Raw genomic sequence first — 57,671 nt, 5'->3', positions numbered from 1 at the left:
ATGGTAATGGAGTGAAATACAAAGTGAGAATGACAGAACACTTAAACAATATCTTACTGAAAGACTCTACAAACTTAAAACTAGGTCTTATGGTAACAACCAATATTAATGAGTTATTTAATTATAGTATTTTAGATAGCGAAGAAAAAATAACATCCGGTAGCGTAATGTCTCCTAAAGGAACGGTTTTACACGGTGGAAACATAAATGTTGCTGAAAATAAAAGAATTCAATTAGAAGTTTTTTATTCTTGTATCAAAGAAGATGGAGATTGTACAGAATAAAAAACATTAAAAACAATATAAAATTATGTGCGGCATAGTAGGTTACATAGGTCACAGAGAGGCCTACCCAATTGTTCTTGAGGGTCTAAAAAGATTAGAATACAGAGGTTATGATAGTGCTGGAATAGCCCTATATGACGGTAAAAATATTAATGTATCTAAAACCAAAGGAAAGGTTGCAGATTTACAAAAACGTTTAGAAAGCGAAATGTCTACCGCTGGTAATGTGGGTATCGGACATACACGCTGGGCTACTCATGGTGTACCAAATGATGTAAACTCACATCCACATTACTCTAATTCTGGAGACCTAGTAATCATACATAATGGAATTATAGAGAACTATGCCTCTATCAAAACAGAATTAACCAATAGAGGTTATACTTTCAAATCAGACACAGATACAGAAGTTCTAATCAACCTGATTGAAGACATAAAAATTAAAGAAAAGGTAAAACTTGGCAAAGCAGTACAAATTGCTCTAAATCAAGTCGTAGGAGCTTACGCAATAGCTGTTATGGACAAAAACAAACCAGACGAGATCGTAATTGCTCGTTTAGGGAGTCCTTTAGCAGTTGGTGTTGGAGAAAATGAATATTTTATTGCCAGTGACGCATCACCTTTTATTGAATATACCAAACAAGCTATCTATTTAGAAGATGAAGAGATGGCTGTTATCCGAATCAAAAAAGGAATCAAAATAAGAAAAATTAAAGATGACTCTTTAGTGGCTCCATATGTACAAGAATTGCAATTAAGTCTAGAGCAAATTGAAAAAGGAGGCTATGAACACTTTATGCTAAAGGAGATTCATGAGCAACCAGAAGCAATTCGTGACACTTATAGAGGAAGACTTTTAGCTAACGAAGGTATTATCAGAATGGCTGGTATTGATGATAATATTGAAAAATTCACCCAAGCAGACAAAATTACCATTGTAGCCTGTGGTACTTCATGGCACGCTGGTTTAGTAGCGGAATATATATTTGAAGATTTAGCTCGAATTCCTGTGGAAGTAGAATATGCTTCAGAATTTAGATACAGAAATCCTGTTATCACCAATAAAGATGTTGTAATTGCTATTTCACAATCTGGAGAAACAGCAGATACTTTAGCTGCAATTAAACTTGCTAAGCAAAACGGTGCCTTTGTATTTGGTGTTTGTAACGTAGTAGGTTCTTCTATTGCTAGAGAAACACATGCAGGTGCTTATACACATGCCGGACCTGAAATTGGTGTTGCTTCCACAAAAGCATTTACTACACAGATTACGGTATTAACGCTTATAGCGCTAAAATTGGCAAAAGTGAAAGGAAATATGTCTAACTCCGATTTCCACCACCACTTACAAGAATTAGAATTAATCCCTGAAAAGATAGAAAAAGCATTAAAAGCTGACGCACACATACAAATAGTTGCCAAACAATATAAAGATGCTAAAAACTCTTTATATTTAGGTAGAGGATATAACTTCCCTGTAGCTTTAGAAGGCGCTTTAAAATTAAAAGAAATTTCCTATATACACGCTGAAGGATATCCTGCTGCTGAAATGAAACACGGACCAATTGCTTTAATTGATGAGCAAATGCCTGTTTATGTGATAGCTGTAAATAATCCGCACTACGGAAAAGTGGTAAGCAATATCGAAGAAATTAAATCTAGATCTGGAAAAATTATTGGTATTGTTACAGAAGGAGATGAAGAAGTAAAAGAATTAGCAGATCACGTAATCGAAGTTCCTAATACTTTAGAATCTCTAACACCATTGTTAACTACCATTCCTTTACAACTACTTTCTTATCATATAGCAGTAATGCTAGATAGAAACGTAGACCAACCTAGAAACTTGGCAAAATCTGTAACGGTAGAGTAACAGATAAAAATACGATTTACACTTTTAGTGTAAACAAATATAAAATACGCGCATATTAGTGAAATCTTATGATGAAACTTAATAGGCGCGTTTTATTTTTACCACAAATTTTCTTAAAGTTTTCATAAATTTATTTATATTGGCTTAAATAACTAAACCAAAACTAAAAAATGAGAACAATTCTTTCGATTTTATTGATGTTTTGCTGCGGAATAACTTTTGCACAAACAACAATAACAGGAACAGTAGTGGATAACAACAACATTCCTATTCCTAGTGCAAACGTAATTGTTATAGGTACATCATCTGGTACCGTAACAGATTTTGATGGTAATTTCAACTTAACAGTAAATCAAAACCCACCTTTTACAATTCAAGCAAGTAGTATTGGTTTTGAATCTACAACACAAGAGGTTACCGCTAATAACCAAAATATAAACTTTGTTTTAAATGAAGGAACAGCTTTAGACGAGGTTGTAGTTTCGGCTTCTAGAACGCCTGAACGAATTAGAGAATCCCCTGTAACTGTAGAGCGTTTAGATGCTAAGGGTATTAAAACTTCTAGCTCGGCTACGTTTTTTGATTCTCTAGAAAACTTAAAAGGTGTAGATATGAATACCAACAGCTTAACCTTTAAGTCAGTGAATACCAGAGGTTTTGCTGGTTTTGCAAACACAAGATTTATGCAATTAGTGGATGGAATGGACAACTCCTCTCCTGCACTTAACTTCGCTTTAGGAAACTTATTAGGGATGTCAGAATTAGACGTGAATACGGTTGAGCTGCTTCCAGGAGCTTCTTCTGCATTATATGGTGCTAACGCATTTAACGGTATCATGTTCATGACAAGTAAAAACCCTTTCGACCATACAGGAGTAAGTACTTATGTAAAAACAGGTTTAACTTCTAGTGATAACGCTGGAGATAATCAGTTTTATGATATCGGTGTGAGAGTTGCTAACAAATTTAGTGATGCTTTTGCTGCAAAAGCTTCTGTGTCTTACTTAAAAGGTACGGAGTGGTATGCTACAGATTATACAGATTATAACAATAGAGGATGGACTCGTGAAAACCCAGGTTACGACGGTTTAAATGTATATGGTGATGAGGTAGCTACAACTTTAGACATGGATAATATTGCTTCTACAAACGCATTTCCTATTCCACTTGCCTCTAACTATGGTAAGCACTATATCTCAAGAACAGGTTATAACGAAAGTGATTTAATAGATTACGAAGCAGAAAGCTTAAAAGCAGATTTTGCTTTACACTTCAAGCCATGGAAAAATGATTTTGAAATCGTATTAAACTCTAAGGTAGGTCGCGGAAACACTATCTACCAAGGAGCAAATAGATATAGCATTAAAGATTTCTTTATGCAACAACACAAACTAGAACTTAGAAATGACAACTTCTTTGTAAGAGGATATGTTACAGCAGAAAAAGCAGGTAACTCCTTCGATTCTAGATTTGCTGGTATTAACATTAATAGATTTTGGAAACCAGACCAAAAATGGTTTGAAGATTATGCAGCAGGTTTCCTAGGTGCAACTGCTGGTCAAGGAATATTTGATCCTAACGAAGCGCAATTAGCACAAGCTCATGCAACAGCTAGAGCTAATGCCGATTCTGGTAGACTTATTCCTGGAACACCACAATTCGAAAGAGCTTTTGATATCGTAACAGCTGATCCGGATTTAGCAACAGGAGCAAAGTTTCAAGATGCTTCTAAAATATACCATGCAGATGCTAACTATAATTTCGCACATCTAGTAGATTTCGTAGATATTATGGCGGGTGGTTCTTTTAGACAATATTCTTTAAATTCATTTGGAACAATTTATACAGATAACGACGGACCTATTAACTACAATGAATACGGTGCCTATGTACAACTTCAGAAAAAATTATTAGAAGAAAGATTAAAATTCACAGGTTCTTTACGTTATGACAAATCAGAATTCTTTGACGGTTTCGTATCACCAAGAATTTCATTCGTATATGCAGCAGATGAATTAAAAAATCACAACATACGTGGTTCATTCCAATCTGGATTTAGAAACCCAACTACGCAAGATTTATTTATTGGTTTACAAGCCGGACGTGCTATCTTAGTTGGTTCAGCTCCTGCAAACTTAGATCGTTATACAGGAACAAGCTCACAACTTAGTACTACTGGGCAAGCAATCACGGGTAGCGCAACCGTACCATTAAATGGTGGAGATGCGTATAGCAACGCTTTTGATTTAACTTCGGTAAACAACGGAGCGCCTGTAGCTGCTAATGTAGCCTTAGTAAAACCAGAGCATGTAAGTGCTTTTGAATTAGGTTACCGTGGGAGAGTGAGTAAATTTAATATCGACTTAAGTGCTTACTATAATAAATATAAAGATTTCATATCAACAAGAACTGTTTTAACGCCTCTATATGGAGAAGTTGGAGACAACTCCTACTCCCTACTTGCTTTACAAAACGGAGATTTCCAACCTTACCAAACATACACAAACTCTAAAGCAGATATCAACTCTTACGGTGCTTCCATTGGTGTAGATACAAAAGTACTTAACGGTTTTGATTTTGGTCTAAACTATACCTATGCACAGTTTGATTTTGACGAAGCTACAGATCCAGATTTTGAGCCTGGTTTCAATACACCAGAACATAAAGTTAAAGCTTCTTTTGGTAAAACGGAATTATTCCAAAACTTCGGATTTAATGTTAACTGGAGATGGAATGACAAGTACTTATGGCAATCTACTTTCCATAACGGATATATTCCTGCTAGAAACCTTATAGATGCGCAAATCAACTATACAATTCCAAAATGGAAATCAACTTTCAAAGTTGGTGGATCAAATATTTTAGGTCATGATTATGTAAGTGCGCCAGGTTCTGGAGCTGTAGGTGCTCAGTATTTTATTTCATGGACAATTAATCAATAAAAAAAAGAAGTTATGAGAACAAATTATATATGGTTACTAGCATTTTCGGTAATCTCATTTACTGCCTGTGAAAGTGATGACACTAGACTAGCAGATCCAATATTTGAGGAAACTACAGCAGTAGAATACACTAGTGGAAACGCAGATTTTTCAAGCTTTGTTGCTGTTGGAAACTCGCTTACTGCGGGATATTCAGACGGAGCATTATTTGCTAAAGGGCAAAATGTATCTTTCCCAAACATACTTGCAAATCAATTTGCAGTTGTAGGTGGTGGTAATTTTACACAACCATTAATGAATGATGATATAGGAGGTTTTGTTTTAGGAGGAAACCCAATTTTACACCCAATTACGGGAGCTAATTTATTTCCACCGAGGTTAATTTTTGATACTGCGGCGCAAGTGCCAGTTACATACCCTGCTCCATCAACAACCGAATTAATGACAACAATACCTGGTCCGTATAACAATATGGGAGTTCCAGGTGCAAAAGTAGGACATTTACTGGCACCTGGTTTTGGGAATATGACGAACTTCCCAAATGCAAACCCTTACTTTATACGTATGGCTTCACAACCTAATGCAACCGTTTTAGAAGATGCTTTAGCAATGAACCCTACTTTCTTCTCTTTATGGATTGGAAATAACGACGTATTAGGTTATGCTGCTTCTGGGGGAGACGGCTCTAACCCAATAACAGACACAGCTACCTTTACAGGAGCATACAATATGGTTGTATCTGCTTTAGTTTCAGCTTCTCCTAACGGAATTGTAGCAAATATTCCTAATGTAACAGATACACCACACTTTACCGTGGTACCTCATAATCCAATTCCTTTAGACGCTCCAACTGCTGGTGCTGTTAATGCTGCTTATGCTGCATATAACGCTGGTGTACAAAGTTTAGTAGGTGTTCCACCTGTAAACTTAACGCAAGAAGAAGCAGATAGCAGAATGATTAATTTTGCTGAAGGAAGCAATAATGCTGTAGTAATTATGGATGAAGACTTGTCTGACTTAACTATTTACAACCCTGCTTTAATAGGTATGAGACAAGCTACAAGCGAAGATTTAATAGTATTAACTGCATCTAGTTTTATAGGAACTCTAGCAGACCCAGGAAATCCTATGTCTGTTAATGGTGTTGCGATACCTCTAGGTGATAAGTGGGTATTAACCCCATCAGAGCAAGAAGAAATTGCTACAGCTACTCAAGCATTTAACCAAGTTATTGCAGATGCAGCAGCAGCAAACAATCTTCCTTTATTTGATGCAAATGCTTTCTTAAGCCAAGCAGCAACTACAGGAATTACTTCTGGATCTGTTACAGTAACAAGCGACTTTGTAACAGGAGGGGCTTTCTCTTTAGATGGAGTACACTTATCCCCAAGAGGATATGCTATTGTTGCAAACAAAATGATAGAGTTAATAAACACTACATATAACGCAAATGTTCCTAAAGTAAACCCTGCAAATTACACAGGAGTATATATTAACTAAACCGGAATAAAACATACTAAAAAACACCTTCAAATAGAAGGTGTTTTTTTATGGATTAAAAAGCTGTAATTTTTCATTAATTTTTTAAATTAAAACCACTATATTTGCAGCGCGAAAAAACCTTGTTCTAAACAAAATAGAATAATGTAATGTTTTCGCAATTAATTTATACCAAACATTAAATATAAAAGTAATGTCAAAAGTTACAGGTAAAGTTGCACAAATAGTAGGTCCAGTTATCGACGTTGAATTCGACGCTGGCGCTGAACTTCCAAGGATTTATGATTCGTTAGAAATTAAAAAACCAGACGGTTCTATTCTAGTATTAGAGGTACAATCTCACATTGGTGAGAACACAGTACGTACTATTGCTATGGATTCTTCAGATGGTTTAAGTAGAGGAACAGAAGTGAATGCTACTGGAGCTCCTATACAAATGCCAATTGGTGATGACGTATATGGTCGTTTATTTAATGTAATTGGAGATGCTATTGATGGTCTTGGAGATTTACCTAAAGCAGGGAATGCTGGGTTACCAATTCACAGAGAAGCACCAAAATTTGAAGATTTATCAACTTCTACAGAAGTTTTATTCACAGGTATTAAAGTAATTGACCTTATCGAGCCGTATGCAAAAGGTGGTAAGATTGGTTTATTTGGTGGTGCCGGTGTAGGTAAAACGGTATTAATCCAAGAGTTGATTAACAATATTGCTAAAGGACACGGTGGACTTTCTGTATTCGCAGGAGTAGGAGAAAGAACTCGTGAAGGAAACGATTTACTTCGTGAGATGTTAGAGTCAGGAATTATCAAGTATGGTGATGACTTTATGCATTCTATGGAAGAAGGTGGATGGGATCTACAAAAAGTAGATAAATCTGCTATGAAAGATTCTAAAGCTACATTCGTATTCGGACAAATGAACGAACCACCTGGAGCACGTGCGCGTGTTGCATTATCTGGTTTAACAATTGCTGAGTACTTTAGAGATGGTGCTGGTGAAGGACAAGGGAAAGACGTATTATTCTTCGTTGATAATATCTTCCGTTTTACACAAGCAGGATCTGAGGTATCTGCATTATTAGGTCGTATGCCTTCTGCGGTAGGTTACCAACCTACATTAGCAACAGAGATGGGTGCGATGCAAGAGCGTATTACTTCAACCAAAAGAGGTTCTATTACATCTGTACAAGCGGTATACGTACCAGCGGATGATTTAACAGATCCAGCTCCAGCTACAACATTCGCTCACTTAGATGCTACAACAGTATTATCTCGTAAAATTGCTGAGTTAGGTATTTACCCAGCGGTAGATCCTTTAGATTCTACTTCTAGAATTCTTACAGCAGATATTTTAGGGGAAGAGCACTATGCTTGTGCACAAAGAGTAAAAGAGTTATTACAACGATACAAAGAATTACAAGATATTATCGCTATTTTAGGTATGGAAGAATTATCTGAAGAAGATAAAATGGCTGTAGGTAGAGCAAGACGTGTACAACGTTTCTTATCACAACCTTTCCACGTAGCTGAACAATTTACAGGAATCCCAGGGGTATTAGTAGATATCAAAGAAACTATCAAAGGATTTAACATGATTATGGACGGTGAATTAGATCACTTACCAGAAGCAGCGTTTAACCTTAAAGGTTCTATCGAAGAAGCTATCGAAGCCGGAGAGAAAATGTTAGCGGAAGCCTAAACCAGTAAGCAGTAAATAGTATCCAAGTAGCGCAACACTACTAAATACTAATTACTAAATACTAAATACTAAAAAACTATGTACTTAGAAATTGTATCACCAGAAGCAACCTTATTTAGCAGTGAAGTGGATTCTGTTGTAGTTCCTGGAGTTAACGGTGATTTTGAAATGTTAAATAATCACGCTCCTATCGTTTCATTATTGAAAGAAGGAACAATAAAAATTCACACGCATACGCAAAGTCATTTAGTCTTTGATGAACTACATGGTGAGGTACAACCACATAACGATGACGATAAAATCTTACTTTTAAAAATAAAGTCGGGTACTATCGAAATGAAAGACAACAAAGTGATTGTATTAGCTGACTAATTACAAACATAAATGATATAAAAAAACGCTTCAGAAATTCTGAAGCGTTTTTTTTTGTAATAGTTTTTAGCTTTTAATCACACCTTTTTAATCACATTGGTTACTATTCCCCAAATAACAAAATCATTAGCATCTGTGATTTTGATAACAGGATAATCTGGGTTTTCCGGTTGTAACCAAACTCCTGTTGCATCTACTTTCAATCGCTTTACAGTAAACTCGCCATCTAAAAAACAAACAGCTATTTTATTATTTGCAGGCTCTAAACTTCTATCTATAACCAATAAATCACTATCCTCTAGTCCTGCTCCTATCATAGATTGTCCACTAACTTTCGCAAAGAAAGTAGCTTCTTTATTTTTTATTAACTCCCTGTCTAAACTGATGCGGTTTTCTTTAAAATCTTCTGCAGGAGAAGGAAATCCGCAAGAAATTCCGGTATCAAAAAAAGTAGCACCAGAATCTTCTAAAATCTCTGGTGTAAAAAACGTAAGGGCATTAGATTGGTGTAATAACATTGGAAACTTATTTTAACATGTATATTTTTCCGAAGCTTCGAAAAAACATCTTTATTTCAATTATAAAATTAATTCTAATTTATGAGATTATCGCTGCTACTTAAATTTATTTTACATGAATAATATCCTTTATATTAGTAGTATATCTTGGCGACAAACGTTCTTGCTTCATTTTCCAGGTCCGTTTTAAATCTTGACTTCCTAGTTTGATTTTATAATCGCCATATTTCATATTCACTGCATCTATAGCCTCCATTAAATAACGATGTTTAGGGTTTTCCTGTTCAAACAAATGTAGCTGATAATTATCTGTAGGTACTAATCCAGAAACAATAACTCCTGCTTTCTTATATTTAATTCCCTTTTTAAAAATAGAAGACACTGCCTGTACTGCGGCTTTACTTATAATTAAAGAGGAATTACTAGGACAAGATAAACTCACCATAATACTGCTTCTATGCTGCTCTAAATCGCTTTTATGCCTATCACTACTTAGCTGCACAATAACCACATGACAGCTAGAGCCTTGTTTACGTAGTTTTTCTGCACATATAGCTGCAAACGTCGAAATACGTTCTTTGATGTTTTCTATATCAGAAAAAGTATGTTCAAAGCTTCTCGTAGTAGCAATTACTTTTTTAGTTACTTGTTCTTCTAACTTCAAGGTAGGAACTCCCTCTAAATCACGTTTTAAACGGGCTTCGGTAACCGAGAAATTCTTTTTAACCCATGCGTCTGACAACTGTGTAAAGTCGTAAGCCGTCTTACATCCTTTTGCTTCTAAGCGTTTGCTTAATGCACGGCCAATTCCCCAAATATCTTTTATCTTCGTCCACTTTAAGGCTTTAATTCGCTTTTCTTCAGTATCTATTACATAGGCGCCATTGGTTTCCGCAGGATATTTTCTAGCTATCTTATTAGCTACCTTGCTTAAAGCTTTGGTCGGTGCTATACCTACAGAAGTAGGAATTCCTGTCCATTTCAAAACACGTTTCCTAATTTGTATGCCGTAACTATGTAAATCATAGTTTTCAAAACCTTTAAATGCTAAAAAGGATTCATCTATACTATACACCTCAACATCTGGAGTAAATTGTTTTAGGATTTCCATAACCCGCGAACTCATATCCCCATACAAAGGATAATTGGAAGAATGCACCTGTATATCATGGTTTTTACAAAAAGCTTCCCATTGAAAAATAGGGGCTCCCATGGGTAAACCCAAAGCCTTGGCCTCGTCGCTACGTGCGATAACACAACCATCGTTATTAGAAAGTATAGCGATTGGTTTTCCTTGTAAATTAGGGTTAAAAACACGTTCGCAAGAAGCATAGAAATTATTACAATCTACTAGTGCAAACATAGACTGCAAAGATAAAGGAAAAGAGATTTCTATTTCTGCACAAACAAAAATCTTATCAACTAAAAAGAATCGGGTACATACTCTAATAAATTACCAGGCTGACAATCTATTCTTAACAAACACAAAAATCTAGAAGGTAATAGCTAGCCTAAAAAGGAGTATTACTGAAATAATTTTTAGTACATTTAGTATTCTAAAGCAACAGTAGACAAAACTCCCCTTTATAGGGTAAATCATGAGCGACCTTTTTAAAGTCATAGCTAAATATCAGTACTCGGCAGAAGCGCAAATAATAAAAGGACGCTTAGAATCGGAAGGCATCCCGGTGTTTTTAAGTGATAACCTTACTATAGACACAGATCCTTTAGTGAGTAATGCTATTGGTGGAGTAAAATTGAAAGTATATGCGGAAGACGCCATGAAAGCACAGCATATTCTAGAAAATATACAGAAATATTCTATAAGTGATGAAGGCAAAGCAATAGCTTGTATAAACTGTAATAGCAAACGCGTTATAATGGTTTCTACCATCACAGACTTTAAATCTTTTTTCTCCTTTTTAATAGGATTCCTTTCTGGAACGCTTCCCTTTTACGCAAAAGACAAGTATAAATGTGAAACGTGCAATACCTTATTCAATATTCAAAAAACAAACTAAATAGTTCATGATGCAATCTTTTATTAAAACCCTTTTCGCATTCCTTCTATGCTTACAACTTCCGGCCTTAGCACAACAGGACCCGGAAATATTCGAAAAATTTGAATCTAAATTTTATACTATTGATGGCTACAAAATAAATGTTGAAATGAAAGGAAGCGGCGACCCTATATTCTTTCTTCCAGGCGGACCAGGAAACTCCCACGATTATATGCAAGGAAACTTTGGTCACTACTACAAAACCAATACCGTTGTGTTTTTTGACTGGATTGGTAGAGGAAAAAGTGACGATGCGAAAGATGCTTCGGAATATGCTGTAGAAAAGGATGTTTTACTTATCGAAAAACTAAGAAAGCTCCTAAACTTTGACAAAATATCTTTGGTAGGCCATTCTTACGGTACGGTTCCTGCCCAAGCCTATGCCATAAAATACGCAGATAATGTAGATAAAATGGTGCTAATAAATGGGTTTCACTCAGGTGCCATGTGGCAAGCAAACTGCGACAGCTACAACCACTATGCAAAAACACATTTTCCAGAAAAATGGAAAAAAGTAGATTCACTTCGCGCCCTAGGATATCTTTCTAGCGAAGAGCCTTTAAAATCCCTTTACGGAAGCTTTCCTACCAAGTACATTTATTACCACAACACAAAACTGAAGCAAAATGTACCAAAAGAAAAATTTAGAGGCTGGGCTAATGATGTATATACAACCATTATTGGTGTAGATGGCGATTTTCACGTTGCCGGAAGCATGATTAACCAAGACTACAGACGAAAATTAAAAGATGTAGAAGCAAAAACACTCATTATCGCTGGTCGTTATGATGGGGTTTCTACTCCAGAATTTGCCGTGCAATACAAAACATTCATGCCACAAGCACAATTTGTAATGTTTGAACAAAGTAGTCACAATCCGTATTTAGAAGAACCTGAAAAATTCTATACCTTATTTGACGAGTTTATGGAGATAAAATAATTTTCAAAAGAATCATCCAGCAGCTATTTCACTTCTAAAACGGTAAAATAGCTGCTTTTTTTATGCTGAAGCCTAGCTTGAAACTTCACGGTAAGATTCCTTTAAAATAGTAATTACCGCTTCTATTTCATCTTCGTTTAAATGCCCGAAACCTAAACGTATCGCACACACCTCTCTATTTTGATACAATATGGTTTTTGGCAAAAACAAATCTTTTTCCTTTGCTTTTTCAGCTAGTTTAATCAGGGAAATAGTTGGAGAAAATTGTAACCAAACCGCTAAGCCCCCCACAGGAACTTGCCACGTTGCAACCTCTTTAAAATGCATGTCTAACGCCGCACATAAACAATCTCGTCTTTGCTTATAAACAGTAATATTCTTTTTTATTAACCGATGTATTTCTCCTTCCGAAATAAGCTCTTGAAGCATTTGTTTCTGTATCAAATCTCCTTGCCTATCTAACAGCTGTAAATAGTTTTTGGCTTCCTTAATAATGTTTTCAGGAGCAACAACAAATCCAATTTGAAAACTAGGAAAAAATGACTGCCCTAACCTTCCTAAGTAAATTACAACTCCTTCCCCGTCAGAACTAGCCATAGGCAACATAGCAGATCCATCAAACTGAAAATCATAATCAAAATCATCTTCTATAATTGCAAAACCGTAAGCTTTGGCAAGCTGTAATAATTTCAATCTTCTTTCTGCTGAAAGGCTTACCGTGGTTGGGTATTGCCTATGTGCACAAACATACACACAGCGAATGCGGTTTTTAGTGAAGTTTTTTTCAATAAAATCTACATCTATACCCTGTGCATCTACTGGAATAGGAATAATATTAGCTCCTGCTTGCTGAAAAATCATATTCGATTTATAAGAACTCAAATCTCCAACAAGAACCACAGCATCTTTTTCTATCAAAAGTTGCGAAACGATATACAGACTCATCTCAGTGCTTCGCGTACTTACAATATTATTCGGTTGTATATGAAACCCCCTTGTAGCATTTAAATAATTACGCAACTCCTTACTAAAAACAGCATAAGACTGTTCTTGCGGCTGGTTCCATTTAGAAACTAATCTTGATCGTTTCATAGATGCGCTATACCACCTAGAAAACGAATGCGTAGGATGCAAACGCAAATCTGCTTGCCCATCGTTAATTACATATGTACAGGTAGAAGATTCGTCGGTTGATGCTAAATTAAAAGAGGATTGAAAAGGAAAACCGGCCGTCAAAGGATAAGCGGTTAAATGCTCTAATCCCTGTGAAACACCTCTTAAAGCAGCAGTTTTTCGTTCTGGCTTTAAAACAAAAGTTCCTTTATTGGCCACAATATCTACCCAACCTTGGGAGGCAAGCTCCTCATAAACAGCTACTGCCGTGTTTCTGTTTATAGAAAATAGTTCTCCAAACTTTCTAGTTCCCGGCAAAGCAGCTCCTTCAGGTAAATATCCACGCTGAATAGCATTAATCATTTGCTGCGCTATTTGTATATAAATAGGTGTATTGGGAGATTTTTCGAAAAAAATCAAAGATTGTAACATTTCCTCAACCGGACTATTTATCATTTTAAAACTGGACCACTTTAGTAATCCGGAAAGGTAGTAATTTCGCCGCTCAAAAAACAAGAAATTATCTTATTATGAAATGTATACCAGTATTTCTTTTACTTGCCATGTTTTCCATAGCAACACAGGCGCAAAATTTAGAGCAAGAACAACTTCTAGATTCTGTAGTTATAACCTCAACTAGAATCGATTTACCTTTTTCTGAAAATTCTAGAACCATAACCGTAATTACAAAAGCAGATATCGAAAAAAGTGCCGCAAACAATGTAGCTGACTTACTACAACAGATGGCGGGAATAGACATTAGACGTAGAGGAGCAGACGGCATGCAAGCCGATTTATACATTCGTGGCGGTGGATTTGATCAAACCTTATTATTAATTGACGGAATAAAAGTGGAAGACGCGCAAACCGGACACCACACCATGAACATGGCACTTCCTTTAGAACTTATCGAGCGCGTAGAAGTCATTAAAGGTCCTGCTGCAAGAGTTTTTGGACAAAACGCTTTTACAGGAGCTGTTAACATCGTAACAAAAAAGAATACCCAAGACCAAGTTTCCATAAACGCACAAGCGGGATCCTTCGGACAACTGCATGGTTCGGTTTTAGTGGCTAGCCAGTTTGAAAATTCTTCACATATCGTGCAAGTTTCAAGAAACACCTCAGAAGGATATAGATATAATACAGATTATGACAATCAGAATTATTTCATCAAGAGCGCCTTCAATACAAACCACAGCCCCATCAACCTAATTGCTTCTTTTCAAGAAAGAAAATTTGGAGCTAATGGCTTTTACTCAAATCCTTCAGCAATCAACCAATACGAAGAAACACAGGCTAGTTTAGTTGGAGTTTCCACAGAAATAAGAAACGAAAACCTGACGCTTAGACCAAAAATATATTGGAAAAGAAACCAAGATATCTATGTTTTTATAAGAGAAAACCCTGCTGTTTACAGAAACTTACACCAAACCAATAAGGTTGGAGCTTCTCTAGATGCTTCCTATACTTCTAAAATGGGGCTTACTGGTTTTGGGGTAGATATCGCAAAAGTATATTTGTCTAGTAATAATCTAGGGTCTAGAAATCGTTTTATGACAACCCTGTTTTTAGAACACCGATTCAAACTAGCTCAGGATAAATTAGACATCACACCGGGAGTTGCTGTAAACTATTTCTCAGATTTTAAATTTCATGCCTTCCCTGGTTTAGACATCGGATATAAATTAAATGAAGATTTAAAAATCTACGGAAACATAGGATATACCTACAGAATCCCTACTTATACCGACTTATATTACAGCGATCCTACTACCCTAGGAAATGAGAATTTAGATCCAGAAGAAGCTATTGCAGAAGAACTAGGAGTAAAATACAATACCGGAAGATTTAATGCTTCACTGGCTGTTTTCAACAGAGATTCTAAAAAATTAATCGACTACGTAAAAGAAAACGAAGCAGATTTATGGGAAGCAAGAAACCTTAGAGATTTAAATACAAAAGGAATAGAATTAAACACCTCTTACAAATTCAATATAGCTGGGTTTAAGCAACAAATAAAAGCAGGTTACACCTTTTTAGAGGATGATTTAGAAGAAGTAAACAACTTTTCTAAATATGCTATCAACTCATTAAAGCACCATGCAACTGCCGCATTACAAACACAGTTTATCAAAAACCTTTCTCATAATATTATTTATAAATATGCCGAAAGAGCTTCAGGAGAAAGCTATGCTGTGGTAGATGCTAGTGTAAATTACACTATGAAATCTCTAGAACTTTCAGTTACAGCAAACAATATTTTCAATACAGAATATACCGAAACCAACCTGGTGCCAATGCCAAAAGGAAACGTATTATTTGGAGTGAAATACCTTTTCAAATAAACCGCTAACACCACCAATTCCATATTCTCCATGAGCAAGATAAGACACAACTGGACCACAGAAGAAATTCTAGATATATACCATAAACCAATGATGGAGCTGCTTTACGAAGCAGCTTCTGTGCACCGCTTACACCATGACCCAAATACGGTGCAAGTCAGTACGTTACTTTCTATTAAAACCGGCGGATGCTCCGAAGACTGTGGGTATTGCCCACAAGCAGCCCGTTACCACACCAATATAGAAGGAAACGATTTAATGACCATACAGCAGGTAAAAGCACAAGCCCTACGTGCAAAAGCTGGAGGTAGTTCTCGTGTTTGCATGGGTGCCGCTTGGAGAAATGTAAAGGACGGAGAAGAATTTGACCAGGTTTTAGAAATGGTTCGTACCATTAATAAACTGGATATGGAAGTTTGCTGCACCTTGGGGATGGTTACAGAAAACCAAGCAAAAAGACTAGCAGAAGCAGGATTATACGCCTATAATCACAATTTAGATTCTTCAGAAGAATACTATAAAGAAGTCATTTCAACACGTGGTTTTGAAGATCGTTTACAAACCATAAACAACGTGCGTAAAACCAATGTTACCGTTTGTTCGGGTGGAATTATCGGTATGGGAGAATCTATCAAAGACCGCGCAGGAATGCTAGTAGCTCTTTCTACTTTAAATCCGCAACCAGAATCTACTCCAATAAACGCCTTAGTAGCTGTGGAAGGTACTCCTTTAGAGGACCAACAACCTGTAGAGATTTGGGACATGATTAGAATGGTTGCGACAACCAGAATCGTATTACCAGAAACACAAGTGCGATTAAGCGCAGGAAGAACACAAATGTCTAGAGAAGGACAAGCCATCTGCTTTTTTGCAGGGGCAAATTCCATATTTGCAGGCGACAAACTTTTAACAACGCCTAATCCTGATGTAGACCAGGACATGAAAATGTTTGAAACACTAGGCTTAACACCACAAAAACCCTTTACCAAAAAAGTACAACCACAAACAGTAGAAGCTGCCGATTCTAAACTAGAAGCTTTAGGCGAAAAACCAAAATGGACAAGACCAGGGCATAAAATAGAGCGCAACGAGTTAGCAAAACAAAACCGAAAAACACATAACTAGTTAAAGTATACTTAGGAAGATTTTAAAGTCCTTAGGTTTTAGTAACTTTGTACCCTTTAAAATCTACCATATTGAAACTGAATCTTAAAGAAATTCCTCGCGTTAAAGACATTAGTAAAGAGGACTTTATAAAAAACTACTTTAAGCCACAAAAACCCGTGGTGATAGAGCAGTTTATAGAAGATTGGCCTGCGTATAGCAAATGGAGTTTAGACTATATGAAGGAAGTGGCTGGTGATAAAACAGTTCCTTTATATGACGATAGACCGGTAGACTATAAAGATGGTTTTAACCAAGCCCATGCCACCATGAAAATGAGTGACTATGTAGATTTGCTAAAACGGAAACCTACAAAATACCGCATCTTTCTTTGGAACATTTTAAAGGAAGTACCGCAGCTTCAAAAGGATTATTCTTATCCCGATTTTGGATTAAAACTAATGAAGGGCTTACCTATGTTGTTCTTTGGAGGGAAAAATTCGCATACCTTTATGCATTATGATATCGATTTGGCGAATATTTTTCACTTTCATTTTGAAGGAAAAAAACAATGTATCTTATTCGACCAAGACCAGAATGAGTATTTATATAAAATTCCGCATTCCTTAATCGTTAGAGAAGATATTGATTTTTCGAATCCAGATTTTGAAAAATGGCCAGCATTGCAACATGCAAAAGGATATATCACCGAATTAAATCACGGGGAAGTTTTATATATGCCAGAAGGATATTGGCACTATATGAAATACCTCACCCCAGGCTTCTCCATGAGCTTACGAGCTATAGCAAGAAACCCCAAAAACCTAGGAAAAGCAATTTACAATATTGTTATTATGAGGCATTTTGACAATTTGATGCGAAGAATAAAAGGGCAAAAATGGATAGACTGGAAAAACAAACAAGCAATAATTAGAACGCATCAAAATTTTAGCTAATTTTGCACTTTACCAAACTTTAAATCTATAAAAATGAAAAATATTTTAGCAGCAATTGCATTGTTTAGTGTGAGTTTCATGCACGCACAATCTTTCTCTGGAAGCGGAGATCAAAAAGTACAAATCGGAGCAAATTTCCAAAATAATGCTACCGGAATTAATGTAAGTTATGATTATGGTTTAGGAGAGAATATGTCTATTGGTTTTACTTCTTCTTACGCTTTAGGTATTCCAAGTGAGTTAAAAGAAGATAGGTATGTTGCTGGTGTAAAAGTACAAGACAAAGCAAGCTTTACAGATCGTTTTGATTTAAAAGCGCGTTTTAATGCTAATATTGGAAACGTTCTTAATATTGATGAAAACTTTGACCTATACCCAGGATTAAACCTAGGACTAAAGAACTTTGGTTCCCACCTTGGAGCACGTTATTTCTTTTCAAACGGTTTTGGAATATACTCTGAGTTAAACCTACCAATAGCTAAGTATAATACAGATAAACTAACGGCAGCAGAGAAAATTCATAACCAATTTACGGTAAATGCAGGAGTAGTATTTAATCTATAAGAGGAAATACTAAATAATATTCAAGCTGATTTTCTATCCTACTAAGGAATAGAAAATCAGCTTTTTTTATGCCATAAATGAAAGGAAAAATACGCTCTGTATTTTTAAATAGAAAAGAGAAATACCTATACTTTGCTTTTAAGTAATTTAAAACAAGGCATTCACTTTATCGTAAACCAAATGACTTTCCCAACCTCGATAAAGCAGGAAGTCGGCAAGTTTTTTCTTTTTCTTAAACGGATTGCTTTCTTTTATAGTAGCTGCTTTTTTTTCTGCTAGAGCATGAAAACTTTCTAAATATTCGGCCGGTTCTATTTCTTTTAGCGCGATACTAATAATCGTCTTACTAATGTCTTTTCTCCTTAACTCCAAGGTAATTCTTTGTTTCCCCCAGTGCTTCATTCGAAACTTGCCACGAACAAAAGCCTTTGCAAAACGCTCTTCATTTAAAAAATTGTGTTGCAGCAAATGCACAACAACAATATCAATAGCCTCGGGTATCATGCGCATTTTCTGCAGTTTATCAACAACCTCCTTATGGCAGCGTTCTTGATAAGCACAGTAATTTTCTAGCATTCGCTTAGCTTCCTCTAAAGTATAGGTTTTAACAGAATTCATACCCGCAAGATAATAACAATTTGTTAATGTTTAATCAACTCTCAAACAACCACATATATATATTTTCGCTATATTTATAGACTTGTTTTTGAATTAATCCAAAAACCCTCCCTTATGATGAAGAAGTACGCACTAATATTTTTAGCTTTCCTAGGCTTTAGCTTGTCTAGCTTTGGGCAATACTCTGGTACTGGAACCTTTACTAAAATCAATTCTTTAGCTGAGTTAACAGATGGATATTATGTAATTGCTGAAAGCGAAGAAAAGTATGCTATGAATAACTTCCATACTGGAACGTTTCTAGAGCGTACACCGATTAACCCTATAAGCTCTACAATTACTGACCCTACAGGTACTATTGTGTGGAAAATTGAAACTAACGGCTCAGGAAGAACCATTTACAATGAAGATACTTCTAAATATATTTCTTACACCGGAAGTTCTAATAATGTACAAATTGTTGACAATGTTGCAACAAATAATCAAAGGTGGAACATTACATATTCCGGAGGATCCTTTATTTTTTCAAATGTTTCAATAACGAGTAGAGATTTGCAATATAACTCTAGTGCCCCAAGGTTTGCTTGCTATACTGGTAGTCAAAGAGATTTGTCTTTATTTAAACTAACGGTTCAAACTCCAACCATAACAGCTACACCAACCACATTAACAAATTTAGATTACACTGTTGGTTCAGGGCCTTCAGCAGCACAAAGTTTTAATGTAACAGGAACCTTATTGGTGGCAGGAACCACTATAACTTCTAACTCTACCAATTTTGAGGTATCACTAACGGAAGTTGGTGGCTACGCTAACTCTGTTGCCGTACCCGCAGGATCGCTTAATGGCACAACAACCATTTACACACGCTTAGTTGCCGGCTTAGCTATAAATACTTACAGTGGTACCTTAACTATTAGTAATGCCACTCCTGGAATAGGCACAACACCCACTATCAATGTTAGTGGAGAGGTACTGCCTACCACAGAAACAATAACCGTTATACAAGCCACAGGAGGAACTATAACACCTGGAACAACCACTATAAATACTGGAGCTAACCAATCCTTTACCGCAACACCAGATGCTTGTCATACTTTTAGTCATTGGGTCGTTGATGGCACGGCTGCTGGTAGCGCCAACCCATACACTTTTACTAATGTTACAGCAGATCATACCGTTACTGCCGTTTACACGCAACACACATACGATATTACAGCAACTGCTGGACCTAACGGTACCATAACACCTACAGGAACTACAACTCTTAATTGTAGAGACAACCAAAGCTACAGCATCACAGCAGATACTGGCTACGCAGTAGCAGATGTTTTGGTAGATGGCGTATCTGTGGGGGCAGTTACCTCTTATGACTTTAATAATATAACACAGGCACACACCATTAGTGTAACCTTCGCAGTGTATACGGCACCTTGTTTAGAAGAAAAATTTGAAAGCGGATTGCCTACATCATATCAAAATGGCTCATGGCCTTTATCCTCAGGTACCTGGTCTGGTACCCAAGTTATAAGAGGTAATAATAGCCATACTGGATCTTATAGTTGTCAAATAAGATCACAAACTGGCTCTAACATTACATCTCCTGAAGTAGCAAATGTTCAGTCTATTACCTTTTGGGCAGCTGGAAGTACTTCTTCAAGTAGAGTTCAAGTTAATTACTCCACAGATAATGGCGCAAATTGGAATGCAGCTCCCGAATCTCCATTTACATTATCTACTTCATTTAATCAATATACAGCAACAATAAATACAACTTCAAATACAATAATACAGTTTTACAGAACAAATGGAACTGTATATATTGATGACATAGAATTTCATTGTGACACCCCATGTACTCCTCCTGCAGACCCTACGGGAACTATTACTGGAGCTACTCCTGTTTGTGCCGCTAGTACTTCTCTAAACTTTTCTGGTACTGCCCCATCTAATGTTACCTATTATTGGCAAAATAGCTCCCTAGGAGAGTCGCAAACCAACGACGCGGCAAGCAACTTAACCGTTACAACTTCAGGAGACTATTACGTTAGAGCCTATGAAAACGTAGAAGGATGCTGGTCGAATGATGAAGTGGGACCTTATTCGGTTTTTGTAAGCTCCTCCGCACCTATTATTGATACCAATCCAAATGATATTTCCGCTGGCGTTGGAGGTTCTGCTACCTTTTCTGTAACAAGCGCTAACGGAGCCAATTATCAATGGCAAGTATCTACCGATGGAGGTGGAACCTGGTCTAATATTGGAACAGATAACAACTCCCTCACAATAACCAACGCACAACTTGCAGACAACGGTAATCTATATCAGGTTATCGTAACAAACGCCTGTGGAAGTACAACTTCTAGCACAGCAACATTAACAGTAACAACATCCACTATATTTAGTCCTGGAGAATTAATTTTTGTTGGATATGACGGACAAATTAATGGTAGTGGTGCTAACGATGAGTTTTTATTAGCTACTTTAGTGGATATCACACCAGGAACAGAATTTTCATTAGTTAACTCGCGCTACGAAGCTGGTGCTCCAGCAAATGTAAGAACCCAAAAATGGGGAGGGGGTAGTAATGATCCAAGCGAGGAACCTTTTGAAACAAAAATACAATATAACGGGACTTCTACGATTCCTGCAGGATCAGTGCTTAGGTTTAATGTAACAACCACTAATGCATTTTTGGTCTATGCTTACGTTACTATTGGTACAACCTCTACAGATAGAACAGCTGAGTTTAGCGCAAACGTTACTTTTCCTGGCTCACATGCTAATATATCTACATCAGGCGATGATCAACTGTACTTAATGCAAGGAGATTTCACTTTTGATGGCACTACCGATGCTAATGAGGCAAATTACTACTTTAGCGGGACACTTTTACACGGTATTACTATAGGAACCCCTTGGGTGCCTTTATCTAGTGCTTGTTCTGGAGTAAATGGCAGTACAGGAAGACAATCTCGTTTACCAGCAGAACTTAGATGTTTTAATGTGGTTAGCGAAAACTCTATTAGAGGGTATTACGAGAATGATAAAGAGCATGGCTTAGCTACTTTAAGGGAAATAGTAAACAGTGTGTCTGATGTAGCAGGAAACTGGAACTTAACTGGCTATAATTTTGACCCAACAGATAATACCGCTGCAAGTGGAGGAAAAACCTTTAACATCAACCCAAGTAACCCGGTAGGACAATGGGTAGGTGATGTTGACAATAACTGGTTTAACTGTGCCAATTGGGAAGGACTAGCGGTACCAAAATCCAATACAAATGTACAAATTGATGCTACTTCTTTAAATAATGCTGTTATAGACCATACAGCAAACTATTCCAATGAGTTTAATGATATTGCATACACAAATAATATAACCATTTCCGGGAATAGTGTAGTGCTTGAGGGAGATGCTAATAATGTTTTAGAAGTACATGGAAATCTAATATTAGATAGTGCTGGCACCTTAGACATGGACGATAACAACAATACTACTCCAGATGGACAATTATTTCTGTATGGAAATTGGACAAATAATATAGGGGAAGCTGCTTTTAATGAAGGCAATGGTACGGTTATATTCACAGGAAACAACCCGCAAATCATCAATAACGTTACACCAATCGGAACAGAAGAGTTCTATAATGTAATTCTTAATAACGATTTTAATACCAATGTTTCTAACAATCTATTCATGCATGGAAATCTTACAGTGAACTCAGGATTCACAGCAACAGTGGACTCTAACGACTATATACACGTGCATCATAGTTTAAATAATAATGGCACCTTCAATATTTTAGATAGCGGCTCCTTAATACAAGTAGATGATGCCGGGGTAAACACAGGTAATATAAGCATGTTACGAAACACACAAATTAGACGTTTGGATTATGTGTACTGGTCATCACCTGTTAGCGGTTTCAATGTAAATAACATATCTCCTGGATCTCCAACAAACCTTATTTTTAAATGGGGGCCAACAGACACCAATGCGAATGGTACCCAAGGAAATTGGATTAATGCAGCAGGGGAAATCATGGAACCTGGGCTTGGATATATTGTTAGAGGACCTAACTCTTATAACAATACTGCTGCTCTATATACTGCAGAATTTAATAATGGCGTGCCATTTAACGGATTAATTTCACGGAATGTTTCAAGAGGTACTAACCCTACAAATGAAGACGATGACTGGAATTTATTAGGGAATCCCTACCCTTCTGCTATTAACGCTTTAGAATTCCTAAACAACACGGCAAATACTGCCGCTTTAGATGGCTTTGTAAATATTTGGACACATGGTACCTTACCATCTAGCGCCATCCCAGATCCTTTTTACGAAGATTTTGTATATAACTATACTTCCAATGATTATATTACCTATAACGGTACAGGTACAACCAGTGGCCCTTCAGGGTTTAACGGATATATAGCTGCCGGACAAAGTTTTATGGTAAACATGAATAACGGTCCTGCCACAACACTTCCTATTGAATTTAGAAACAATATGAGGGACAAGTCCTACGATAATACACAGTTTTATAGAAATGGTAGTATTGAAAAGCATCGTATTTGGCTAGACTTAGCTCCTGAGAATCAGCCAGCATCTCGTATTTTAGTAGGCTATGTCGAAAATGCAACACAAGAACGCGATCGTTTATACGACGCAATCACCGATACACAGAACTTCTATTCCTTAATTAATAACGAAAGATTTGTGATTCAAGGTAGAGCACTCCCTTTTCAAGACACAGATGTGGTACCAATAGGAGTTAAAATAGCTTCCCCTGGTAATTACACCTTTGCAATCGCCTATGTGGATGGCTTATTTGAAACGGAGAATCAAAATATTTATATAAAAGACAAGCATTTAGGTTACATACATAATATATCCAATGCACCCTATAGTTTTTCTATAGAAGCAGGGGAATTTAATGATCGTTTTGAAATTGTATATAGAGAAAATGCACTTTCTACAGAGGAAAACGAACTAAACACCGGACTAACTATTATAGAATTGCAAGATGGCGATGTACAGTTTCAAGTTTCTAATAATGTAGAAATTAAAAATGTAAAAATTTACGATGTACTAGGCCGATTATTATACAACCTACAAGGAAATAGCAGCACCGAAGTGTATAATTTAAACAAGCTAAGCCAGTCAACCTATATCGCAAAAATAACCTTATCCAACGGAATTGTTATTAGTAAAAAAGCAGTAAAAAGATAGTTTTTTAAAAAGCTACAAGATCAAAGCCTACTCAATAGAGTAGGCTTTTTTATTTACGCTAAAATGGAAAATAAAAACCAAATTCAGCAAGCACAAATCAAAAAAACAGATGCACCATAATCCATAGATATTAGCTAGATTCCCTATAGGTATAGCGTATATATAGCGTATGTATAGCGTAGATACTTTATAGTAGACTCATAGTAACCCCATAGAAAACCTATAGAAAACCTCAAAAAACTAGTATCCAAGGTCCAAACGGAAAGAAAGAAATCCAGGAACTACAATAGAATTTTCAAACAGTAAAATAAAACAGACTTAATAACAAGGGAAACGAACTAGAAACAGTAGTTAAATACTATAATTTAAAGAGAGAATAAAGTTTCTGCCTGGAGAGGCAATTCCTGAAGAATACGTTTTATAACGTTGGTCAGTTATATTCTCTAAGCTAGCGCTTAGTGTGGTACTCTTTAATAGTTGTATTTGTGCACGAAAGTTTAGCGTGTACCAAGAAGGAGAATATGGGTTTCCGTTACTATCTAGAGCATACATATAATCCTTGTCTTTTTCAGATGGCGCTAAATCCGCAAAAGAAAGTTCCTTATTATATTCTGCAAAAGCATCAAGCTTCACTTTTTTATTTTGCCAAATAAAATGGGTGTTTCCAAAGTTTGGAGCTATATGTCTAACAGGAACTTCAATATTGTTTTCTTCTTCCGTACCGCCAATAATATTGTATTGACTAGTAAGCTGAAGTTTTTCAGTCAAATTTGCTTTCATACCAATTTCAAAACCATAAATCCAGGCTTTAGATGCATTTTGAATTGCTTGCACTTGGCTTAATTCGTTATTATACATTATTTCACTTTCGCCATTCAAGGTAAAATCACGTCTTACCAAGGCATTATCTAAATAGGTATAATAACTTGCTAAATCTAGTATAATTTTATTACTAAAGTCTAATTTTAAACCAAGCTCCCCATTATAAGCATACTCCGGTTTCAAGTTCTCATTTGGCACTACAACGGCTCCTGGTTCACTATCAAAAACCTTACCTACATCATCTATGTTTGGTGCTCTAAATGCTGTAGAAGCGTTTAATTTCCATTGCATGGTTTTATTAGGTAACCAACTAATTCCTGCAGTACCCGTAACTGCTCCTGTACTACTTTTTGTAGTATCAAATGGAAGGTTTAAATAGACGTTATTTTCGGTAAAATCTGCCTTATAGCTAACGTAGTTATAACGCAAACCAGATTGCAAAACAAACTTAGAATTTGGCTTATATTTTAAACTTGTATACACTGCTGCAGATTGCCAATAAGAATCGTCTGGGTACCTGGTTAAAATAGAACTTGTTTCATTAGCATGAATGTCTTTTGTGTATGCTTCTGAATTTACCTTATTTAAAACATACTCTACTCCATAAAACATTTCGGTTTTAGCACTTATTTGTTTTTCAAAATCTAAATTAGCGGAATAGGCATTTACACTTTCCTCTTTATTTCTTTGTGAGCTAGATTGGAAATTCCTGTCAATTCTACTTTCTTTAAAATTCTGAAAAGCAGATACAAATTTAATTTTATCATATAGAATAGCTCTACTACTTAACTTAGTAAAACCCGCATTGGCCATAAACCATTTTTGCGGACCATAATTCCATTCGGCAGAACGTAATTGATCTCCTTTATAACGAATCAATCTATCATATCTAGGAAAATCGGAAGTTGCAGAATAATACAAACCAAAATCAAAACTCAGGTTTTCTTTTGGTTCAAAACGTGCTTTCTGCATAAAGTTCATTTGATCGTAACCTGAAAATCTCTGTACTCTTGGATTGCTATTCTGTACAATAACATCTTCCCCATTATTCGTTACAACATATTCTGGCCTTAAATAATCATCAGGACCATGTTTACCCATTCTTAAATCATCAAAAGAAGTAAAACTAGCATTGGTTAAAAATGCCCAATTTTTTAGTCCGATATTAAAATCTAAGTGTCCCGTTTTTTCATTAGAAGCAGACGCATACCTAACAGTGGCATTGGCATGAAACTTTAAAGAATCTGAATAAGATAGTCTTGGCGTTTTTGTATAAAAACTCATAACACCTCCAATAGCATCACTACCATAAATAATAGATCCTGCACCTAGAGTTACTTCCGTATTTTCAATACTAAAAGGGTCTATCGAAATCACGTTTTGCAGGTTTCCTCCTCTAAAAATAGCGTTATTCATTCTTACGCCGTCAACTGCTAATAATAATCTGTTGGTTGAAAACCCTCTAATCATAGGGCTTCCGCCACCTAATTGACTTTTCTGAATATACACCTGACCGGATTGTTCTAGTAAATCGGCACTTGTTTGCGGATTAGCAAATTGAATACTATTGGCACTTATGTTTACAATTTTCTGCGGAATATCTCTTTTACTCTGTTTAAATTTAGAAGCAGAAATTACCACTTCTTCTAAACCATATGAAAGTGGTTCTAAGGTTATTATTGAAGAATTGATTTCTGTTTTAATCACAGAGAACTCATGATAAGAAAGATGCTGAAAATATATACGCTCTCCACTCCTAAATGCATATAAATTAGCTACTCCGTCAAAATCTGTAATCGTGCTAGAAGATTTGGATTTATTATAGATAGCAACACTTGGAATAGGCTCTCCTGTTTCTTTATTTAATACCGTAATTTGTTGGGCTTGAGAAAAAATGCTTGTAAAAATACAGAGAACAAGAAAACTAAAATATTTCATGCTAAGTGCTAAATAATTGGTTAAAAACTTCTAAGGATTTAGGTTTTTTAAAACTTCCTAAATGCAAATCGAAATAAAGCAACAACATAGCTAAAAACTCCTGTCGCTGTTTTGCGTTTATTTTGATAGACGATACATCATCAAAAATTGTGCCCAGTAGCTGTTTTAGTAGTACTATCTTTTCTCCTGAAATACTATAAATATCGGTTGGCTTATCTTCAAACCTACCTGCATGTAAATTAAAATAGGGTGCTTGTATATTATTTGTTTCCGGATAAAAACCAAGGTGCTTTGTTAGTTTCAATAAAAATAACAAATGGAAATTAGAGCAATTATCTTCAATATCTAATACTTGCAAGGAGGTTTCTAGATATTCGTAAAGTGCTTCATTTTGTTCCTCTTCTTGTAAAGAAGCGGAAAGCACTTCGGCTAAAAACATAACTATAGTGCTTTTTACAATATGATTATGTAAGGTAGCATACACCAAATAAGGTTTCACTTCTTTTATATACTGAAGTGTTCTATTATTCTGATAATTAATCTCTAACTGTAATTGCGTAAGAAGTTGAAAATATGCGTTTTTTAACTTCCCTGATTTGGATTTAAGAATGCCTTTTAATAAGAAACTAACAACGCCAAATTGTTTTGTGTAACACTTTACAATTAAGTCGTTATCCCCATACTTTATCTTAGATAAAACTATAGCATTGGTTCTAACAATCATTATCGCACAACCATTATTTTTAAGACCTTCGTTTCAAAGGTATCTAAGTCTGAAAGCATAACTAAATATACTCCAGAAGCCACGGTATTATTAGATAGGTTCTTACCATTCCAAAGGGCCGTTCCACCATCAATTTCTAGGTTATACCCCTTGTACCTGGAATTGGTTCTACTCTCTGCTTCTGCAACTAGATTACCTTCAATATCTGTGATTTTAATATTTACATTATCTGAAATTCCTTTAATCTTTATTTTATCCTGTGCCATATTAAAGCTTGGCCTAACCGGATTAGGATACACATAAGCATCTGCTAAATTATCACTTGTAGAAGAACCTCCGGCCTTAAAGGAAACCAATCCTTTTTCTGTGGCAATATAAACCGTACCGCTGGAAGAATCTATAGATAAGTCTACTATATTATTACTAGGCAAAGGAGAGTTTACCTTAGTAAAATGATAAATCGTTTCTTGTCCATCAGAAGAAAAATAAAACAGCCCAGAACCTATAGTTGCAACCCATTTATTGTTGGAGCCATCTACTTTTATATCTGAAACAAACTGCTGATACAACAACTCTTCTGCCACGCCATTTTCTAAAATAATTATCTGATTAACGGTAGGATTTGGATCGGTAAAAAATGAAGATGAATTATACAATACTCTTAAACCTAAATTAGTTCCAACCCATACTTGATTTCTATTATCAACAGCTACAGCAGTTACCAAAGGCGATGGCATATTTTGTTCTTCAGTATAAATGGCTCTTATTTTGTCTCCCGAATTATTTTCGTTAAACCCCATTAGCCCTAGTTTGTACCCTCCAAACCACTTGGTACCATTACCATCTATTTCTATATCACTAAAACCCCATTCATCATTTAGCCCATCTAAAATTAACGGGGAAAAATCAAAGCTCTGCCATTGATTTGTTGCAGGATCATATGTTTTTAAAGGCTTTTGCACCCTTCCTGTCATCGTCCATAACAAACCGTTTCTATCAAAAGTAGCAGCACTTTGTCTAATACTCGTATAATCAGGACTACCTGGAACTACCAAAGACTCTAATCCACTATTAGTTTGGTCATGTAAAACTACAGACACATCGCTTTCAACTTCTAAAATCCCATCTTGAAAAGAACTTATAAACACGTGATTTTCCACAAAAGGGTTCACAGAAATTTTATTTAAATTCCTTGCACCTAAAACACTATCAAAAGGAATATTTATCCAAGCTTCATCTTTTAAATGACTAAACCCTCTTTTTCTCATAGGAGAGGGTGTATAGAAAAGGTCATAGTCCCCGAAAGTAACCCAAAGGTTATTATTTACAGCTTCCAATGAAAATGCTTGGTTTAAAAGAGGGCCATCTGGGACTATTTGATCAAATGTTATAGGACTTAATAATGATGTTTTGATTAGTCCCGAATCTATAGTACCAATGTATAAATAATCACCACCAATTGTTGCTGAGGTAAATTCTGAATTAATTTCAGGATTACTATTTGATACATTGGCTAATAAGTTGAAAGCAACATCATAAACAAATACATCTTTTTTAGTAGTAACAATTAAATAATCATCTACACTTCTTACATCAGTAGTTTGATCATCATATCGGACTAATTCTGTTAATCCATTATCTCCTAGCTCATAAAAAAACCTATTAGATCTACCTACATATAAATTATCACCATTTGTCTCAACAGAATTATACCATCCACCAGGCGCTGCTCTTACCCATTCATTAAAGTCAATTAAGTTGAAACTATTTACATTTGCTTTGACTACACCTCGAGAACTAATACTTGCCGCATAAATAAACCCTTCAAAAACCTCTGTTTGCTCTATTATGACTTGACTTCCCTGATCACCTATAAAATAAGTATCCCCAAACTCCAATCGGACTAAATCATATACGGATATTCCAAAACCTGTTGAAATATAAACCACCCCCTCATACTCATTAAAATGATTAATATTTTTATCATTAGGGGAGATGGTAGGCTTATCTAAAATATCAACAACAGAGAGTACTCCTGTTTCCGCATCATCAAAAACAATCTCTATTAGGCCATTTTCGTAACCAACAAGTAACAACTCGTAAATTTCACTATAATGAATTGCAGAAATAGTTTCTCCAGACAATCCATTAATAGTGGTAATCGTTTTAATCTCATTGGTTAATATATCATAGCTAAATACCGCGTTTTCTGCTGCAGCAAATATTTTATTATCTCCCTGCGAAACATCTTTAATATTATAATATGAAAAATGAGCTTGCCATTGAGCAGTGTAGTCTTGCGCAAAATGTACTATAGGAAATAGCACAATTAATAGAAATGTAATTTTTTTATACATAAATTAAATTTTCAGCACCAAATATATTTATCTCTAACGAGTTTTATGGTAAAATAATATATTTAAACCGAAAAAGCTTCAAAAAGAATAAACCTTCTTGAAGTCTCAAAACTCTTATGAATCATACTAATTAAAAATAGAAATACAATTCCAATTAATTTCTTTAACAACAAAAAAGGAACCTCACACCCCGAATTATAAAGAATATTTAAAAATAATGTTATTTTTTTTTGTTTTTATCAATTGATATTGCATAATCTTTTATTAGATTTGACTTATAAAAATAATTTCTTTGCATTATAAAAACAATCAAAAATGTATTTCTTTTTGATTGTGAATATGTTGATAAATTATATATTTGTTATGCTATTATGCTCTAATTTTGAAATCACACCATGCTTAACCTAAAACAATTAACTTTAATTCTGTTCTTAATTGCAGGGACTTATTCAGCATTTCCACAGTTAGGATTTTCGCATGAAATTGGCGTAATTGCTGGCCCTGTAGCTTTTCAATCTGACTTTGGTGTTAGAAAGGATTTGAAAACAGACGCAGGAAACACCGGAGTTGGAATTGGAATAATTCACTATATCAATTTCGCCTATAGAGCAGATTGTAACTGCTACTCTACAGACACCTATTTTAACGACCACTTTAAATTAAGAAGTGAGATTTCTTGGAATAAAACAAAGTTAGATCATTTTGGTCAATGGGTTGACAACCCTAAAAGAAGTTACGACAAACTACGCAGTCATCATGGAGAAGCTAATAATTTTGATATTGGAATGCAGTTAGAATACTTCCCTAGAAGTATTCGTTCCTTTCAAGCTTTTGGTTATCAATTTGCTCCTTTTGTTAGTTTAGGTGTTCATTATACATCTTACAACCCTAAGGTTTACACAGATGAACCTGACGGAAATATTTCAAACCCAAACAACTTTTTTGGACCATGGGTTAACGGGCAAAGCTCCGTTTCAAATGTGATTAGCGATAAACCTGGAACTACCTGGTCTACTGTAGGAAGTGTTGGAGTAAGGTACAAGCTTACCGTACTTTCCGATTTAATGCTAGACTTAAGGTGGCAATATTACTACAGCAACTGGATAGACGGTTTAAATCACACCTTAGACTCAAACAAAGCTAACGACTGGCTTGTTTGGTTGAATTTTGGATATATTTATTATTTAGATTAAAACACAAAAACATACATAAGTAAAAAGCTCTAGTTTAAAACTAGAGCTTTTTTATTCTAATAAATCGAATTACCCTAGTGCTTGTTCTAAATCTGCAAGTAAATCTGCTTCATCTTCAATACCTACACTTAGCCTAATGAGCGAGTCTACAATTCCTGTTTTCTCACGCTCCTCTTTAGGAACACTTGCATGCGTCATACTTGCAGGATGTCCAGCAAGAGACTCAACGCCACCTAAAGATTCTGCAAGAGTAAACACCTTTAACTTTTCAATCACTTTAATAGCTTCGTCATAGTTGTTTCCTTTAGTACTAAAGGATAGCATTCCGCCAAAATCTTTCATTTGCTCTTTTGCTATTAGATGATTTGGATGGTTTTCAAAGCCTGGCCAATACACATTTTCCACTTTAGGGTGCTTTAAAAGATATGTTGCAATAGTCTTTGCATTTTCACAATGACGCTGCATTCTAACATGCAAGGTTTTAATACCTCTTAAAACCAAAAAACTATCTTGAGGACCACAAATGGCTCCACTAGCATTCTGTATAAAATATAGTTTATCTGCTAATACTTTATCCTTTACCACCAAAGCCCCTAATACAACATCACTATGACCTCCAAGGTATTTTGTTGCAGAATGCATTACAATATCAGCCCCTAACGATAATGGCTGTTGTAAGTAAGGTGTTGCAAAAGTGTTATCTACTGCCAATAAAACATCATGATTCTTTGCTATTTTAGCAGTAGCTTTAATATCAATAATATGCATCATTGGGTTTGTCGGCGTCTCTACCCATATTAACTTAGTGTTTTCATTAATATAGCTTCCTATATCCCTTGCATCCTCCATTCCAACAAAGTGAAACTTAATCCCGAACTTTTCAAATATTTGAGTAAACAACCTATAAGTACCTCCATACAAATCATTTGTAGAAACTACTTCATCACCTGGTTTTAAAAGCTTTAAAACAGCATCTATAGCCGCTAGACCAGAACCAAATGCTAGACCATAATTTCCGTTTTCTAAACTTGCCAAAGCATTTTCTAAGGCGTTTCTTGTAGGGTTGTGCGATCTAGAATATGCATACCCCTTGTGCCCTCCTGGAGTGGTTTGCGCATAAGTTGTAGTTTGATAAATTGGCTGCATTACAGACCCATATGCTGGATCTAATTCTTGTCCGCCATGAATAACCTTCGTATTAAATTTCATATCTATATTTCTTATAAAACAAAAATAACTTTTAAGTCGCTGTATTCAAACGGAAAGAATATCTTTATACTTACATTAATCATTAATACTTTTTACTTTGAAGTTTTCCCGTTTACTAATGCTGTTTATAATACTAACTGCTTGTCAGAAAGACAATAAAACCATTGTTTTTTCTGAAGTTAACATACTAAATGAAGACACCGCTGTTATTGAAATTAATATGCCAAAAGCGGAAGCAGAAGAAGAAATTGCATCTAAAATTAATAGAAAACTAAACGACTTTGTTTCTGATGCTTTACACATAGAAACCGAAAAACAAAAAAAAGAAACTATAGAGGAAAGCATACAAGCATTTAAGGATGCTTATAGAAACTTCAATACACTAATTTCAGAGGAACTAGAAAATGAACTACCAGTATGGGAAGCATTAATTGACGGAGAAGTAATTTATAATAAGGAAAATATTATCTGTATAGCAATGAATGCTAGTATAAATACTGGAGCTGCAAATACAAGCATGGTTTTCCGTTTCTTAAATTTTAATCCAAAAACAGGAGACCTACTTACCAATAAAGATTTACTTACAAACGAAGTAGAATTTACTGCATTGGTTGAAAAATATTATACCGAAAAAACAAACACTTCTTATATTAATAAGGATACATTTAGCTTACCTAATGCCTTAGGATTTACCGAAGATGGTGTTATTATTCTTTACGACAATTTTAATCTCGGCGCTTTTGAAAAAGAAATAATTGAATTCACAATTCCTTATTCAGAAGTAAATGATTATTTAAAAATCTAATTACAAAGACTTTCTTAAAGCTAAAATATACCCCAAGTGAATGCCTTCATGAAAGTTATTAAAGTGAATGGCTTCTTCTGCATTTGTTAAGGTGCTACCAGTACTAACGGTATATTCGGTATATTTTTGAAACAGATTATTGTTATAATCTTCACGCATTTTTTTAATAGTACTAAATAAGAATCCTGCAATTTCATCAATCTCTTCTTGACTTACATCTCCTTCGGTTTTTGTTCCTTTTCTATAGGTTTCAATCATTTCATCAGACAGAACCGAAGGCAAACCAGATAACTTATAAACTAACAATTGTTGGGTGACGATAGTATGGGCTATATTCCAAATAATATTATTACTAAAGCCTTCTGGTACTTTGTTAAGTTCTTCTAAAGAATGATTATCTATAAAGTTCTTAAGTAATTTTCTATTTTTTAATGCAATTTCAAAAGCCCAATCCATTTCTATAATTTTTCTGTAAAAGTAATTATTTTTTTAGTTAAAATGAACGTACTTTGTAGCTCAAATATTTCAACAACAGCATTCTTTTTCATCTGAAAAGAATCTAAAGCCTTCTGCTTTTGCAGGAAATACCATGAAAAAAGTATATCATTTAAAAACCTGTAGTACTTGTGTAAGAATTTTAAAGGAACTAAACCTTCCTTCCGAATTTATTTTACAAGACATTAAATCTGAAGAAATTACCGTAGAGCAACTAGAACAAATGCAAGAGTTAGCAGGTAGCTACGAAGCGCTTTTCAGCAAACGAGCTAAACTGTACAAGGAAATGGACCTAAAAAACCAAAACTTAACAGAGAAGGATTACAAACACTACCTTTTAGAGCATTACACCTTTTTAAGTCGACCAGTTTTTATTATAGATAACGCAATTTTTATAGGAAACTCTAAAAAAAATATTGAAGCAGTAAAACAAGCACTTAATGAGCAATAGAACCTTTGCTTTATTTGCGGTTTTTACAGTTCAAGTCATCTATGGTTTAAACTTTACATTTGCAAAATTTGTAATGAATGAAGGCTATATAAAACCTTTTGGTTTTGTATTACTTCGTGTTTTAGGCGCTGCCATTTTATTTTGGATTTTAGACTCCTTCATGCCTAAAGAAAAAATAGACAAAAAAGATTACAAAACTTTTGCACTTGCAGCAGTATTTGGCGTTTGTACCAATATGCTCCTATACTTAAAAGGATTAGAGCTTACCACACCTATTCATGCATCGGTAATCATGATAACAACACCTATCATTATTTTGGTATTTTCAGCATTGTTTCTAAAAGAACGAGTTACCGGTTTGAAAATTCTTGGTGTTCTACTTGGCTTTGCTGGAGCAATAATACTTTCTGTATACGGAAAATCCACTCGCATTGGAGACAATGTGTTTTTAGGAAACATCATGATTTTTCTAAATGCCGTTTCCTATAGTGTTTACATCATTATCATAAAAAAACTAACCAAAAAGTACCACCCTTTCACCTTTATAAAATGGTTGTTTTTATTTGGCTTTATTATGGTTTTACCTTTTGGGTATCATGACATTTTAGAAATCAAGCTAGAAACATTTTCGCCATACGTATACTTTGCTGCAGGATTTGTAATTATAGGCGCAACCTTCTTTACCTATATGCTAAATCCATTAGGTCTAAGAAGTCTAAAGGCTTCAACTGTTGGTACGTTTATTTACCTACAACCTGTAATAGCAGGTGTATTTGCACTAGCAATGGGTGTTGACACAATAAGTGTAGTCAAAATAATTGCTATGCTTTTAATATTTTCAGGGGTGTATTTAGTGAGTAAAACGCCTAAATTACAGAACTAAGTTTTTAGGAACTTTCCCATTTGCTCTAGTGTCTTCTTTTGTAAGAACTTTAAAACCTTCCGCTTTAGGAAATTCATTTGCTATATCTATAAGCTCTTGAGGAAGTTTGGTCATCTTACGAGCAGTAAGGTCAATCCATGCTCCAAACATTTCACAATGCGCGATGTTTTCGCCTTTATGATTATAAAAATTATGCTCAAACTTAAATAGCATACCGTCCTCACTTAATCCAGAAACTTCTAAACTAACGGTTATTGGCTGCCCTAAAAATGCTTCTTTGAAATAATACATATGCTCATAAAAAACAACAGGCCCAAGATTATATTTTGCAAGCTCCTTTAATGTAAAACCTTTCTCCATAAGAAAAGCCATTCTGGTATGACTCATAAAATTAGTATAGGCAGAGTTTGCTAAATGTCTATTAGCATCAATATCACTCCAACGAATCTCAAATTGTTTCTTGTACATAGTATAAATTTTAGACAGCAAAATTACAAAATTTTATTATGCGTGCATATTATAAAACACTATTTGCTAAAGCTTAAAATTAGTTACCTTTGTACATCTTAAAACAAAATGTATGATTCATTCTATGACAGGTTATGGTAAATCTGTTTTACAATTACCAACAAAAAAAATCACCTTAGAAATTAAATCGCTTAACAGCAAAAACCTAGATTTAAACGCTAGAATGCCTTCTATCTATAGAGAAAAGGAGTTAAGCCTACGTAAACTAATTGGAAAAGAATTAGAACGCGGAAAGATTGATTTCTCTATTTACGTTGAAATGACTGGTGAAGAAACCACAACACAACTAAATAAACCTGTTGTAAAGCAATATATCAACCAGTTAAAAGAAGTAGTTGACGGAGACGAAACAGAATTACTAAAAATGGCTGTTCGTTTTCCAGACGCTTTAAATACAGCGAAGGACGAGATTGATGAAGATGAGTGGAATACTATTTTAGATGAAATTAAAGTAGCTTTAGAGAGAATTCAAACCTACAGATTAGACGAGGGGAAGGTTCTTGAAGAAGATTTTAGAAATAGAATTGCATCCATTTCAAATTTACTAGAGCAAGTAATAGCTATAGATCCAGAGCGTATTGAAGGAGTTCGCGAACGTTTACGTAAAGGAGTAGAAGAATTGAAAGAGAAAGTAGACCAAAACCGTTTTGAACAAGAACTAGTTTACTATATCGAAAAATTTGATATTACAGAAGAAAAAGTTCGTTTACAAAACCACTTAGAATATTTTGTTTCTGCCTTAAATTCTGAAGATTCTAACGGAAAAAAACTTGGGTTTATTAGTCAAGAAATTGGAAGAGAAATAAACACCATCGGGTCTAAAAGTAATTATGCACCAATGCAAAAGTTGGTAGTACAAATGAAAGATGAGCTAGAAAAAATTAAAGAACAACTTTTAAACGTTCTTTAGACTACAATAAAAAAACAACACAAATAAAAACTAAATTTTATACCATTAAAGGTATAAAATAGGTTGCGAACCTTCATAAAACAAGGCAAGACCTATCCGTAAAACTAAAAATACGTGACTAAAAAAAACAACACAAACAAAGGTAAATTAATAGTGTTTTCTGCTCCTTCTGGATCTGGTAAAACTACCATTGTAAGACATTTACTGAAGCAAGAAGAACTTAATTTAGAATTTTCTATTTCTGCAACTTCAAGAGAAAAGCGAGGGCAGGAAGAACACGCAAAAGATTACTATTTTTTATCTACTGAAGAATTTAAAGACAAGATTAAAAAAGACGAATTTTTAGAATGGGAAGAAGTGTACCGGGATAATTTTTATGGCACCCTTAAAACCGAAGTAGAAAGAATTTGGTCTCTTGGTAAGCACGTTATTTTTGACATTGATGTTTCAGGAGGTCTTCGTATTAAAAGAAAATTTCCAGAAGAAACATTATCTATTTTTGTAAAACCACCAAGTATAGACGAGCTTAAAATTCGTTTAAAAAAGCGTAAAACCGAGAGTGATAGCAAAATAAATATGCGTATTGCAAAAGCTTCTGCAGAACTAGCAACGGCTCCTTTATTTGATGTAATTATTGAAAATGATGATCTAGATAAAGCACTACAAGAAGCAGAAACTTTAGTAGGTGACTTTATAAACCATAAAGAAGATTAAAATGAAGGTAGGTCTGTATTTTGGTTCCTTTAACCCAGTGCACATTGGGCATTTAATTATAGCTAATCATTTAGCAGAAAACAGTGATTTAGATCAAATTTGGTTTGTAGTAACACCACATAACCCTTTTAAAAAGAAAAGTTCCTTACTAGACAATTACGATCGTTTAGAGTTGGTGCATCTTGCAACAAAGGATTATTTCAAGCTAACACCAAGTGATATTGAGTTTCATTTACCACAACCAAATTACACCATAAACACGCTAGTACACCTTCAAGAAAAATTCCCCAAGTATGATTTTAGCTTGATTATGGGTGAGGATAATTTAAAGAGTTTCCATAAATGGAAAAACTACGAAGTTATTCTAGAAAACCATGATATTTATGTCTACCCTAGATTATCTGAAGGTAAAGTGGAAACACAATTTGACAAGCACAAGCGTATTAATCATATTGATGCTCCTATTATGGAACTTTCTTCTACTTTTATAAGAAAGTCTATTAAAGAAGGAAAAGATATAAGACCAATGCTTCCAAAACATGTTTGGGAGTATGTAGATGAAATGAACTTTTACAGATAAGAAGTTATTTTAAATAAAAAAGCCAACGCAATGCGTTGGCTTTTTTATTATTTGTATAAATACTCTAAGCTTAGTCTAAAGCAGGAATACGTAAAACTTGTCCTGGATAAATTTTATCAGGGTGTTCTAACATTGGTTTATTTGCCTCAAAAATAACAGGGTATTTCATAGCATTTCCATAATATTTCTTAGCAATTTTACCTAAAGTATCACCACTAACTACTGTATGAAATTGTGCTTCTGGTTCTTTGTGCTCTACGGTCATTTGATCATCAACTGTAGCAATTCCGTTAGAGTTACCAACTACTAAAATCACTTTTTCTTTAGTTGCTTGATCATGAGCCATACCAGAAATAGTTGCTGCATCATCATCAATATGTATGCTTAAATTTTCTACTTGTAAATTCAAGTCTTTAACGGTAGTTTCTAGTCTTTTAGCAACTAATGCTTCTTCTTTAAGTTCTTCTGCGTGAGCTTCTGCTGCTTTTTCTGCATCTGTTTTTCCTATTCCAAAAACTTTTGCTCCTGCGTTCTTAATAAATGAAAATAATCCCATAATTGTTTTTTAATTGTTTAATTATTAATAATTCTAAAATTTAAAAATAACTTTTTAAATCCATTCTAAAGTTAACAATTAATATGCCAATTGCCTAAAAAAAATGAAAACCAATTAAAGATATTTCTCTAATTGGCTTTCGTATAAACTAATCAACTAAATTTCAAATAAAATATTTTATTTAATACGAGTGTTTTCTCTCTCGTTTTCCTTTTTTTCTGTGCGTTGTACACGTAGCTTCTCTCCACTAGTTTTAGATTTGTCTAAGGTAGTTCCGGTTTTTAAATATTGTATATATCCTCGACCTTTAAACTCATATAAGGTTCCAGAATCGTTGTGGTATAATTCAATAGTACCATCGTTAATAATACTTAACTCAAAGAACTCGTTATCAAAATAGTCGTAATCTAATGTTAGCGTTTTTGCGTACATGTTTCCACTTACATCCCCTATTCCATAAATCCCTGAATAATCCCAATATAGGTCATTAGGATGCGTTCCTGGAAGGTCTTGTGAGCTTCTAAATGTTGACCCGTTTCCACCTGCTAAAAATTGCAGGAAGTTTTCGTTATCAAACTCATTTAACGCACCGTAGTTACTTGTATATGTTTTTTCCCAAGCTTCATATTCTTGCATGAAATAGTGAATATTGTCATAAAACACATAGTCATAATCAAAACTTGCACGTTGGTAACCATGTAAGAAATACGAGGTGTCGTTATAAGGGTTGTAAAGCTCAATTGTGTTATAATCTATTTTATATACATCAAAAGTTTCAAAACCATCTATATCATGATCTATATCTAAAACTGTTCCGTAAGCATCGTAATATCCAACCGAAATACCATATCCGTTACCCTGGCTTCCTATTCCTACTAGATTATTGTTTGCATATAATACGCCATTTCTAAAAGATATAGTAAATGCAGTTTGTAAGAAACGAGTTTCGCCATAACCAATGGTTTGATTAATATCCACATACCACAACTCATAAGACCTCAGCATTTCATTTAAAGAAATTGGTGCTGGTGGAGGCGTATTATGAAAATCGTCTACGTAAATATCTTCATGATAACATGAAGTAAATAATAATGCTATTAAAGCAAATACGGTAAGTAATTTTGTCGTTTTCATAATTTATAATTTTACATAAAACGATTGTTAAATGTGATTCTTAAAGCAATGGAAACCTACCTGTTTCTTCTTGTTTATAAGCATTTCGCAACCTGATGTTTTATAGGTTCATATTTTTAAGTATTCAAAACGTATGCCAAAAAACAAATACTATTGATTTACAATAACTTACCATCCGTTAAATTTTGCTTATTTTTGATATTACAATGAAGATGCTTCAAACATACATTTTGAAGCTTTATGAGGATATAAACGAGTAAAAACAAATCTATTTTTAATGAGTAAACCTTTAAAATACGCTGTTTTTGGTAGTGGAAGCTGGGCAACTGCAATAGTAAAAATGTTATCTGAAAACCAACAAGAAATTGGCTGGTATATGCGCAGTGTTTACATTAAAGAATATATTTTAAAAGAACAGCACAATCCAAGCTACTTAAGCTCTGTAGAGTTTCATACAGAACAATTAAATATTTCTAATGATATCAATGAAATAGCAGCATACGCAGATGTACTAATTTTTGCAGTTCCTTCTGCATTTATGTACAGTGAATTAGAAAAACTAACCTATGATATTAAAGACAAAATTATAGTATCTGCTGTAAAAGGAATTATTCCAGAAACCGGAAAACTAGTAGGAGAACACTTTGTAGATATTTATAAAGTTCCTTTTGAAAACATAGCGGTTATTGCCGGACCTTGTCACGCTGAAGAGGTTGCGCTAGAACGTCTATCATACCTAACTATTTCTTGCGCAGATGCAGGAAAAGCACAAACTATTGCCGATGCATTGTCTAGCGATTATATAAAGACAAAAATCAGTGATGATATTATTGGAACTGAGTACGCTGTAATGCTGAAAAACATCTATGCTATCGCAGCAGGAATAGCACATGGTTTAGGCTATGGAGATAACTTTCAAAGTGTTTTGATGAGTAATGCTATTCGTGAAATGAAGCGCTTTATTAAGAAAATGCACAAAATGAAACGTAACATTAATAACTCTGCTTATTTAGGAGATTTATTAGTAACTGGTTACTCTACTTTTTCAAGAAACAGAATGTTTGGAAACATGATTGGGAAAGGATACACAGTAAAATCTGCACAAATGGAAATGAGCATGATTGCAGAAGGTTATTACGCCACCAAATCTGCTCATTTATTAAACAAAAAGAATAAAAAGAAAACACGCTTACCAATTATAAATGCCGTGTATCAAGTTTTATACGAAGAAAAAGACGCAAAGAAAACCTTTAAAAAGCTAACTGAGAAATTAGATTAATTTATTGGTATAAAAGAAAAAATCCTGCTTTTGCAGGATTTTTTTTATTTTACTAAGACACCACGTGCCTCCATTAACGGTACAGCTTGTAGTGCTTTTAAGTTTATCGTATTTTTTCTAAATAAGTATGTTTTATCAAACATTTGGTTTCCTTCAAAAAAAGACACTTGAAAGGTATTGTTTATAGCAAAAAGTTCTTCTTGCATCAATTCAATTTTAGCGTAACTCTTTTTAGGTAGTTTGTCTAGCTTTTTTCTAAAAACAGAAGTAGCCTTGTCTTTAGAATACCCACTAGTAACAATAAGCACCATTTCTAGATCTACATCTTTATCGTTGATGATATAAGCGTTCCAATCTTGTGTTTTATATATATCGTTATACTCATTTACAACGGCTATATAAACACCTTTTACTTTTGGGATTTCTATATCTTTTTTCATGTCTGTTTTCTACAAAGGGATTATAATGCAGACTTAAATTGCTCTAAGAAACGAACATCGTTTTCACTTAATAATCTAATATCACTAATTTGGTTAAGCAACATAGCAATTCTATCTATTCCCATACCAAAAGCAAAACCAGAATATTCTTTAGAGTCTATTCCACAGTTTTCTAAAACGTTAGGATCTACCATACCACAACCCATAATCTCTAACCAACCTGTTCCTTTGGTAATTTTATAATCGGTTTCTGTTTCTAGTCCCCAATACACATCTACCTCGGCACTTGGCTCTGTAAACGGGAAATAAGAAGGACGTAAACGAATTTTACTCTTACCAAACATTTCTGTAGTAAAGTATTGAAGCGTTTGCTTTAAGTCTGCAAAACTTACATCTTTATCTATATACAAACCTTCTACTTGGTGGAAAAAACAGTGAGAACGCGCTGAAATAGCTTCGTTTCTAAATACTCTTCCTGGAGAAATAGTTCTAATTGGTGGTTTGTTATTTTCCATATAACGCACTTGCACAGAACTGGTGTGTGTACGTAATAAGATATCTGGATCTGTTTGAATAAAGAAAGTATCTTGCATATCTCTTGCAGGGTGATACTCTGGTAAGTTTAATGCGGTAAAGTTATGCCAATCATCTTCTATTTCTGGACCTTCACTTACATTAAAACCAATACGAGAAAAGATATCTATAATCTCATTTTTTACAATAGATATTGGGTGACGCGCTCCTAATTCTATTGGTTCTCCTGGTCTAGATAAATCGCCATAAACACCTGCTTCTTCCTCTTGATTTTCAAAAGATTCTTTTAAGGTTTGCACCTTTTCTTCAGCAGTATTTTTTAGTGTATTTATTATTTGACCAAATTCTTTTTTCTGGTCGTTTGCTACATTTTTTAATTCTGCATAAAATTCTTTAAGCAAACCTTTAGAGCCTAAATACTTTATTCTAAAAGCTTCTACCTCTTCTTTAGTTTCTGCTTGAAAATTTTCTGCTTCTGAAATTAGTTCTTTAATCTTGTCTATCATGATATCTGTTGGAAAATGAATGCAAATTTACTATTTTTTACGATAACTGCGTTAGCGATTGCAGTGGCATCCTTTTTTTTGCTTCGATATAAGGCAAAAAAAGATATAGCGGAAAGCGCGACCCTTGTGGTAACGCCCCAATTATAATACTATTCTATAAATTCTGCTTCTAGAAAATAGTTTACAATGGCTTCTTTCATTAAAACGCTTTGCTCACCTGCTTTTAAGGTTGGCAACTGCTCTTTTATTTTATAATGAGGCCATTTATCTTCATCAAAATAATCGAATTCGTAGTAACCATAAGGTTCTAAAAGTCGACAAATTGCAATGTGCATTAGGTCTAACTTGTGGTCTTTTTTAAATTTTCTGTCGAATTGCCCAAGCTCTTGCACACCTATTAAGTAGATAATAGCATCTAGATCTAGGGTATCACCATCTGCAAACTGCTTAGATAGTTTTTCTACCACTAGCTCCCATCGTTCTTTTAATTCTTGATCTCTTGACATTGAAACATTTAATATTTGAAAGGTCAAAGTTACTAAACCTCTGTGTTACTTTATGACATCTATGCTGAAAAAAAGCTTAGAAATTTTGTTAATTGTTATATTTGACGAAATTATGTGCATATGAGTGTTTTAGATATTATTCTTGGAGCCTTAATTCTTTTTGGTTTGGTACGAGGTTTTTGGAAAGGTCTTTTTGTAGAAGTTGCTTCTTTGGTTGCTTTGGTAGCCGGAGTATATGGAGCAATTCACTTTAGTGGTTATGCTGCTACATTTTTACAAAACAAATTTAGTTGGGAAGAGAAATATGTAAATATTGTTGCCTTTGCAATTACTTTTATTGTAATTATTCTTGTCATTTCCTTAGCCGGAAAAGCATTAACAAAGCTAGCTAACTTTGCTGCATTAGGAATTTTAAATAAATTATTAGGGGGTGTTTTTGGCGCCTTAAAAATAGGTTTGATTTTAAGTGTTATTCTAGGTGTTTTTAGTAAAATGAATGAAACAATTCCTTTTCTTGGCGAAGAAGATTTAAAAGAATCTGTTTTATACGAACCAGTAAAATCATTGGCTCCCATGGTATTTCCAAATATCATAAAGGCCGAAGATCAAGAGGAAGAAACAATTCCTGAAGAGGAAACAGAAGCTACTATATAAAAAAAGCCACTCTGTCGAGTGGCCTTTTTATTTTATTCTAAATGATAGATCTCTCTAATATTATCTAATATTTTTTCGAAATCTATTTTAAGATCTATTAATTCCCCTGTTTTAATATCGAAAACCCAACCGTGTACTTTTAGCCCACTATCACGAATTGCTTTTTGAATTGCTGCTGTTTTAATAAGGTTTACACATTGTTCTTGCGTGTTTAATTCTATTAATCGTTTATATCTTTCATCTTCATTTTCAATCTTATTTAGCTCTTCATTATGCAAACGATATACGTCACGAATATTACGTAACCAAGGGTTTAAAATTCCTAAGTCTGCAGATTGCATTGCCGATTTTACTCCACCACAGCCATAATGACCACAAACAACCACATGTTTTACCTGTAAATGTTTTACTGCATATTCTACAACAGACATGGCATTTAAATCTGTGCCAATAACCATATTGGCAATGTTTCTGTGTACAAAAACATCTCCTGGCCCTAAGCCCATTAATTCTTCTGCTGTAACTCTACTATCAGAACAACCAATAAATAAAAACTCTGGTTTTTGGCCTCTGTCTAATTTTTCAAAATAGTTAGCGTCTGCATCTAGTTTAGACTTTATCCATTCCTTATTGTTTTCGAATACTTTATTTAGTTTCATAATCCTATTTTTAGCTTTATACTACTTTAATCCGACATTTACAGGGTTTAAAGGTAATAAAAAAGTGTGCTTTTAAAATAAATTTTAAAAGAATATGAAATTATAAAAGTAGTAATTAAAAGATTTTAATCTATAAAGCTTTAATTGCATCACTAGAAATCCAACCTACTTTACCATCTGAAAGTTTGATTTTTTTCCAGTTTTCTAGCGTGTCTAAAATTTGAACTTTGGTTCCTTCGTGCAGTCTAAAAGCTTCTTCACTTCTTAAGTTAGGCTCGCTTTTAACCAATGCTTCTTGTTGAAAAACAATAGCTGGCCTGTCTTTTTTATCTATATCATATTTATTGAAAGCAAAAAATAACGATACAAAACATAGAAGTAAAAAACTGGAGCCGCCAATAAATGCTAATCGTTTTCTTGTGGTAGAATAGCTGAAATAATACAACAAGGACAACAACACAAATAACAACATCGTTATTACAGAAATATATGCCCAAGCATCAAACGAAAAAGTATTACTGATGTTTTTAAATAGTTTTGAAAAACCTACTTCTGGAACAACATCAATTGCATCAATGGTCATGTTTCTAGCAAAAACTATGTTGTTTTGTATTTCTTTGTCATTAGGAGCAAGCTGCAATGCTTTCTCATAATAGTAAATGCTTGGCGCAATATTATTAAGCTTATAATGTGCATTTCCTAGATTAAAATATAATGCTGCCGAATGTTTTTCGGCATCTAAAATAGACTCGTATTTAGATATGGCATCTGTAAATTTCCCTTCGTTATACAGTGCATTTCCTTCTTCAAAAAGTGTATTGTTCTGTGCTACAGAAACTGTAGTTATTAAAAAACTGAATATGTAAATTAATAGTTTCATTTATCTTTTCTCTATAAGTAAATCCCGTGTTTAAGGAATATCAAATCTTATCTTATTTGTTTATCTATTTCTGAAATAGTCTTAGATGCTTTATCATAATCCTGTTGCATCTCTACTTGGGTAATTGGTGTATAACGAGCCAATTCACAGTTTTTTAAGATGCTAATAAATTCGGTAACGGTATGGTCTTCTACTTGCCTTTCTAATAAAGTTTCGGTGATTTTTTCTTTAGTAAAATCACTAGTTTCTATTTGTAGTTTTGCTTTTAAGTAATTATGAAGTGCTTTTTCAAGCGCTACGTAAAAAGCTTCTTTTTGCCCTAAAGCACGTTTTGCTTCACTTAAATATTTTTTAGCTAATCTATCTGCTTTTCTAATTCTATTTCCTGTAACATCTGCAAGACGTTCATCGCGTTTATTTCTAAATACAATTGCTAAAGGAATTGCTAATAAAGGAGCCAATAAAGCTGTCCAAAATCCGGTAGTTTTAAAGAAATTACTCTTTTTAGCTGAAACTAGATTTGGTTTTGTTTTAATGAAAGCAAATTGATCGTTATTTGCTATAACCGTTTGTTTATTTGGACTTATAGCTCCATTCTCATTAGAAGCTACATTTGTTGGTCCCTGTAAAACATCTATAACTATCTCATCTGAAGCAAGTGTTTTATAACTTTCTGTTTTTAAATCGAAATAAGAAAAAGAAATACTTGGCAAAGGGTACTTTCCTTTAAACTGCGGAACAATAGTATAACTCTGACTGCGTTTTCCTTGCATTCCGCTTCCTGTTGTTCTTACATTATCTTTATTTTCTGGCTCGTAAACCTCTAAAGAACTAGGAACGTTTAAGTTTGGCAATTCAAATAATTTTAAATTTCCATTACCCGAAACCTCCACCGTTGCACTTAAAGATTCTGTAGCGTTTAATTCGGTTTTTGAAGAGGTAACTCTAAAATCAAAATCACCAACAGCTCCTGTAAAGTTTGCTGGCTTATTCTTTTCTGGCAAGGCTTTTACATGTATTTGCCTGCTACCTGCAGTAATCGTTTTATGTGCTTGGGTCATTAAGCGCTCTCCAAAAATATTACGTCTATTTGTTGGCACATCTACCGTAATATCTAAGCTTAAAGGCTCTATTTCTAGCTTACCAGTTTTTTGTGGATAAAGAACTGTTTTACGAAGCACTACATAACGATAATCCTCTCCTTTATACTTTCCGTTTAAAACCTTTAAACCTTTGGTATCTATGTTTTGCGACCAGAAGTCGTTATAACTAGGACTACTAGTTTCTCGCCAATTACTAACTCCTGTATTTGGTGCAACGTATAGCTTATAAACAACGGTAATGGCTTCGTTTATATACGGATTGGTTTTAGAAACCTCAGCAACCAAATGAATATTATCTGCTATTATAACATCTGGATCATTAGGATCTTTAGGTTTGTCTACAGCGCTAGTAATATTTACAGTTATTGGTGTTGTCTTATATACCTCGCCATCAATTTCAATAGTAGCTTGGTTAATGGTGAATTTTCCTTGATTTTTTGGTGCTAAAAAATAACTATAAGTTTTATTGAAGGATTTTTTTCCATTAATCCACGAATGACTAACCGATTGATTTGGTCCTGCAACTACTGTGAAGTCTTGAAAACTTGGCGGATTAAAATTATCTCCGTCTTGATTCATTTCAAAATCAATTCGTAAACGTTCATTAACTCCCAGTTCACTCTTACTTACTTTTGCTTCAAATTTTACTTGTGCTGAAGCAATACTTGTAGCAAGTAGGAGGAATAATATAGTTATGTGTTTAATTGTTTTCATAGTTTTTCAAAATGAATTCCTAATTGTATAGGAACGACAAAATGATTCTTACCAATCTTTTTCTGTTTGTACTTTTGCTCCTTTTTCTTTTTGAGCATTGATTTTGTCTTGTACTTTTTGCTCCTGATCGTTCATTGCCTCTAGCAGGTTTTTAATTTGCTGTGGTGACAATTGACCTGGTTGTGGTTGTGGATTTTCTTTTTTATCCTTATCGCCTTCTCCTTGATCTTGATTTTCATCTTTAGGATTCCCATCTTCGTCTTCTTTATCTTCTCCTTCATTTTTATCCTTATCACCTTCGTCTTCAGAGTTTTCATCTTTATTATCTTCTTCCTGGTCGCCTTGATCCTCTTGCTCTTTTTTATCCTCTTTATCTTCTTGGTCTTGGTTGTCTTGATTCTCTTGATCGTCTTGGTTTTCTTCGTCCTTATTTTCGTCCTGCTGATCTTCCTCGTCTTGTTGCTGCTCTGCACATTCTTTGGCTAAAGCATAATTATAGCGCGTTTCATCATCTGAAGGATTGTTTCTTAATGCACTTTTAAAAGCTTCGGCAGCTTCTTTACATTGTTTGTTTTGCATTAAAACGTTTCCAATATTATGAAAAGCTCTATGTTTTTCATCTTTAGTATTTGCATGTCTTGCTGTTTGCTTTAAACGAAATAAAGCCTCTTCGTAGTTTCCTTGTTTATAATATGAATTTCCAAGATTATAAGCTCCTACAGCGTAGTTTGGTTGTTCTGAAATGGCTTTTCTATATTCCATTTCTGCAGAAACAAGCTCGTCATTATCTACTAAAACGTTTGCTTTATACACCAAGTCATTTGCTTTTTTTTGCGATAGAAGATTTTGCTCCTCCCTGTCTTGTGCAAAAGAAGCAATGCTAAAAAAAGTGAATATGACTATTAATATATTTTTCATTTGATTTTTTACTAAATTATAAAACTACTGCTTTGCTTATAGTTAAAGATTTTATAAAATATCTATCAGTCATTTTTGTCTTTACCTGACTTGCATTTTATTGAAAACTAAAGGTTTTCGTTAAACAGATTAAGTCTTTTTAACCATGCTGTTTTTCGTTCTAACAAGAAAATATCTATAAATAATAGAAAGATTGCTAATGCTAAAAACCATTGAAATTGGTCTTTAAAATCTGCAAATTCTTTAGATTCAAATTCCTTTTTATCCATTTTATTTAACACATCACGAATAGCTTCTACCACTTCGTTGGTGTTGCTTCCGTTAATGTAAAATCCGTTTGCTGCAGAAGCGATGCTCTTTAAATTCTCTTCGTTTAAACGCGTAATTACGGTTTCGCCTTGTCTATCTTTTTTATAGTTTAAAGTGATGCCGTTTCTCTTCATAGGAATTGGCCCACCTTTTACATCTCCAACTCCAATAGTGAAAATTCTTATTCCTTGTTCGCTAGCAGCTTCTGCTTCACGGATAGCAGATTGCCCAAAATGATCTTCTCCATCTGAAATAATGATGAGAACTCTATTGGTTTGCTCGTCGTTATCAAAATATGTTTCCGAAAGTTTAATAGCTTCATTAATTGCTGTTCCTTGCGAAGAAAGCATATCAGTATTCATATTTTGTAAGAACATTTTTGCTGCTCCGTAATCGGTTGTAATTGGCAACTGCGGAAAGGCTTTAGCTGCATAAGCGATGATTCCAACTCTATCACTTGCTAGGGTGTTTATAATTTGCGTAACAAGTTGTTTGGATTTATCTAACCTGTTTGGTGCAATATCTTCTGCAAGCATACTTTTTGAAACATCTACTGCAAAAACAATATCTACTCCCTCACGTTTAACCGTTTCTAGCTTGGTTCCTATCTTGGGGTTCACTAATGCTATAGCTAAGCAAGCAAAAGCTAAACACCAAATCGTAACTTTTAATATGCTTTTAAAAAGGGATTGGTTTGGGCTTAATTTCTTTAAGACTTCTTTATTAGCGAAGTTTTTTTGTGCTCTATTTTTCCAAAATTGAAGCATCAAAAAGAGTAGGATTATTACTGGAATAATCACTAAAACCCAAAACCATATTTTTTCTTCTAGTTGATACATTTCTTTTAGTATTCGGTCACCATAATCAATTACACAAAACTTCTAAAAACAGTAAATCGCAATAAAAATTCTATTGCTAAAAGCAATCCTGCAAGTAGAACAAGCGGACGGAACTTTTCTTCGTAATTATAGTATTTAAACTCTTCGATATCTGTTTTTTCTAACTTGTTTATTTCGTCATAAATCTGAGCTAATTTCTTATTATCGGTAGCTCTAAAGTATTTTCCTCCAGTTTGATTGGCAATTTCTTTTAATAAGTTTTCATCAATTTCTACTTGCACTCTACCGTATTGAAATTGTCCGTTAGGCATAATTGCAATTGGCGACAGTGCCATACCATTTGTTCCTAGACCAATGGTATATACTTTAATCCCGTATTCTAAAGCCAATTCACTTGCGATTTTTGGCGCGATAAATCCGGAGTTGTTTACCCCATCGGTTAATAGAATAATTACTTTACTTTTTGCCTTACTATCTTTTAATCGGTTTACAGAAGTAGCTAACCCCATTCCTATAGCCGTTCCTCCTTCAATGACTGAAGTGTACTTAATTTCGTTTAAAGAACGTAAAACAATAGCCTTATCGCTTGTGATTGGTGTTCTGGTATAACTTTCTCCTGCGTATTCTACTAAACCAATTCTGTCGTTTGGTCTGCCTTTAATAAATTCTGCAGCTACATCCTTTAGAGCTTCTAAGCGATTTGGTCTTAAATCTTTAGCAAGCATACTTGCAGAAACATCTATTGCCATAACAATGTCGATACCTCGAGTGGTTTTTGTTCTTGTTGAAACATCTACCGTACGTGGTCTAGCCATTGCTGTTATTAATGCAGCTAAAGCTAACAAACGTAGCACAAAAAGTGCATGACGAAATTTAGGCAACCACGAATTAGTTACTTGAAATCCTTTTAAGCTTGATATTTTTAATTCGGCTGTTTGTTTATTTTGCTTGAAAAAATACCATAGCATAGCTAATGGAAGTAGTAAAAACAACCAGAAAAATTCTTTATTTAAAAATTCTATTCCTTCAAACATTCTTTAATACTATTCTTTTTTTGGTGCTTCTTCTTTTACCAATTCTACAGAATCAATAATCCTATCTACAATTTCACTTGCATATACATCTCCCTTTCTATAGGTAATTGCTATTTCTTGAATAACATTTTTGGTAGTAAAGTGTAGTAATACATACTCTCCCTCATAAAAATTATCTGAATTTGCAACTGGAAGACTTGCAGCCCCGTAAGTTTTTAACCCTTCGGCATTATTAGGGGTTACAAATTTTTCCTTTTTCACCAACATATTAGAAACACCTTGCTTTTCAAACTCTTGAATTGCTTTTTCCGAAACTTGATTTAAATCCACTTCTTCTTGTCCTTCTTGTTGATGAATTTTTATAGTAGATAGTTTTACACTAAAAGGCTCTACTACACTACCATAATTAAAAACAGTAATTTGTAACTGCTCCTTGATTTCTTCAGGTAGTGGTGGATTATCTCTTTTTAAAACCTTTGGGGTACTAATAGTTATTGCAGGGAAACCATAATCGCTGGTCACCCAATTTCCTTCTAAAAGCTCTTTAGTTTCATGACCAATAATAGTATCTTTTACATAGGTAAAGCCATATTTTAGACCAAAACCTATAAAAGTTAATACAGCTAAAGCTATAATAGCTACTACAGTAATAACTATCTTTTTACGTTTCAGTTTCTTCTCTCGCTCTTCTTGATAGCGTTGGTCTAATAATTTTTCTTCTTCTGTTGGTTCTGGTAAGGCTTGCTTAACTTGATCAATTCCTAAATCGATAGTGTTTCTATCTAATTTTGCAAGCTCAATATCTGGAGCAGATTTAGCAAACTTCACTAAATCGGCACGTTTTAAAATAGTTTCAATATTTTTAATATCCTCCTTACTAATAGCTATTTGATTGCCGTCTTTAAGAAGGTTTAATCTGTTTATCAATTCATCAGTAGTACTTTCTAAAGCACGATCGTAAACTTTTTCATCTAGATATTTTCTAATAATGAAAGTTAACTCAGAATAATAATCTTTTAATTCGGCGTTTTCTAAATAACCGCTTTCATCCAATTGCTGTAAAGCTAATTTCGCTCTATCATAAGGTGGAAGTAATGCAATTTTCTCTTCTTTTGTTAGTGGCTTTTTTCTCCACAAAAACCAGTATAAAAGAAAACTAATAACCGATAACACTAATAGGGTTACTAGTAAATATTTCCACCATTGACTCGGACTTTTCTCTACTTCAATAATTGGCTTAATATCGTACAATCCTTGTTTTGTAGTATCTACCACAATGCTTTTCACTTCTACTTTTAAAGAGTCTGAAAAGAAGGTTTTATCACCAATTAGAATTTTTTGTCGCGGAATAGTATAGGTTCCAGAATCGAATTGTGTTAAGCCATATTTTTTAACAAGTTTATAAGTAGCATCTTTTTTTGTCGTGTCAATTTTATAAGAATCAATAACTTCTAGAGGAAGAAACGTTTGCCCTTCTGGGAAAACAACCAGGTTTGTTGTATCTGTTTCTACCTGTACCTTATAGGTTATTTGCTCTCCAATTTTTATAGAAGTTGTATCTGCCGAAGAACTTATTTGCTGTGCAAATGAAAAGTAGGACAATAGAAAAAAGACAATACATAAAAAGCCCGTTGACGGAACACCGAAAGCGGAAATTTTATTCTTCATAAATCTTAAATCGTTAGTCATAAATAATTAATCTTTTATCCTCTTAATTTAAAGTATCCTAAAAGCTTTTTTACATAACTTTCATCTGTTCTACAATCTATGGTTCCGGCTCCAGATTTCGCAAAACTATCTTTATAATAAGCTACTTTTTCCCGATAGAACTTTTCATAATTTTTACGAACTGTTTTAGACTGTGTATTTACTAAAAGCAACTCGCCTGTTTCTTCGTCTTGCATTTGTACCAAACCTACATTTGGTATTTCCTCTTCCCGTTTATCATATATGCGAATTCCTGTTACATCGTGTTTTTTAGAAGCTATTTTCAGGGTTTGCCTATAGTCATCTGTTATAAAATCTGAAAGCACAAAGACAATGGCTTTCTTTTTCATAACACTAGACATAAACTTTAATGCTTCGGAAATATTCGTTTTTTTACTTTTTGGTTTAAACTCAATAAGTTCACGAATAATTCGCAGTACATGCGATTTTCCTTTTTTAGGAGGAATATATAATTCGACTTCGTCTGAAAACAAAATCAAACCTATTTTATCGTTATTCTGTGTTGCTGAAAATGCTAAAGTTGCAGCAATTTCGGTTACTATTTCACTTTTAAATTGCTCGTCTGTACCAAAGAATTGCGAACCTGAAATATCTACCATGAGCAACATGGTAAGCTCCCGTTCTTCTTCAAAAACTTTTATATAGGGTTCGTTATAGCGCGCGGTAACATTCCAATCAATATTACGAACATCGTCACCGTATTGGTATTGTCTTACTTCAGAAAAAGTCATACCACGCCCCTTAAAGGTAGAATGGTATTCTCCACCAAAAATATGATCAGACAGTCTTCGTGTCTTGATCTCAATTTTTCGTACTTTTTTTAGTAATTCTTTAGTATCCATCTTTGTATTGCCATTCCGCAGTTGATGCGAAATCTATCTAATTAATTTCGAAATAATTATTAAGAGATTTCTGCCTTCACAGAAATGACAAGTTTATGGTACTTCGATTTCGTTTACAATCTTGTTAATAATATCTACCGAAGTAATATTTTCAGCCTCTGCTTCGTAGGTAATTCCGATTCTATGACGTAACACATCATACACAACGGCACGAACATCTTCTGGAATCACATAACCTCTGCGCTTAATAAATGCATAACATTTTGCAGCTGTTGCTAGGTTGATACTTCCACGAGGAGAAGAACCAAAGGAAATCAAAGGCTTTAAATCTGGAAGTCTATATTTTTCAGGATAACGAGTCGCGAAAATAATATCTAAAATGTATTTTTCAATTTTCTCATCCATATACACTTCGCGAACTGCTTCTTGTGCTTTTAATATTTGAGAAATAGAAACCACCGGATTTACTTTATCCCAAGATCCTTTTAAGTTAGCTCGCATGATTAATTGCTCTTCGTCTTGCTTCGGGTAATCAATTACCGTTTTTAACATAAAACGGTCTACTTGAGCTTCTGGTAAAGGATAGGTTCCTTCTTGCTCTACCGGGTTTTGGGTTGCCATCACTAAGAACGGCTTATCTAATTTAAAAGTTTCGTCTCCAATAGTTACTTGCTTTTCCTGCATGGCTTCTAATAAAGCAGATTGTACTTTTGCTGGAGCTCTGTTAATCTCATCGGCAAGAACAAAGTTTGCAAAAATTGGCCCTTTTTTAATTTTGAAGTCATTCTCCTTCATGTTATAAATTAAGGTACCAGTTACATCTGCAGGTAATAAATCTGGAGTAAACTGTATTCTACTAAAACTACCGTCAACAGCTTGAGATAGTGTATTAATTGCTAAAGTTTTTGCAAGTCCAGGAACACCCTCTAAAAGTATATGTCCTTGACCTAATAATCCTATAAGTAATCTTTCAACCATGTGTTTTTGGCCTACAATTACTTTATTCATTTCTAATGTAAGTAAGTCGACAAAAGCACTCTCCTTTTCAATTTTTTCATTAATAGACTTAATATCAATTGTATTGGTAACTTCCATTGTTTTCTGTTTTAAATCTTTCAAATATAGCATTCGATTTTTACATGTGTAAATTTGTTGAAATTTTTGCTGTACTGTTGTTAATAATAGGTTAAAAAATAAAGAGCAGCACTAATAGTGCTGCTCTTTAACAAATATTTAGTTAATTCTTTAACTAATTTAATACGATTTCTCCTAAGTCTAAAGTTTGACCTACGATAACTTCTACATTTTCAATAAGCACGACTTCATAGGTTGAAGCTGGATCTGGAGTTACTGTTACATCATAAACGCCTTCTGGTAAACCAACTACTGTAAATACACCTGTTTCATCTGTAAAAGCCGAAGCAGTTATTTCTCCATTACTTACTGTAACTTCTGTTTGAAAATCTGCAGGAGCAACAACCCCACTTAAAGCTCCAGTGTTTGCTTCTACACTTGCTCTAATTACAGGTTTTAAGTTAATATTTCCTGAGTTTCCTGCTACTACAATAGATTCACTTACATCAAAATCTAATAAGAACGTATACTCGTAATTTGGAGATAGTGGTTCATTTACTTTTATTTTTAATCCAGATTGTTGTGCACTAGGCGTATTTAAAGGATGTGAAACTCCGTCTATTACTACCGAATTATCATCACCAAGCACTAATCTTATTTGGTTTAATGTTCCTGAAGGAACTTCAAAACCATCTACAAGCAATACATTAATACCACCTGTAAGCTCTAATAAATCATAAACACCAGTATTAATAGCGTTCAAACTCACCCAACCGTTTTCGTCTTCACTAGCATCGTTAAGCTTAACTTTAACATCTACAACCTCAACAAAAACGTTATCATAATCTCCAGGATTATCCATTAACTTAACAGATATTCTAGATGTTCCTTCTGAAGAAGTATCATCACTATCACAGGAGCTAAACATTGCAATAGTTAATATGGCTAAAAGAAAAATTTTAAACTGTTTTACTGTTTTCATAAATATTGTGTTTTTGGATTCATAATAATATACGAGCTGTTTTGGGTATTTAGATGATACACCAAAAAATTAATCGTAAAAAATACGCTCAAAGTTCTATAATTTACAATAAAAAACTCACACAAAACACTTGTTTACAGTGATTTAAACAAAAAGACCTTCCGTATTCTTAAAACTTTGTTAAAACAACCAACTAGTCCCTAAGAGCTTAATCAAAAGACATGAACAAAAGGTAAATATTTGATTTTTACACTTCATAATTAAATGCGAATAAGTATTTTTATAGGTAAATTTATCCAACAAGATAAACCCTCACATAAGTGAAATATTAATATGAAAAAAACTGCTTTAATTACAGGTGCAACAAGTGGAATTGGAAGAGCAACTGCCTACGAATTTGCAAAACACGGTATACAACTTATTTTATGCGGAAGAAGACAAGAAAGATTAGATAGCATTAATAAAGAGCTTAGCAATAAAACAAAGGTACATACCCTGCAATTTGATGTTCGAGACAAACAAGCAACTTTCGACGCAATAGAATCTTTACCGGAAGCATATAAACAAGTAGACATTTTAATTAATAATGCTGGAAATGCTCATGGTTTAGACCCAATACAAACCGGAAACTTAGAAGATTGGGATGCTATGCTAGACATAAACGTAAAAGGCTTACTTTACGTTAGCAAAGCAATTATTCCACAAATGACTGCAAGAAACTCCGGACATATTATAAATATTGGTTCTTCCGCAGGAAAGGAAGTTTACCCTAAAGGAAATGTTTACTGCGCTAGCAAGCACGCCGTTTTAGCTATAACAGAAGGAATGCGCATAGATCTTATCCCTCACGGAATTAAAGTTTCTGCAATAAACCCAGGATTGGTTGAAACCGAATTCTCTCAAGTACGTTTTAAAGGAGATAAGGCTGCCGACAATGTTTATAAAGGATACAAAGCTTTACAGCCTGAAGATATAGCAGACATCATTTATTTTGCCGTTACTCGCCCTGCGCATGTGAATATTGCAGACTTATTGGTGTTTTGCACTGCACAAGCAAGCAGCACCATAGTTAAAAAAGAATTTTAGTTATAGAGCCCAAAACAGGTTTGTCATTATGATTAATAAACGCTTACTTATTAAAAACCTATTAGCTCATAACGATGAGAACAGTTTTTATGACAAAAAGCGTAAAATTGATATATCACAACAAGAAGGGAAGGCAAAGTTTTTAAAGCATGTTTGTGCTCTTTCAAATAGCAACCCTAAAAACAATTCGTATATAGTTATTGGTGTGGAGGATGAAGATAATTCCATTCTAGGAGTTGATTTTTTTGATGATAGTAAAATCCAAAATTTAATAAACGCCTACTTTAATAACCCGCCAATTGTTCAATATGAAAACATACCCTTTCCGCATTTACCAGACAATAAAGTTGTTGGGTTAGTTACTATTAGACCTACTGAAGGCTTAACATCTTTAAGAAAAAATATTTGGAAATATTATGGGGGTTCTATCTTTTTTAGAGAGGGTAGCATAAGCATGCCAAAGGTTTTTGAAAGCGAAATTAAAGATGTGAATTCTAAAATTGTTGAAGCAATTGAAAAGCATTCGCAAAACAATATTCAGCATACCTTAGATGATGTTATTAACTTTTTAAACAAGCGAAAAGACTATAATCCACAGTATAAAGTGTTTAAAGAATATTTTGTACTGTGTTGGTCTGGGCAGAAAAAAATCATAAATGACGAAACCTACTATTCTAGAGTAGATATTGAAATGATTAACGAACAAGTTCGTTTGTTTTATTCTACATTAGATGATGTCACCATAAACTACGATGAGGACAGCTTTAAAATTGTAGAATATGTAGATCTTGGACTGCATCAAAATTCTAAATATTATCCTTTAGAAGAAACTATAATTCACTTCGGAAATAACGCAACCTACACCATTGATACCAAACTTCTTTTTGAAGCTCCTCAATTTGATAAAAAAATTCTTCATCACGTTTATAACACCAATAACATCTTATTAGAAAAACTTAAAAACGGACAAAAACTGAATAGCAACGAAGAACAAGATCTATTGAATCTTCCTGAAACTTATTTAATCTGCTATTTCAACCTATTTCATGATGCTATAGATAAATTGAATGAAGCCAAGCCTTTTTTAAAAGCATATAATGAAGAAGCATATACTCTATACAAGGAAACACAACGTATTTTAAGAAAAGTGAAGTATAGCTAATTACTAGTTTTACATAAATTATTACCAACTATACAATATTCACTACCAACTATACATTTTCACATACAACCAAACACATAAAAACATATATTTACAATGCTATTAATCAATACGATATAAACCTTGTTTCTATCCCAAACCAGAATAGGGAAAAAGAACAAGGTTTATTCTTTTTTATACATTTTCAAAAGAAATTATTTATAAAACAAAAAAGCCACATCGTTTGATGTGGCTTTCTTTTTATAAATTACAACTACCTACTATAGGTCGAATTTAATTCCTTGTGCTAAAGGTAATTCGTCTGAGTAGTTAATAGTATTTGTTTGTCTTCTCATGTACACTTTCCAAGCATCGGATCCAGACTCACGTCCACCACCTGTTTCTTTTTCACCACCGAAAGCTCCTCCGATTTCTGCTCCAGAAGTACCAATGTTTACGTTTGCAATACCACAATCTGAGCCAGCGTATGATAAGAACTTTTCTGCTTCTTTCATTTCGTTAGTCATAATTGCAGAAGATAAACCTTGAGCAACACCATTTTGCATTTCAATAGCGTTTTCAAGATCTCCAGAGTATTTCATGATGTATAAAATTGGAGCAAATGTTTCATGCTGTACAATTTCAAAATGGTTTTCAGCTTCAATAATTGCTGGCTTAACGTAGCAACCGCTTTCAAAACCTTCACCTTCTAAAACACCACCTTCAACTAAAACGTTTCCACCTTCAGCTTTAGCTTTTTCAATAGCCGCTAAATACGTGTTTACAGAATCTTTATCGATTAATGGTCCAACGTGGTTATTTTCATCTAATGGGTTACCAATCTTAATTTGTTTGTAAGCTCCAACAATCGCATCACGCACCTTATCGTAAACCGATTCGTGAATAATTAAACGACGTGTAGAAGTACAACGCTGACCACAAGTTCCAACAGCACCAAATACAGCACCAGGAACTACTACTTTTAAATCTGCAGTTGGTGTAATAATAATGGCGT

50 protein-coding genes (2 of these 50 cut by a window edge) are annotated in these 57,671 nt (G+C 34.3%); 24 read left to right on the top strand and 26 right to left on the bottom strand.

The window, feature by feature from the left end:
- The 6 genes from DU428_RS03625 to DU428_RS03600 form a co-directional block, all read left to right on the top strand.
- Nucleotides 1–284, top strand: partial view of a DUF4270 domain-containing protein gene (locus DU428_RS03625; protein ID WP_113965818.1) — the 3' end only. It extends 1,306 nt beyond the left edge of the window; only the last 284 of its 1,590 coding nucleotides appear in the window; its start codon lies off the left edge, out of view; its stop codon occupies nt 282–284.
- 25 nt (nt 285–309) lie between these two features.
- Nucleotides 310–2,157, top strand: coding sequence for a glutamine--fructose-6-phosphate transaminase (isomerizing) (gene glmS, locus DU428_RS03620; protein ID WP_072347527.1), 1,848 nt, complete (start codon nt 310–312; stop codon nt 2,155–2,157).
- Between the two features lie 170 nt (nt 2,158–2,327).
- A complete protein-coding gene (locus DU428_RS03615; RefSeq protein ID WP_113965817.1) occupies nt 2,328–5,099 on the top strand; it encodes a TonB-dependent receptor in 2,772 nt (923 codons plus the stop codon).
- 12 nt (nt 5,100–5,111) lie between these two features.
- Nucleotides 5,112–6,599, top strand: coding sequence for an SGNH/GDSL hydrolase family protein (locus DU428_RS03610; protein ID WP_113965816.1), 1,488 nt, complete (start codon nt 5,112–5,114; stop codon nt 6,597–6,599).
- Nucleotides 6,600–6,792: 193 nt separating this feature from the next.
- The gene (atpD, locus tag DU428_RS03605; protein ID WP_072347533.1) at nt 6,793–8,301 is read left to right on the top strand and encodes a F0F1 ATP synthase subunit beta; all 1,509 of its coding nucleotides are present in this window, start codon (nt 6,793–6,795) and stop codon (nt 8,299–8,301) included.
- Nucleotides 8,302–8,379: 78 nt separating this feature from the next.
- Nucleotides 8,380–8,673 carry a F0F1 ATP synthase subunit epsilon gene (locus tag DU428_RS03600; protein WP_072347535.1) on the top strand — a complete coding sequence of 98 codons (294 nt, stop codon included), beginning with the start codon at nt 8,380–8,382 and terminating at the stop codon, nt 8,671–8,673.
- A 77-nt stretch (nt 8,674–8,750) separates the two neighbouring features.
- On the opposite strand, the gene DU428_RS03595 is transcribed toward DU428_RS03600, so the two are convergent.
- Nucleotides 8,751–9,191, bottom strand: coding sequence for a LexA family protein (locus DU428_RS03595; protein ID WP_072347537.1), 441 nt, complete (start codon nt 9,189–9,191; stop codon nt 8,751–8,753).
- Nucleotides 9,192–9,297: 106 nt separating this feature from the next.
- The gene (locus tag DU428_RS03590) at nt 9,298–10,554 is read right to left on the bottom strand and encodes a Y-family DNA polymerase (protein WP_113965815.1); all 1,257 of its coding nucleotides are present in this window, start codon (nt 10,552–10,554) and stop codon (nt 9,298–9,300) included.
- Between the two features lie 235 nt (nt 10,555–10,789).
- Here DU428_RS03590 and DU428_RS03585 point away from each other — a divergent pair, with 235 nt between their 5' ends.
- Both DU428_RS03585 and DU428_RS03580 read left to right on the top strand, forming a co-directional pair.
- Nucleotides 10,790–11,212 (top strand): putative signal transducing protein, encoded by a 423-nt coding sequence (locus tag DU428_RS03585; RefSeq protein WP_072347544.1) that lies wholly within the window; start codon nt 10,790–10,792, stop codon nt 11,210–11,212.
- Between the two features lie 7 nt (nt 11,213–11,219).
- Nucleotides 11,220–12,191 (top strand): alpha/beta fold hydrolase, encoded by a 972-nt coding sequence (locus DU428_RS03580; protein ID WP_243633441.1) that lies wholly within the window; start codon nt 11,220–11,222, stop codon nt 12,189–12,191.
- A gap of 72 nt (nt 12,192–12,263) precedes the next feature.
- Here the strand turns inward: DU428_RS03580 and DU428_RS03575 are convergent, their stop codons facing one another.
- The gene (locus DU428_RS03575) at nt 12,264–13,760 is read right to left on the bottom strand and encodes an aminotransferase-like domain-containing protein (protein ID WP_113965814.1); all 1,497 of its coding nucleotides are present in this window, start codon (nt 13,758–13,760) and stop codon (nt 12,264–12,266) included.
- 74 nt (nt 13,761–13,834) lie between these two features.
- Between DU428_RS03575 and DU428_RS03570 the strand changes: the two genes are divergently transcribed.
- The 4 genes from DU428_RS03570 to DU428_RS03555 all read left to right on the top strand — a co-directional run bounded on the left by DU428_RS03570 (nt 13,835) and on the right by DU428_RS03555 (nt 18,273).
- The gene (locus DU428_RS03570; RefSeq protein WP_113965813.1) at nt 13,835–15,649 is read left to right on the top strand and encodes a TonB-dependent receptor plug domain-containing protein; all 1,815 of its coding nucleotides are present in this window, start codon (nt 13,835–13,837) and stop codon (nt 15,647–15,649) included.
- 30 nt (nt 15,650–15,679) lie between these two features.
- The gene (gene bioB / locus DU428_RS03565; protein ID WP_072347550.1) at nt 15,680–16,774 is read left to right on the top strand and encodes a biotin synthase BioB; all 1,095 of its coding nucleotides are present in this window, start codon (nt 15,680–15,682) and stop codon (nt 16,772–16,774) included.
- Nucleotides 16,775–16,845: 71 nt separating this feature from the next.
- Nucleotides 16,846–17,709, top strand: a complete 864-nt coding sequence (locus DU428_RS03560) for a cupin-like domain-containing protein (protein WP_072347552.1) — start codon at nt 16,846–16,848, stop codon at nt 17,707–17,709.
- A gap of 33 nt (nt 17,710–17,742) precedes the next feature.
- Complete coding sequence (locus DU428_RS03555; RefSeq protein ID WP_113965812.1) at nt 17,743–18,273, top strand: DUF6646 family protein; 531 nt, start codon at nt 17,743–17,745, stop codon at nt 18,271–18,273.
- 147 nt (nt 18,274–18,420) lie between these two features.
- On the opposite strand, the gene DU428_RS03550 is transcribed toward DU428_RS03555, so the two are convergent.
- Nucleotides 18,421–18,891, bottom strand: coding sequence for a regulatory protein RecX (locus tag DU428_RS03550; protein ID WP_113965811.1), 471 nt, complete (start codon nt 18,889–18,891; stop codon nt 18,421–18,423).
- Between the two features lie 114 nt (nt 18,892–19,005).
- Here DU428_RS03550 and DU428_RS03545 point away from each other — a divergent pair, with 114 nt between their 5' ends.
- The gene (locus DU428_RS03545; protein WP_113965810.1) at nt 19,006–24,129 is read left to right on the top strand and encodes a T9SS sorting signal type C domain-containing protein; all 5,124 of its coding nucleotides are present in this window, start codon (nt 19,006–19,008) and stop codon (nt 24,127–24,129) included.
- 351 nt (nt 24,130–24,480) lie between these two features.
- Here the strand turns inward: DU428_RS03545 and DU428_RS03540 are convergent, their stop codons facing one another.
- From DU428_RS03540 to porZ, 3 genes are read right to left on the bottom strand one after another with little or no spacing between them, the layout of a single operon-like run.
- Nucleotides 24,481–26,889 (bottom strand): TonB-dependent receptor, encoded by a 2,409-nt coding sequence (locus DU428_RS03540; protein ID WP_072347560.1) that lies wholly within the window; start codon nt 26,887–26,889, stop codon nt 24,481–24,483.
- 1 nt (nt 26,890) lies between these two features.
- Entirely contained in the window at nt 26,891–27,613 is a 723-nt protein-coding gene (recO, locus tag DU428_RS03535) for a DNA repair protein RecO (RefSeq protein WP_113965809.1), read from the bottom strand.
- Nucleotides 27,613–29,970: a type IX secretion system anionic LPS delivery protein PorZ gene (porZ, locus tag DU428_RS03530; protein ID WP_113965808.1), complete on the bottom strand. Its 2,358-nt coding sequence runs from the start codon at nt 29,968–29,970 to the stop codon at nt 27,613–27,615. Before porZ ends, recO begins: the two co-directional genes overlap by 1 nt.
- Before the next feature lie 395 nt (nt 29,971–30,365).
- On the opposite strand from porZ, the gene DU428_RS03525 reads away from it, so the two are divergent.
- The gene (locus DU428_RS03525) at nt 30,366–31,163 is read left to right on the top strand and encodes a THC0290_0291 family protein (RefSeq protein ID WP_072347565.1); all 798 of its coding nucleotides are present in this window, start codon (nt 30,366–30,368) and stop codon (nt 31,161–31,163) included.
- A 69-nt stretch (nt 31,164–31,232) separates the two neighbouring features.
- On the opposite strand, the gene DU428_RS03520 is transcribed toward DU428_RS03525, so the two are convergent.
- A complete protein-coding gene (locus tag DU428_RS03520; RefSeq protein WP_113965807.1) occupies nt 31,233–32,372 on the bottom strand; it encodes a cystathionine gamma-synthase in 1,140 nt (379 codons plus the stop codon).
- Nucleotides 32,373–32,490: 118 nt separating this feature from the next.
- Here DU428_RS03520 and DU428_RS03515 point away from each other — a divergent pair, with 118 nt between their 5' ends.
- Nucleotides 32,491–33,177, top strand: a complete 687-nt coding sequence (locus tag DU428_RS03515; protein ID WP_072347569.1) for a PdaC/SigV domain-containing protein — start codon at nt 32,491–32,493, stop codon at nt 33,175–33,177.
- Here DU428_RS03515 and DU428_RS03510 read toward each other — a convergent pair whose 3' ends face one another.
- Entirely contained in the window at nt 33,178–33,633 is a 456-nt protein-coding gene (locus DU428_RS03510; protein WP_072347571.1) for a DinB family protein, read from the bottom strand.
- Between the two features lie 133 nt (nt 33,634–33,766).
- Here DU428_RS03510 and DU428_RS03505 point away from each other — a divergent pair, with 133 nt between their 5' ends.
- Entirely contained in the window at nt 33,767–34,123 is a 357-nt protein-coding gene (locus DU428_RS03505) for an arsenate reductase family protein (protein WP_072347573.1), read from the top strand.
- Nucleotides 34,113–35,006: a DMT family transporter gene (locus DU428_RS03500; protein ID WP_072347575.1), complete on the top strand. Its 894-nt coding sequence runs from the start codon at nt 34,113–34,115 to the stop codon at nt 35,004–35,006. Before DU428_RS03505 ends, DU428_RS03500 begins: the two co-directional genes overlap by 11 nt.
- Here DU428_RS03500 and DU428_RS03495 read toward each other — a convergent pair.
- Nucleotides 34,995–35,474 carry an acyl-CoA thioesterase gene (locus tag DU428_RS03495; RefSeq protein WP_072347577.1) on the bottom strand — a complete coding sequence of 160 codons (480 nt, stop codon included), beginning with the start codon at nt 35,472–35,474 and terminating at the stop codon, nt 34,995–34,997. The two genes, DU428_RS03500 and DU428_RS03495, sit on opposite strands and share 12 nt — an antisense overlap.
- A gap of 112 nt (nt 35,475–35,586) precedes the next feature.
- On the opposite strand from DU428_RS03495, the gene DU428_RS03490 reads away from it, so the two are divergent.
- The 3 genes from DU428_RS03490 to nadD all read left to right on the top strand — a co-directional run bounded on the left by DU428_RS03490 (nt 35,587) and on the right by nadD (nt 37,738).
- Nucleotides 35,587–36,444, top strand: coding sequence for a YicC/YloC family endoribonuclease (locus DU428_RS03490; protein WP_072347579.1), 858 nt, complete (start codon nt 35,587–35,589; stop codon nt 36,442–36,444).
- Nucleotides 36,445–36,558: 114 nt separating this feature from the next.
- Nucleotides 36,559–37,158 (top strand): guanylate kinase, encoded by a 600-nt coding sequence (gmk, locus tag DU428_RS03485; RefSeq protein ID WP_072347581.1) that lies wholly within the window; start codon nt 36,559–36,561, stop codon nt 37,156–37,158.
- Nucleotide 37,159: 1 nt separating this feature from the next.
- On the top strand, nt 37,160–37,738 hold the full coding sequence (gene nadD, locus DU428_RS03480) for a nicotinate (nicotinamide) nucleotide adenylyltransferase (RefSeq protein WP_072347583.1): 579 nt from the start codon (nt 37,160–37,162) through the stop codon (nt 37,736–37,738).
- A gap of 70 nt (nt 37,739–37,808) precedes the next feature.
- Here nadD and lysM read toward each other — a convergent pair whose 3' ends face one another.
- Both lysM and DU428_RS03470 read right to left on the bottom strand, forming a co-directional pair.
- Nucleotides 37,809–38,294: a peptidoglycan-binding protein LysM gene (gene lysM / locus DU428_RS03475; protein WP_072347593.1), complete on the bottom strand. Its 486-nt coding sequence runs from the start codon at nt 38,292–38,294 to the stop codon at nt 37,809–37,811.
- A gap of 177 nt (nt 38,295–38,471) precedes the next feature.
- Nucleotides 38,472–39,428, bottom strand: a complete 957-nt coding sequence (locus DU428_RS03470) for a nicotinic acid mononucleotide adenyltransferase (protein ID WP_113965806.1) — start codon at nt 39,426–39,428, stop codon at nt 38,472–38,474.
- A gap of 277 nt (nt 39,429–39,705) precedes the next feature.
- Here DU428_RS03470 and DU428_RS03465 point away from each other — a divergent pair, with 277 nt between their 5' ends.
- Entirely contained in the window at nt 39,706–40,707 is a 1,002-nt protein-coding gene (locus DU428_RS03465) for an NAD(P)H-dependent glycerol-3-phosphate dehydrogenase (protein WP_072347595.1), read from the top strand.
- 44 nt (nt 40,708–40,751) lie between these two features.
- On the opposite strand, the gene DU428_RS03460 is transcribed toward DU428_RS03465, so the two are convergent.
- The 3 genes from DU428_RS03460 to DU428_RS03450 form a co-directional block, all read right to left on the bottom strand.
- Entirely contained in the window at nt 40,752–41,147 is a 396-nt protein-coding gene (locus tag DU428_RS03460; protein WP_072347597.1) for a hypothetical protein, read from the bottom strand.
- A 20-nt stretch (nt 41,148–41,167) separates the two neighbouring features.
- The gene (gene pheS, locus DU428_RS03455) at nt 41,168–42,187 is read right to left on the bottom strand and encodes a phenylalanine--tRNA ligase subunit alpha (RefSeq protein ID WP_072347599.1); all 1,020 of its coding nucleotides are present in this window, start codon (nt 42,185–42,187) and stop codon (nt 41,168–41,170) included.
- Between the two features lie 149 nt (nt 42,188–42,336).
- Nucleotides 42,337–42,693, bottom strand: a complete 357-nt coding sequence (locus tag DU428_RS03450) for a hypothetical protein (protein WP_072347601.1) — start codon at nt 42,691–42,693, stop codon at nt 42,337–42,339.
- A gap of 120 nt (nt 42,694–42,813) precedes the next feature.
- On the opposite strand from DU428_RS03450, the gene DU428_RS03445 reads away from it, so the two are divergent.
- Nucleotides 42,814–43,347: a CvpA family protein gene (locus tag DU428_RS03445; RefSeq protein ID WP_113965805.1), complete on the top strand. Its 534-nt coding sequence runs from the start codon at nt 42,814–42,816 to the stop codon at nt 43,345–43,347.
- Nucleotides 43,348–43,379: 32 nt separating this feature from the next.
- Here the strand turns inward: DU428_RS03445 and DU428_RS03440 are convergent, their stop codons facing one another.
- From DU428_RS03440 to DU428_RS03395, 10 genes are all read right to left on the bottom strand, one after another.
- Nucleotides 43,380–44,006 (bottom strand): carbonic anhydrase, encoded by a 627-nt coding sequence (locus DU428_RS03440; protein ID WP_072347605.1) that lies wholly within the window; start codon nt 44,004–44,006, stop codon nt 43,380–43,382.
- A 130-nt stretch (nt 44,007–44,136) separates the two neighbouring features.
- The gene (locus tag DU428_RS03435) at nt 44,137–44,886 is read right to left on the bottom strand and encodes an SH3 domain-containing protein (RefSeq protein WP_072347607.1); all 750 of its coding nucleotides are present in this window, start codon (nt 44,884–44,886) and stop codon (nt 44,137–44,139) included.
- A 47-nt stretch (nt 44,887–44,933) separates the two neighbouring features.
- The gene (locus tag DU428_RS03430; RefSeq protein WP_072347609.1) at nt 44,934–46,703 is read right to left on the bottom strand and encodes a BatD family protein; all 1,770 of its coding nucleotides are present in this window, start codon (nt 46,701–46,703) and stop codon (nt 44,934–44,936) included.
- Nucleotides 46,704–46,751: 48 nt separating this feature from the next.
- Complete coding sequence (locus DU428_RS03425; RefSeq protein WP_113965804.1) at nt 46,752–47,621, bottom strand: tetratricopeptide repeat protein; 870 nt, start codon at nt 47,619–47,621, stop codon at nt 46,752–46,754.
- A 107-nt stretch (nt 47,622–47,728) separates the two neighbouring features.
- A complete protein-coding gene (locus tag DU428_RS03420; protein WP_072347612.1) occupies nt 47,729–48,769 on the bottom strand; it encodes a vWA domain-containing protein in 1,041 nt (346 codons plus the stop codon).
- Nucleotides 48,770–48,798: 29 nt separating this feature from the next.
- Complete coding sequence (locus DU428_RS03415) at nt 48,799–49,803, bottom strand: vWA domain-containing protein (RefSeq protein WP_072347614.1); 1,005 nt, start codon at nt 49,801–49,803, stop codon at nt 48,799–48,801.
- Nucleotides 49,804–49,812: 9 nt separating this feature from the next.
- Nucleotides 49,813–51,492 (bottom strand): BatD family protein, encoded by a 1,680-nt coding sequence (locus DU428_RS03410; protein ID WP_113965803.1) that lies wholly within the window; start codon nt 51,490–51,492, stop codon nt 49,813–49,815.
- Between the two features lie 14 nt (nt 51,493–51,506).
- Nucleotides 51,507–52,373, bottom strand: a complete 867-nt coding sequence (locus DU428_RS03405; RefSeq protein ID WP_072347616.1) for a DUF58 domain-containing protein — start codon at nt 52,371–52,373, stop codon at nt 51,507–51,509.
- Between the two features lie 93 nt (nt 52,374–52,466).
- A complete protein-coding gene (locus tag DU428_RS03400; protein ID WP_072348849.1) occupies nt 52,467–53,468 on the bottom strand; it encodes an AAA family ATPase in 1,002 nt (333 codons plus the stop codon).
- Between the two features lie 154 nt (nt 53,469–53,622).
- Nucleotides 53,623–54,429, bottom strand: coding sequence for a DUF4382 domain-containing protein (locus DU428_RS03395; protein WP_072347618.1), 807 nt, complete (start codon nt 54,427–54,429; stop codon nt 53,623–53,625).
- 333 nt (nt 54,430–54,762) lie between these two features.
- Here DU428_RS03395 and DU428_RS03390 point away from each other — a divergent pair, with 333 nt between their 5' ends.
- Both DU428_RS03390 and DU428_RS03385 read left to right on the top strand, forming a co-directional pair.
- Nucleotides 54,763–55,515 carry an SDR family NAD(P)-dependent oxidoreductase gene (locus DU428_RS03390; RefSeq protein ID WP_072347620.1) on the top strand — a complete coding sequence of 251 codons (753 nt, stop codon included), beginning with the start codon at nt 54,763–54,765 and terminating at the stop codon, nt 55,513–55,515.
- A gap of 28 nt (nt 55,516–55,543) precedes the next feature.
- Nucleotides 55,544–56,677, top strand: a complete 1,134-nt coding sequence (locus DU428_RS03385) for an ATP-binding protein (RefSeq protein ID WP_113965802.1) — start codon at nt 55,544–55,546, stop codon at nt 56,675–56,677.
- Nucleotides 56,678–56,937: 260 nt separating this feature from the next.
- Here the strand turns inward: DU428_RS03385 and amaB are convergent, their stop codons facing one another.
- On the bottom strand, nt 56,938–57,671 hold the 3' end of the coding sequence (gene amaB / locus DU428_RS03380; RefSeq protein WP_072348851.1) for an L-piperidine-6-carboxylate dehydrogenase. Its footprint extends 820 nt past the window's final position; 734 of the gene's 1,554 nt are visible here — the last part of the coding sequence; the start codon falls outside the window, past its right edge; the stop codon is at nt 56,938–56,940.

It is taken from the genome of Oceanihabitans sediminis (assembly GCF_003337215.1).
GTDB classification, from domain to species: domain Bacteria; phylum Bacteroidota; class Bacteroidia; order Flavobacteriales; family Flavobacteriaceae; genus Oceanihabitans; species Oceanihabitans sediminis.
Note: the sequence above shows the minus strand (reverse complement) of the source record. Positions and strands in the feature narration are given on the sequence as shown.

Bases quoted from the DNA above. Each gene is read 5' to 3' on its own strand.
- glmS (WP_072347527.1), top strand. From the start codon at position 310: ATGTGCGGCATAGTAGGTTACATAGGTCACAGAGAGGCCTACCCAATT.
- DU428_RS03435 (WP_072347607.1), bottom strand. From the start codon at position 44,886: ATGAAACTATTAATTTACATATTCAGTTTTTTAATAACTACAGTTTCT.
- DU428_RS03415 (WP_072347614.1), bottom strand. From the start codon at position 49,803: ATGTTTGAAGGAATAGAATTTTTAAATAAAGAATTTTTCTGGTTGTTT.
- pheS (WP_072347599.1), bottom strand. From the start codon at position 42,187: ATGATAGACAAGATTAAAGAACTAATTTCAGAAGCAGAAAATTTTCAA.
- DU428_RS03490 (WP_072347579.1), top strand. From the start codon at position 35,587: ATGATTCATTCTATGACAGGTTATGGTAAATCTGTTTTACAATTACCA.
- DU428_RS03440 (WP_072347605.1), bottom strand. From the start codon at position 44,006: ATGAAACTAAATAAAGTATTCGAAAACAATAAGGAATGGATAAAGTCT.
- DU428_RS03585 (WP_072347544.1), top strand. From the start codon at position 10,790: ATGAGCGACCTTTTTAAAGTCATAGCTAAATATCAGTACTCGGCAGAA.
- atpD (WP_072347533.1), top strand. From the start codon at position 6,793: ATGTCAAAAGTTACAGGTAAAGTTGCACAAATAGTAGGTCCAGTTATC.
- DU428_RS03460 (WP_072347597.1), bottom strand. From the start codon at position 41,147: ATGAAAAAAGATATAGAAATCCCAAAAGTAAAAGGTGTTTATATAGCC.
- DU428_RS03590 (WP_113965815.1), bottom strand. From the start codon at position 10,554: ATGTTTGCACTAGTAGATTGTAATAATTTCTATGCTTCTTGCGAACGT.
- DU428_RS03400 (WP_072348849.1), bottom strand. From the start codon at position 53,468: ATGGAAGTTACCAATACAATTGATATTAAGTCTATTAATGAAAAAATT.
- DU428_RS03495 (WP_072347577.1), bottom strand. From the start codon at position 35,474: ATGTACAAGAAACAATTTGAGATTCGTTGGAGTGATATTGATGCTAAT.
- porZ (WP_113965808.1), bottom strand. From the start codon at position 29,970: ATGTATAAAAAAATTACATTTCTATTAATTGTGCTATTTCCTATAGTA.
- DU428_RS03550 (WP_113965811.1), bottom strand. From the start codon at position 18,891: ATGAATTCTGTTAAAACCTATACTTTAGAGGAAGCTAAGCGAATGCTA.
- DU428_RS03405 (WP_072347616.1), bottom strand. From the start codon at position 52,373: ATGGATACTAAAGAATTACTAAAAAAAGTACGAAAAATTGAGATCAAG.
- DU428_RS03385 (WP_113965802.1), top strand. From the start codon at position 55,544: ATGATTAATAAACGCTTACTTATTAAAAACCTATTAGCTCATAACGAT.
- DU428_RS03540 (WP_072347560.1), bottom strand. From the start codon at position 26,889: ATGAAATATTTTAGTTTTCTTGTTCTCTGTATTTTTACAAGCATTTTT.
- DU428_RS03450 (WP_072347601.1), bottom strand. From the start codon at position 42,693: ATGTCAAGAGATCAAGAATTAAAAGAACGATGGGAGCTAGTGGTAGAA.
- DU428_RS03420 (WP_072347612.1), bottom strand. From the start codon at position 48,769: ATGTATCAACTAGAAGAAAAAATATGGTTTTGGGTTTTAGTGATTATT.
- DU428_RS03600 (WP_072347535.1), top strand. From the start codon at position 8,380: ATGTACTTAGAAATTGTATCACCAGAAGCAACCTTATTTAGCAGTGAA.
- DU428_RS03555 (WP_113965812.1), top strand. From the start codon at position 17,743: ATGAAAAATATTTTAGCAGCAATTGCATTGTTTAGTGTGAGTTTCATG.
- DU428_RS03505 (WP_072347573.1), top strand. From the start codon at position 33,767: ATGAAAAAAGTATATCATTTAAAAACCTGTAGTACTTGTGTAAGAATT.
- recO (WP_113965809.1), bottom strand. From the start codon at position 27,613: ATGATTGTTAGAACCAATGCTATAGTTTTATCTAAGATAAAGTATGGG.
- DU428_RS03610 (WP_113965816.1), top strand. From the start codon at position 5,112: ATGAGAACAAATTATATATGGTTACTAGCATTTTCGGTAATCTCATTT.
- DU428_RS03410 (WP_113965803.1), bottom strand. From the start codon at position 51,492: ATGACTAACGATTTAAGATTTATGAAGAATAAAATTTCCGCTTTCGGT.
- DU428_RS03615 (WP_113965817.1), top strand. From the start codon at position 2,328: ATGAGAACAATTCTTTCGATTTTATTGATGTTTTGCTGCGGAATAACT.
- DU428_RS03500 (WP_072347575.1), top strand. From the start codon at position 34,113: ATGAGCAATAGAACCTTTGCTTTATTTGCGGTTTTTACAGTTCAAGTC.
- lysM (WP_072347593.1), bottom strand. From the start codon at position 38,294: ATGGGATTATTTTCATTTATTAAGAACGCAGGAGCAAAAGTTTTTGGA.
- DU428_RS03545 (WP_113965810.1), top strand. From the start codon at position 19,006: ATGATGAAGAAGTACGCACTAATATTTTTAGCTTTCCTAGGCTTTAGC.
- DU428_RS03395 (WP_072347618.1), bottom strand. From the start codon at position 54,429: ATGAAAACAGTAAAACAGTTTAAAATTTTTCTTTTAGCCATATTAACT.
- DU428_RS03520 (WP_113965807.1), bottom strand. From the start codon at position 32,372: ATGAAATTTAATACGAAGGTTATTCATGGCGGACAAGAATTAGATCCA.
- DU428_RS03470 (WP_113965806.1), bottom strand. From the start codon at position 39,428: ATGAAAACGACAAAATTACTTACCGTATTTGCTTTAATAGCATTATTA.
- DU428_RS03595 (WP_072347537.1), bottom strand. From the start codon at position 9,191: ATGTTATTACACCAATCTAATGCCCTTACGTTTTTTACACCAGAGATT.
- DU428_RS03430 (WP_072347609.1), bottom strand. From the start codon at position 46,703: ATGAAAACAATTAAACACATAACTATATTATTCCTCCTACTTGCTACA.
- DU428_RS03515 (WP_072347569.1), top strand. From the start codon at position 32,491: ATGCTGTTTATAATACTAACTGCTTGTCAGAAAGACAATAAAACCATT.
- DU428_RS03575 (WP_113965814.1), bottom strand. From the start codon at position 13,760: ATGATAAATAGTCCGGTTGAGGAAATGTTACAATCTTTGATTTTTTTC.
- DU428_RS03570 (WP_113965813.1), top strand. From the start codon at position 13,835: ATGAAATGTATACCAGTATTTCTTTTACTTGCCATGTTTTCCATAGCA.
- DU428_RS03425 (WP_113965804.1), bottom strand. From the start codon at position 47,621: ATGAAAAATATATTAATAGTCATATTCACTTTTTTTAGCATTGCTTCT.
- DU428_RS03465 (WP_072347595.1), top strand. From the start codon at position 39,706: ATGAGTAAACCTTTAAAATACGCTGTTTTTGGTAGTGGAAGCTGGGCA.
- bioB (WP_072347550.1), top strand. From the start codon at position 15,680: ATGAGCAAGATAAGACACAACTGGACCACAGAAGAAATTCTAGATATA.
- nadD (WP_072347583.1), top strand. From the start codon at position 37,160: ATGAAGGTAGGTCTGTATTTTGGTTCCTTTAACCCAGTGCACATTGGG.
- DU428_RS03390 (WP_072347620.1), top strand. From the start codon at position 54,763: ATGAAAAAAACTGCTTTAATTACAGGTGCAACAAGTGGAATTGGAAGA.
- DU428_RS03525 (WP_072347565.1), top strand. From the start codon at position 30,366: ATGCTTAACCTAAAACAATTAACTTTAATTCTGTTCTTAATTGCAGGG.
- DU428_RS03510 (WP_072347571.1), bottom strand. From the start codon at position 33,633: ATGGATTGGGCTTTTGAAATTGCATTAAAAAATAGAAAATTACTTAAG.
- DU428_RS03580 (WP_243633441.1), top strand. From the start codon at position 11,220: ATGATGCAATCTTTTATTAAAACCCTTTTCGCATTCCTTCTATGCTTA.
- DU428_RS03445 (WP_113965805.1), top strand. From the start codon at position 42,814: ATGAGTGTTTTAGATATTATTCTTGGAGCCTTAATTCTTTTTGGTTTG.